Origin of the sequence: Streptomyces sp. NPDC058086, assembly GCF_042885015.1 — a bacterium.
GTDB lineage: Bacteria > Actinomycetota > Actinomycetes > Streptomycetales > Streptomycetaceae > Streptomyces.
This window is the reverse complement of sequence record NZ_JBHVST010000009.1, coordinates 12,037-67,427: the sequence shown is the minus strand read 5'-3', so window position 1 is coordinate 67,427 and position 55,391 is coordinate 12,037. Positions and strand designations below refer to the sequence as shown.

55 protein-coding genes (1 of these 55 running past the window's edge) are annotated in these 55,391 nt (G+C 70.6%); 22 read left to right on the top strand and 33 right to left on the bottom strand.

Features of this window, described 5'->3' with window-relative positions; all coding sequences use genetic code 11:
* Together ACFVWD_RS09660 and ACFVWD_RS09655 are read left to right on the top strand one after the other, a co-directional pair.
* Positions 1-77: the end of an acyl-CoA dehydrogenase family protein gene (locus ACFVWD_RS09660; protein WP_389594758.1), read on the top strand. It extends 1,024 nt beyond the left edge of the window; the window shows 77 of its 1,101 coding nt (coding positions 1,025-1,101); its start codon lies off the left edge, out of view; the stop codon is at positions 75-77.
* Between the two features lie 6 nt (positions 78-83).
* The gene (locus ACFVWD_RS09655) at positions 84-866 is read left to right on the top strand and encodes an acyl-CoA dehydrogenase family protein (protein WP_389594757.1); all 783 of its coding nucleotides are present in this window, start codon (positions 84-86) and stop codon (positions 864-866) included.
* A 3-nt stretch (positions 867-869) separates the two neighbouring features.
* On the opposite strand, the gene ACFVWD_RS09650 is transcribed toward ACFVWD_RS09655, so the two are convergent.
* Both ACFVWD_RS09650 and ACFVWD_RS09645 read right to left on the bottom strand, forming a co-directional pair.
* Entirely contained in the window at positions 870-2,378 is a 1,509-nt protein-coding gene (locus tag ACFVWD_RS09650; RefSeq protein WP_389594756.1) for a carboxylesterase/lipase family protein, read from the bottom strand.
* A 26-nt stretch (positions 2,379-2,404) separates the two neighbouring features.
* Complete coding sequence (locus tag ACFVWD_RS09645) at positions 2,405-3,211, bottom strand: enoyl-CoA hydratase (protein ID WP_389594755.1); 807 nt, start codon at positions 3,209-3,211, stop codon at positions 2,405-2,407.
* A gap of 98 nt (positions 3,212-3,309) precedes the next feature.
* Between ACFVWD_RS09645 and ACFVWD_RS09640 the strand changes: the two genes are divergently transcribed.
* The gene (locus ACFVWD_RS09640) at positions 3,310-4,314 is read left to right on the top strand and encodes a TIGR03617 family F420-dependent LLM class oxidoreductase (RefSeq protein ID WP_389594754.1); all 1,005 of its coding nucleotides are present in this window, start codon (positions 3,310-3,312) and stop codon (positions 4,312-4,314) included.
* An 81-nt stretch (positions 4,315-4,395) separates the two neighbouring features.
* The gene (locus tag ACFVWD_RS09635) at positions 4,396-5,208 is read left to right on the top strand and encodes an acyl-CoA thioesterase (RefSeq protein WP_389594753.1); all 813 of its coding nucleotides are present in this window, start codon (positions 4,396-4,398) and stop codon (positions 5,206-5,208) included.
* 118 nt (positions 5,209-5,326) lie between these two features.
* On the opposite strand, the gene ACFVWD_RS09630 is transcribed toward ACFVWD_RS09635, so the two are convergent.
* Together ACFVWD_RS09630 and ACFVWD_RS09625 are read right to left on the bottom strand one after the other, a co-directional pair.
* Positions 5,327-6,478: a thiolase family protein gene (locus tag ACFVWD_RS09630; protein ID WP_389594752.1), complete on the bottom strand. Its 1,152-nt coding sequence runs from the start codon at positions 6,476-6,478 to the stop codon at positions 5,327-5,329.
* Positions 6,471-7,898 carry a class I adenylate-forming enzyme family protein gene (locus ACFVWD_RS09625; protein WP_389594751.1) on the bottom strand — a complete coding sequence of 476 codons (1,428 nt, stop codon included), beginning with the start codon at positions 7,896-7,898 and terminating at the stop codon, positions 6,471-6,473. The genes ACFVWD_RS09630 and ACFVWD_RS09625 overlap by 8 nt, the downstream gene beginning before the upstream one ends.
* A gap of 54 nt (positions 7,899-7,952) precedes the next feature.
* On the opposite strand from ACFVWD_RS09625, the gene ACFVWD_RS09620 reads away from it, so the two are divergent.
* Positions 7,953-8,714: an SDR family NAD(P)-dependent oxidoreductase gene (locus ACFVWD_RS09620; protein WP_389594750.1), complete on the top strand. Its 762-nt coding sequence runs from the start codon at positions 7,953-7,955 to the stop codon at positions 8,712-8,714.
* 8 nt (positions 8,715-8,722) lie between these two features.
* A complete protein-coding gene (locus tag ACFVWD_RS09615) occupies positions 8,723-9,487 on the top strand; it encodes an SDR family NAD(P)-dependent oxidoreductase (protein ID WP_389594749.1) in 765 nt (254 codons plus the stop codon).
* Between the two features lie 72 nt (positions 9,488-9,559).
* Here ACFVWD_RS09615 and ACFVWD_RS09610 read toward each other — a convergent pair whose 3' ends face one another.
* From ACFVWD_RS09610 to ACFVWD_RS09580, 7 genes are all read right to left on the bottom strand, one after another.
* Positions 9,560-10,612: a CaiB/BaiF CoA transferase family protein gene (locus tag ACFVWD_RS09610; RefSeq protein WP_389594748.1), complete on the bottom strand. Its 1,053-nt coding sequence runs from the start codon at positions 10,610-10,612 to the stop codon at positions 9,560-9,562.
* The gene (locus ACFVWD_RS09605) at positions 10,609-11,565 is read right to left on the bottom strand and encodes an LLM class F420-dependent oxidoreductase (protein WP_389594747.1); all 957 of its coding nucleotides are present in this window, start codon (positions 11,563-11,565) and stop codon (positions 10,609-10,611) included. The genes ACFVWD_RS09610 and ACFVWD_RS09605 overlap by 4 nt, the downstream gene beginning before the upstream one ends.
* A gap of 86 nt (positions 11,566-11,651) precedes the next feature.
* A complete protein-coding gene (locus tag ACFVWD_RS09600) occupies positions 11,652-12,056 on the bottom strand; it encodes a cobalamin B12-binding domain-containing protein (protein WP_389594746.1) in 405 nt (134 codons plus the stop codon).
* Positions 12,056-13,660, bottom strand: coding sequence for a methylmalonyl-CoA mutase family protein (locus tag ACFVWD_RS09595; RefSeq protein ID WP_389594745.1), 1,605 nt, complete (start codon positions 13,658-13,660; stop codon positions 12,056-12,058). The genes ACFVWD_RS09600 and ACFVWD_RS09595 overlap by 1 nt, the downstream gene beginning before the upstream one ends.
* Positions 13,657-15,084 (bottom strand): FadD3 family acyl-CoA ligase, encoded by a 1,428-nt coding sequence (locus ACFVWD_RS09590; RefSeq protein WP_389594744.1) that lies wholly within the window; start codon positions 15,082-15,084, stop codon positions 13,657-13,659. The genes ACFVWD_RS09595 and ACFVWD_RS09590 overlap by 4 nt, the downstream gene beginning before the upstream one ends.
* Positions 15,081-16,259 (bottom strand): amidohydrolase family protein, encoded by a 1,179-nt coding sequence (locus tag ACFVWD_RS09585; protein WP_389594743.1) that lies wholly within the window; start codon positions 16,257-16,259, stop codon positions 15,081-15,083. The genes ACFVWD_RS09590 and ACFVWD_RS09585 overlap by 4 nt, the downstream gene beginning before the upstream one ends.
* 35 nt (positions 16,260-16,294) lie before the next feature.
* Positions 16,295-17,845: an AMP-binding protein gene (locus ACFVWD_RS09580; protein ID WP_389594742.1), complete on the bottom strand. Its 1,551-nt coding sequence runs from the start codon at positions 17,843-17,845 to the stop codon at positions 16,295-16,297.
* A gap of 64 nt (positions 17,846-17,909) precedes the next feature.
* Here ACFVWD_RS09580 and ACFVWD_RS09575 point away from each other — a divergent pair, with 64 nt between their 5' ends.
* The 3 genes from ACFVWD_RS09575 (at position 17,910) to ACFVWD_RS09565 (ending at position 20,462) form a co-directional block, all read left to right on the top strand.
* A complete protein-coding gene (locus ACFVWD_RS09575) occupies positions 17,910-18,917 on the top strand; it encodes a 2Fe-2S iron-sulfur cluster-binding protein (protein ID WP_389594741.1) in 1,008 nt (335 codons plus the stop codon).
* A 107-nt stretch (positions 18,918-19,024) separates the two neighbouring features.
* Complete coding sequence (locus tag ACFVWD_RS09570) at positions 19,025-19,744, top strand: enoyl-CoA hydratase/isomerase family protein (RefSeq protein WP_389594740.1); 720 nt, start codon at positions 19,025-19,027, stop codon at positions 19,742-19,744.
* Positions 19,734-20,462, top strand: coding sequence for an alpha/beta hydrolase fold domain-containing protein (locus tag ACFVWD_RS09565; RefSeq protein WP_389594739.1), 729 nt, complete (start codon positions 19,734-19,736; stop codon positions 20,460-20,462). The genes ACFVWD_RS09570 and ACFVWD_RS09565 overlap by 11 nt, the downstream gene beginning before the upstream one ends.
* On the opposite strand, the gene ACFVWD_RS09560 is transcribed toward ACFVWD_RS09565, so the two are convergent.
* The 11 genes from ACFVWD_RS09560 to ACFVWD_RS09510 all read right to left on the bottom strand — a co-directional run bounded on the left by ACFVWD_RS09560 (position 20,416) and on the right by ACFVWD_RS09510 (position 31,496).
* Entirely contained in the window at positions 20,416-20,982 is a 567-nt protein-coding gene (locus tag ACFVWD_RS09560) for a TetR/AcrR family transcriptional regulator (protein WP_168505367.1), read from the bottom strand. The genes ACFVWD_RS09565 and ACFVWD_RS09560 overlap by 47 nt on opposite strands.
* 111 nt (positions 20,983-21,093) lie before the next feature.
* Positions 21,094-21,912 carry an NAD(P)-dependent oxidoreductase gene (locus ACFVWD_RS09555; protein WP_389594738.1) on the bottom strand — a complete coding sequence of 273 codons (819 nt, stop codon included), beginning with the start codon at positions 21,910-21,912 and terminating at the stop codon, positions 21,094-21,096.
* On the bottom strand, positions 21,912-22,514 hold the full coding sequence (locus ACFVWD_RS09550) for a DoxX family protein (RefSeq protein WP_389594737.1): 603 nt from the start codon (positions 22,512-22,514) through the stop codon (positions 21,912-21,914). Before ACFVWD_RS09550 ends, ACFVWD_RS09555 begins: the two co-directional genes overlap by 1 nt.
* Positions 22,511-23,407, bottom strand: coding sequence for an alpha/beta hydrolase (locus ACFVWD_RS09545; protein ID WP_389594736.1), 897 nt, complete (start codon positions 23,405-23,407; stop codon positions 22,511-22,513). Before ACFVWD_RS09545 ends, ACFVWD_RS09550 begins: the two co-directional genes overlap by 4 nt.
* Positions 23,404-25,065: an OB-fold domain-containing protein gene (locus ACFVWD_RS09540; protein ID WP_389594735.1), complete on the bottom strand. Its 1,662-nt coding sequence runs from the start codon at positions 25,063-25,065 to the stop codon at positions 23,404-23,406. Before ACFVWD_RS09540 ends, ACFVWD_RS09545 begins: the two co-directional genes overlap by 4 nt.
* 61 nt (positions 25,066-25,126) lie before the next feature.
* Complete coding sequence (locus ACFVWD_RS09535; protein ID WP_389594734.1) at positions 25,127-26,494, bottom strand: cytochrome P450; 1,368 nt, start codon at positions 26,492-26,494, stop codon at positions 25,127-25,129.
* 15 nt (positions 26,495-26,509) lie between these two features.
* The gene (locus ACFVWD_RS09530) at positions 26,510-26,701 is read right to left on the bottom strand and encodes a ferredoxin (RefSeq protein ID WP_054235694.1); all 192 of its coding nucleotides are present in this window, start codon (positions 26,699-26,701) and stop codon (positions 26,510-26,512) included.
* 27 nt (positions 26,702-26,728) lie between these two features.
* Complete coding sequence (locus tag ACFVWD_RS09525) at positions 26,729-28,090, bottom strand: ABC transporter substrate-binding protein (protein ID WP_389594733.1); 1,362 nt, start codon at positions 28,088-28,090, stop codon at positions 26,729-26,731.
* 36 nt (positions 28,091-28,126) lie between these two features.
* On the bottom strand, positions 28,127-29,329 hold the full coding sequence (locus ACFVWD_RS09520) for a CaiB/BaiF CoA transferase family protein (RefSeq protein ID WP_389594732.1): 1,203 nt from the start codon (positions 29,327-29,329) through the stop codon (positions 28,127-28,129).
* Positions 29,329-30,765 carry an aldehyde dehydrogenase family protein gene (locus ACFVWD_RS09515; RefSeq protein WP_389594731.1) on the bottom strand — a complete coding sequence of 479 codons (1,437 nt, stop codon included), beginning with the start codon at positions 30,763-30,765 and terminating at the stop codon, positions 29,329-29,331. The genes ACFVWD_RS09520 and ACFVWD_RS09515 overlap by 1 nt, the downstream gene beginning before the upstream one ends.
* Positions 30,762-31,496 carry an SDR family oxidoreductase gene (locus ACFVWD_RS09510; RefSeq protein WP_389594730.1) on the bottom strand — a complete coding sequence of 245 codons (735 nt, stop codon included), beginning with the start codon at positions 31,494-31,496 and terminating at the stop codon, positions 30,762-30,764. Before ACFVWD_RS09510 ends, ACFVWD_RS09515 begins: the two co-directional genes overlap by 4 nt.
* A 236-nt stretch (positions 31,497-31,732) precedes the next feature.
* Here ACFVWD_RS09510 and ACFVWD_RS09505 point away from each other — a divergent pair, with 236 nt between their 5' ends.
* From ACFVWD_RS09505 to ACFVWD_RS09480, 6 genes are read left to right on the top strand one after another with little or no spacing between them, the layout of a single operon-like run.
* A complete protein-coding gene (locus tag ACFVWD_RS09505) occupies positions 31,733-32,539 on the top strand; it encodes a TauD/TfdA dioxygenase family protein (RefSeq protein WP_389594729.1) in 807 nt (268 codons plus the stop codon).
* Positions 32,536-33,240 carry an SDR family NAD(P)-dependent oxidoreductase gene (locus ACFVWD_RS09500; protein ID WP_217570219.1) on the top strand — a complete coding sequence of 235 codons (705 nt, stop codon included), beginning with the start codon at positions 32,536-32,538 and terminating at the stop codon, positions 33,238-33,240. Before ACFVWD_RS09505 ends, ACFVWD_RS09500 begins: the two co-directional genes overlap by 4 nt.
* Positions 33,237-33,767 carry a carboxymuconolactone decarboxylase family protein gene (locus tag ACFVWD_RS09495; protein ID WP_389594728.1) on the top strand — a complete coding sequence of 177 codons (531 nt, stop codon included), beginning with the start codon at positions 33,237-33,239 and terminating at the stop codon, positions 33,765-33,767. Before ACFVWD_RS09500 ends, ACFVWD_RS09495 begins: the two co-directional genes overlap by 4 nt.
* A gap of 34 nt (positions 33,768-33,801) precedes the next feature.
* Entirely contained in the window at positions 33,802-35,064 is a 1,263-nt protein-coding gene (locus ACFVWD_RS09490; RefSeq protein WP_389594727.1) for an SRPBCC family protein, read from the top strand.
* The gene (locus ACFVWD_RS09485; protein WP_389594726.1) at positions 35,051-35,371 is read left to right on the top strand and encodes a hypothetical protein; all 321 of its coding nucleotides are present in this window, start codon (positions 35,051-35,053) and stop codon (positions 35,369-35,371) included. The genes ACFVWD_RS09490 and ACFVWD_RS09485 overlap by 14 nt, the downstream gene beginning before the upstream one ends.
* A gap of 2 nt (positions 35,372-35,373) precedes the next feature.
* Positions 35,374-36,594, top strand: a complete 1,221-nt coding sequence (locus tag ACFVWD_RS09480; RefSeq protein WP_389594725.1) for an amidohydrolase family protein — start codon at positions 35,374-35,376, stop codon at positions 36,592-36,594.
* A gap of 86 nt (positions 36,595-36,680) precedes the next feature.
* Here ACFVWD_RS09480 and ACFVWD_RS09475 read toward each other — a convergent pair whose 3' ends face one another.
* The 7 genes from ACFVWD_RS09475 to ACFVWD_RS09445 are packed head-to-tail and all read right to left on the bottom strand — an operon-like array spanning position 36,681 to position 44,209.
* Entirely contained in the window at positions 36,681-37,472 is a 792-nt protein-coding gene (locus ACFVWD_RS09475; protein ID WP_389594724.1) for an enoyl-CoA hydratase, read from the bottom strand.
* A 15-nt stretch (positions 37,473-37,487) separates the two neighbouring features.
* Complete coding sequence (locus ACFVWD_RS09470; RefSeq protein WP_389594723.1) at positions 37,488-38,672, bottom strand: acyl-CoA dehydrogenase family protein; 1,185 nt, start codon at positions 38,670-38,672, stop codon at positions 37,488-37,490.
* A complete protein-coding gene (locus tag ACFVWD_RS09465; RefSeq protein ID WP_389594722.1) occupies positions 38,669-39,634 on the bottom strand; it encodes an acyl-CoA dehydrogenase family protein in 966 nt (321 codons plus the stop codon). Before ACFVWD_RS09465 ends, ACFVWD_RS09470 begins: the two co-directional genes overlap by 4 nt.
* Complete coding sequence (locus ACFVWD_RS09460; protein ID WP_389594721.1) at positions 39,624-40,565, bottom strand: NADPH:quinone oxidoreductase family protein; 942 nt, start codon at positions 40,563-40,565, stop codon at positions 39,624-39,626. Before ACFVWD_RS09460 ends, ACFVWD_RS09465 begins: the two co-directional genes overlap by 11 nt.
* Positions 40,562-41,578, bottom strand: a complete 1,017-nt coding sequence (locus ACFVWD_RS09455) for a phosphotransferase family protein (protein ID WP_389594720.1) — start codon at positions 41,576-41,578, stop codon at positions 40,562-40,564. Before ACFVWD_RS09455 ends, ACFVWD_RS09460 begins: the two co-directional genes overlap by 4 nt.
* Complete coding sequence (locus tag ACFVWD_RS09450; RefSeq protein WP_389594719.1) at positions 41,575-42,888, bottom strand: acyl-CoA dehydrogenase family protein; 1,314 nt, start codon at positions 42,886-42,888, stop codon at positions 41,575-41,577. Before ACFVWD_RS09450 ends, ACFVWD_RS09455 begins: the two co-directional genes overlap by 4 nt.
* Position 42,889: 1 nt before the next feature.
* The gene (locus tag ACFVWD_RS09445; RefSeq protein WP_389594718.1) at positions 42,890-44,209 is read right to left on the bottom strand and encodes an AMP-binding protein; all 1,320 of its coding nucleotides are present in this window, start codon (positions 44,207-44,209) and stop codon (positions 42,890-42,892) included.
* A gap of 199 nt (positions 44,210-44,408) precedes the next feature.
* On the opposite strand from ACFVWD_RS09445, the gene ACFVWD_RS09440 reads away from it, so the two are divergent.
* The gene (locus tag ACFVWD_RS09440; protein WP_205522371.1) at positions 44,409-45,002 is read left to right on the top strand and encodes a TetR/AcrR family transcriptional regulator; all 594 of its coding nucleotides are present in this window, start codon (positions 44,409-44,411) and stop codon (positions 45,000-45,002) included.
* A gap of 99 nt (positions 45,003-45,101) precedes the next feature.
* Entirely contained in the window at positions 45,102-46,154 is a 1,053-nt protein-coding gene (locus ACFVWD_RS09435) for a dihydrodipicolinate reductase (RefSeq protein ID WP_389594717.1), read from the top strand.
* 263 nt (positions 46,155-46,417) lie between these two features.
* Here ACFVWD_RS09435 and ACFVWD_RS09430 read toward each other — a convergent pair whose 3' ends face one another.
* The 4 genes from ACFVWD_RS09430 to ACFVWD_RS09415 all read right to left on the bottom strand — a co-directional run bounded on the left by ACFVWD_RS09430 (position 46,418) and on the right by ACFVWD_RS09415 (position 49,785).
* Positions 46,418-47,608: an NAD(P)/FAD-dependent oxidoreductase gene (locus tag ACFVWD_RS09430; RefSeq protein WP_389594716.1), complete on the bottom strand. Its 1,191-nt coding sequence runs from the start codon at positions 47,606-47,608 to the stop codon at positions 46,418-46,420.
* Positions 47,605-47,802: a ferredoxin gene (locus tag ACFVWD_RS09425; RefSeq protein WP_101408374.1), complete on the bottom strand. Its 198-nt coding sequence runs from the start codon at positions 47,800-47,802 to the stop codon at positions 47,605-47,607. Before ACFVWD_RS09425 ends, ACFVWD_RS09430 begins: the two co-directional genes overlap by 4 nt.
* Positions 47,803-48,221: 419 nt before the next feature.
* On the bottom strand, positions 48,222-48,923 hold the full coding sequence (locus tag ACFVWD_RS09420) for a response regulator transcription factor (RefSeq protein WP_389594715.1): 702 nt from the start codon (positions 48,921-48,923) through the stop codon (positions 48,222-48,224).
* Positions 48,924-49,185: 262 nt separating this feature from the next.
* A complete protein-coding gene (locus ACFVWD_RS09415; RefSeq protein ID WP_389594714.1) occupies positions 49,186-49,785 on the bottom strand; it encodes a MarR family winged helix-turn-helix transcriptional regulator in 600 nt (199 codons plus the stop codon).
* Positions 49,786-50,116: 331 nt separating this feature from the next.
* Here ACFVWD_RS09415 and ACFVWD_RS09410 point away from each other — a divergent pair, with 331 nt between their 5' ends.
* From ACFVWD_RS09410 to ACFVWD_RS09390, 5 genes are all read left to right on the top strand, one after another.
* Complete coding sequence (locus ACFVWD_RS09410; protein WP_389594713.1) at positions 50,117-50,716, top strand: TetR/AcrR family transcriptional regulator; 600 nt, start codon at positions 50,117-50,119, stop codon at positions 50,714-50,716.
* A 184-nt stretch (positions 50,717-50,900) separates the two neighbouring features.
* Entirely contained in the window at positions 50,901-52,115 is a 1,215-nt protein-coding gene (locus tag ACFVWD_RS09405) for a sensor histidine kinase (RefSeq protein ID WP_389594712.1), read from the top strand.
* Positions 52,112-52,792 (top strand): response regulator, encoded by a 681-nt coding sequence (locus ACFVWD_RS09400; protein ID WP_389594711.1) that lies wholly within the window; start codon positions 52,112-52,114, stop codon positions 52,790-52,792. Before ACFVWD_RS09405 ends, ACFVWD_RS09400 begins: the two co-directional genes overlap by 4 nt.
* 97 nt (positions 52,793-52,889) lie before the next feature.
* Positions 52,890-53,759 (top strand): LysR family transcriptional regulator, encoded by an 870-nt coding sequence (locus tag ACFVWD_RS09395; RefSeq protein WP_389594710.1) that lies wholly within the window; start codon positions 52,890-52,892, stop codon positions 53,757-53,759.
* Positions 53,760-54,059: 300 nt separating this feature from the next.
* Positions 54,060-55,211 (top strand): MFS transporter, encoded by a 1,152-nt coding sequence (locus ACFVWD_RS09390; protein ID WP_389594919.1) that lies wholly within the window; start codon positions 54,060-54,062, stop codon positions 55,209-55,211.
* The last annotated feature ends 180 nt before the right edge of the window (positions 55,212-55,391 follow it).

The window sequence follows — 55,391 nt, the reverse complement described above, 5'->3', positions numbered from 1 at the left end:
CGACCATCTACGGCGGCACCGCCGAGATCCAGCGCAACATCATCGCCCGTCGGCTGCTGGACCTGGGAAAGGACTGACACACCATGGATGCCGCCGAGCGGGACCTGTTCGCGCAGACGCTCCGCAAGACGATGACGGCGGCGTCGGGCCGCGCGCTCGACACGGCCCTGGCCGACCTCGGCTGGTCCGACCTGCTCACGCAGGCGCCGGACGTGGCGGTCCCGCTCGCCTTCGGGCTGCTCGGCGAGACCGGCGCGCACGCACCGCTGCTGAACGACGTCCTGCTGCACGCGGCGGGCCATGCCGTCGGGGGCACGCTGCCCCTGCCGTACACGGGCGGCGCGTGGGTCGTATGGGAGCGCACGGACGAGACGGGCGGCGCGCTGGACGGCGAGCTGCCGTTGCGCACCGTCGCGGCCGGGGATCCCGTCCCGCTCGCCGCGGGACGCCGGGCGCTCGGCTGGTGGCTCCTGGGCACCGGCCGGGCGATGCTCGCGCTCGCCCGCTCGCACGTGCTCGACCGGACCCAGTTCGGCCGTCCCCTGGCCTCCTTCCAGGCCGTACGGCACCGGCTCGCCGAGACTCTCGTCGCGCTCGACGGCGCCGAGGCGACCCTCGTGGCCGCCGAGGACGGCCTCGGCTGCCTGCTCGCCAAGGCGGCGGCCGGACAGGCGGCGCTGACGGCCGCCCGGCACTGTCAGCAGGTCCTCGGCGGGATCGGCTTCACCGCCGAGCACGATCTGCACCGGCACGTCCGGCGCACCCTCGTGCTGGACGGACTGCTGGGCAGCGCACGGGAGTTGACGCGGGAGGCCGGTCGCCTCGTACGGGAGGGCCGCTCGGCTCCGCGACTTGTTCAGCTGTGACACTCACCCGCGACCCGCGATGTCGTCCAGGGTCCACCACGTGCCCGACTGCCACACGCGGCCGTCCCAGACGGCGCGTTGGGCGCCACGGGGGTCGTCGACGGTGTGGGCCCCGGCCGCGTCGAAGACCATGGTGGTGCGCCGGGCGACGCCATAGGCGGGCCAGCTCGGCAGGGCCTCGGCGGTGGGGACGCCGGTCGTGACGAACGCCGCCCAGGCCTCGTGCAGCCGCTGGTTCACGCCCTGCCCGCCGAGCCAGACGGCGTCGCCGTCCGTGCCGTGCATCGCGGGCAGGGCACCGGACGGGGCGACGGCGGGCGGCAGGCCGGTCAGCGGCACGTCGTAGCGGGAGCGCCACACGGGGGCGTGCGCGGACTGGGCGTCGGCGAGGCGGGCCGAGGGGATGCCGTACCGTTCGTCGGTCATGAGGTCGACCCGCAACTGGACCGGATCATGGGCGAGTTCGGGACGCGCCGCGATGTACGCGGCGAGGATCCGGTCGCGTGCGGCGGTACCGAAGTACTCCTCCAGCACGCGGTCGGCCTGCTCGGCCGCGTCGGGATCCAGCAGCTGGTAGAGGGCGCATTCGTTGACGCACGTCTGCACCAGCAGTGGGATCCCCGCGGCGGCGCCCGCCTCGATGGCGTCCAACGGCCTGACGGTGAGGGCGAGACCGTCGAGGGACGGGCGCCACAGCCAGCCGGCCCGCGTGCCCTCGCCCAGCGCGGTCTGCGCGGCGAGGAACTCCTCGGCGCTCACCTTCCGGAGGTGCCGCGTTCCGGCTCCCAGTGCGCGCAGGAACCGCCGGGTGATCGCGGCGTCCTGGTCCTGGTCGGCGATGTGGTCCGCCCCGCCGCTCGACGAGGCGGCCCGGTGGATCATGCCCCGGGTGAGGGGTGAGGCGAGCAGGTTGGCGACGGACTTGGCGCCGGCGGACAGTCCGTAGAGCGTGATCCGGTCCGGGTCGCCGCCGAAACCGGCGATGTTCTCGCGGACCCAGCGCAGCGCGGCGATCTGGTCGTGCAGGCCGAAGGCGCCCGTGTGCTCCTCGCCGTCCACGGCGAGGAACCCGAGCGCGCCCAGCCGGTAGTTGAACGTCACGACGACCACGTCATGGCGGCGTGCGAAGGTACGGCCGTCCCCGGCGATGTCGCTCCCGGTGCCGACCTGGTATCCGCCGCCGTGGATCCACAGCAGGACGGGGAGGTCCGCAGCGTCGGCCGGGGCCGTCACATTGACGTACAGGCAGTCCTCGGACGGTTCCGGCAGCGCGGGAGCGTCGGTGGGACCTGCCGCACCGGCGGGGACCGGCATCGGCGGTTGCGGGGCGGGTGCCCCGTAAGCCGTCGCGTCGCGCACCCCGCTCCACGGCTCGGCCCGACGCGGCAGTCGCAGGCGCGAGGGGCCCACGGGCGGAGCCGCGTAGGGGATGCCGCGCCAGGCGAGGACGCCCTCGTCGATCTCGGCGCCACGCACCTTGCCGCCGGTCGTGTCCACGACGTACGCCGTCATACCGTCCGTGCCCTCCTGCCGTGACGTCAGGACCGGGCCTGCGTCCGTCCCCGCGCAGTGACGTCGGCGCGCCGGGCGGCGACCTCGCTCGTGCCCGGCTGCCAGGTCTCGGCCATGTACCCCTCGATGAGGTGCGCCTCGTCGAGGGTGGCCGCGCCCGCGATCTGGCGATAGTGCCACAGCAACCGGTGGACACCGCGCTGGTCGTTGTTCACGATGTCGGCGGCCAGCCTACGGGTGAAGGGGAGCAACTCCTCGTGCGGCACGACATGGTTGACCAGTCCGAGGCCGAGCGCCTCCTCGGCGGTCAGGAAGTTGCCGGTGAGCGACATCTCGACGGCCCGCCGGTGCCCGACGGCCTGGGCGAGGAGTACGGTCGCGCCGCCGCCCGGCATGATGCCGAGCCGGGCGTGGGTGTCGGCGAACCGGGCGCGCCGCGACGCCACCAGGAACGTGCACTGCAGGGCCACTTCGAGCCCGCCGGTCACCGCGACGCCGTTGACCGCCCCGATGACGGGCTTGCCGATCACCGGCAGGAAGCGGAAGAGGCCATTGGCGTCGCGCTCCGGCCCTTGGCCGGGCGCCCGCGGGACGGCGCTCGGCGGCGATTCCCCCGACACCTCCTTGAGGTCGACCCCGGCGCAGAACGCGGGATCCGCGCCGGTCAGGATCACGGCATCGACGTCGAGGGCCTTCCCCGCGGCCGTGACCGCGTCCCACAGCGCGAAGGTGACCTCCCGGCTCAGCGCGTTGCGCGCCTCGGGCCGGTTGAGCGTCACCGTCGCGATCCGCTCCTCGACGTCTACAAGGACGACAGGCTCCCGCCCGGCCAAAGCGCCACCTCCACCCATCCGGAAGAACCTCACGGCCGACTCAACCCCACAGCCGCAAGAACCTCGTTCTCAGATTGTGCATACCTTACTATCGTCACATGAAAATCGACGGTACGGTCCGCGGGTTGTCGGACGCCGTGGAACGGGCCCGCACCCTCGAGGACCACGGCTACGACGCCGCGTGGGCCGGAGAGGTCGATCAGGACCCCTTCCTCCCCCTGGCCGTCGCCGCCGGGGCGACCGGGCGCATCGCCCTGGGCACGTCCATCGCGGTGGCGCTCGCCCGCTCCCCGATGACCCTCGCCCACACCGCCGACGACCTCCAACGGCACAGCCGCGGCCGGTTCATGCTCGGTCTCGGCTCGCAGGTGAAGGCCCATGTAGTACGCCGGTTCTCCATGCCGTGGGGCAGACCGGCCGCGCAGATGCGCGAGTACGTCCTCGCCCTGCGGGCGATCTGGTCGGCGTGGCACGACGGCACCCCCCTGGACTTCCAGGGCGAGTACTACCGCCACACCCTGATGCCCCCGGACTTCGTGCCGCCCCCGCACGACTTCGGGCCGCCCCGGGTGCTGCTCGCCGGCGTCGGCGGCCTCATGACCCGGGTCGCGGGTGAGGTCGCGGACGGTTTCCTCTGCCACGGCTACACCACCGCCCGCTGGATCCGCGAACGGACGCTGCCCGCCCTGCGCGAGGGGCGCGCACGCGCGGGCGTGTCCCTCGACGACTTCGAGGTGCTGGGCACCCCGTTCATCGTCACGGGCACCGACAAGGAGATCGAGACGACCCTGCCGGTGCTCCGCGGCCGTATCGCCTTCTACGCCTCCACACCGGCGTACCGGGGTGTCTTCGCGCTGCACGGCTGGGACGGCGCGAGCGAGGAGCTGACCGCGCTGTCGAAGGCCGGGCGCTGGCCGGACATGGCCGGGCTGATCACGGACGAGATGGTCGACGCGTTCGCGATCGTCGCCCCTGCGGACGAGTTGCCCGCCCGGGTCGCCGACCGCTTCGGCGGGCTGCTGACCCGGCTCTCGTTCACCCCACCGCCGAGCCTGGACCGTGAAGCCGCCATGGACCTCGTCGCGCGCCTGCGCGCCTGCTGACCCACGCACTGAACGCCACACCACAGCCATCACCACCCACCGCAACCCGTCGCATCCCACCGAACCGCACCGGGAGTGCTTGTGACCGACCTCTGGAACGACCTGCTCGCCTGCCTGGAGCTGCGCCGCGATCCGTCGGCACCCGAGCCCGTCACGGGCTTCGAAGGGTCCAACCAACACCTCGGCTATCACCGGCTGTTCGGCGGGCAGCTGCTCGCCCAGTTCGTCCGGGCCGCCGCACTCACCTGCCCGGACAAGGCCGTCAAGTCCCTGCACGCCCAGTTCCCGCGCGAGGGCCTGACCGACGAACCCGTGCGCTACGAAGTGACGCGCCATCGCGAGGGCGCCACCTTCGCGACGCTGACGATCGTCGCCCGGCAGACGCCGGGCGTCATCGCCACCGCCTCGGCGTCCCTGCACGCCGAGGAGGACGGACTCGACCAGCAGAGCGACTTCAAGGTCCCCTCCGTGCCCGGCGCGGAGCACGACGTGGACCTCGGCCTCATCCCCTGGACGACCCGGTCGGTCACCGACCTGGAGTCCCCGAAGGCGGAGCCGCCCGAGTACGACCTGTGGATGCGCACGCCGGAGGTCGCCCCCGAACTCGCCCCGGCGCTCATCGCCTACGCCACCGACCTGACGCTCATCGGCACCGCCGTGCGCCGCCTCGACGGGATCTCGCAGCGGGACTCGCGTACGGCGTTCACCTCCGCCGTCACCTCGCACAGTCTCTGGTTCCACCGGCCGCTGCGTACCGGGGACTGGCTGCTGCTGCACCAGCACAGCCCGATCCTGGCCCACGGCCGCTGTTTCGGCCGGGGGGACGTCCTGACCGAGGGCGGCTCTCTCGTCGCCTCGTACGCCCAGGAGGCGCTGCTCCGCTTCCGGAACTGATCCACCGGCGGCTTCCGGAGCCGGCCCACCGGCGCGCCGGGGTCCGTCCGCGGCGCTGATCAGTGGGGCGCCCCGGCCCGGCGCGGGCACGCGCCGTACGCCGGGGCGCGCCGTCAGGTCAGGGTGCCGGGACCTCGATGACGGTCGCCGACCCCATTCCGCCGCCCGCGCACAGGGCGGCCACGCCGATGCCACCACCGCGCCTGCGCAGTTCGTGGACGAGCGTGACCAGCATGCGGGCCCCGGTGGCGGCGACCGGGTGGCCGAGGGAGCAGCCGCTGCCGCTGAAGTTCACCGTGTCCGGGTCGAGTTCGAGCAGCCGGACGGCGGCGACGGGCACCGAGGCGAACGCCTCGTTGATCTCGAACAGGTCGACGTCGGCGATCGACAGGCCGGCGCGGGCCAGGGCCTTGGGGATCGCCTTCACCGGGGCCAGGCCCATCTCGGCGGGGTCGACGCCGACGGACGCCCAGGACCGTACGGTGCCCAGGACCGTCAGCCCCTCACGGACCGCCGTCGTGTCACTGGCGACGACCAGGGCGACGGCAGCGTCGTTGGCGCCCCCGGCGTTGCCCGCCGTGATGCTGAACCCGTCGATCTCCGGGTGCAGCGGCTTCAGCCTGGCCAGCTTCTCGGCGCTGGTGTCCCGGCGCGGGTGCTCGTCCACGGAGAACAGACCGTGAGGGGTCTCGATCGGGACGATCTCCTCCTTGAAACGGCCCTCGTCGATGGCCGCCACGGCGTTGCGGTGCGAGCGCAGCGCCCAGGCGTCCAGTTCGGCGCGGGTGAGGCCCGCCGCGACGGCGGTGTTCCAGCCCACCGTGATCGACATGTCCTTGTTGGGGGCGTCGGGGCGGTCGGGGTGGGTGGGCGACATCCAGGGTTCCCACTCCCCGTTGACCCGGAAGAGCGCCTTCGGGGAGGTGGAGGCCGAGTTGACGCCGCCGGCGATGACGAGTTCGTCCATGCCCGCCATCACGCTCGCGGCGGCGCTCTGGACGGCGGCCATGCCCGCGGCGCAGTGCCGGTTGTTGGCGAGCCCCGCGACCGAGGTGAGCCCCGCGGTGACCGCGGCGTGCCGGGCCAGGACGCCACCGCCGTAGAGGCCCTCGCCGAGGATCACGTCGTCGATGAGGGCCGGGTCGAGACCCTCGGCCGCCGCGCTGACGATGTGGTGGGCCAGGTCGAACGCGGTCGTGTCGCGCAGGGCGCCCTTGACGGCGGTGCCGATGGGGGTGCGCAGGGCGGACGCGATGACTGCTTCAGGCATGGGTGGTCTCCAACTCGGCCAGGAGGGTGCGGCGCAGCAGTTTTCCGGTCTCGGTCTTGGGGAGTTCGGCTCGGAACACGATGGCGTCCGGCGTCTTGGACGAGCGGAGCCGGTCCTTGACCCACTGCCGGATCTCCGCCGGGTCGCCCGCGCCGACCACGATGGCGACGATCCGCTGCCCCCACTCGGGGTCGGGCAGCCCGACGACGGCCGCCTCGACGATGCCGGGGTGGGCGAGGAGTACGTCCTCGATCTCGGCCGGGGCGATGTTCTCGCCGCCGCGGATGATGGTGTCGTCGGCCCGCCCCTCGATGAAGAGGTAGCCCTCGGCGTCGAGCCGTCCCCGGTCCCGGGTGGCGAACCAGCCCTCCGCGTCCAGGGCGCTGCGGCCGCCGTACTCGCCGGAGATCTGCTCCCCCCGCACGAAGACAAGGCCGGTCTCCCCCGCCGGGGCCGGCTTGTCGTCGTCCGTGCGGATCCCGATCTCGATCCCGGGCAGCGCCCGGCCCACCGAGCCGAGGCGGTCGCGTACCGCGGGGTCGTCCGACACGGACGCCTGCCAGTGGTCGTCGGGGCCGAGGACGGCGATGGAGGAGGCGGTCTCGGTCAGGCCGTAGGCGTTGACGAAGCCGGTCTGCGGGAAGACGCGCAACGCCCGTTCCACGATCGGCTGCGGGGTGCGGGCGCCGCCGTAGGCGAGGCTGCGCAACAGGGGGGTCCCGGCGTCGTCGCCGGGCACTTCGGCGACGATCCGGGCGAGCATGGTGGGGACCACGAGGGCGTGGGTGATCCGCTCCCCGCGTACGGTCTCCAGCCACTGCCGTGGTTCGAACGTCTGCAGGTACACGATCCGGCGGCCGGAGTAGAGGTTCGTCAGCAGGTTCATCAGTCCCGCGACGTGGTACGGCGGTACCGCCACCAGCGACGCGTCGCCCTCCTCGGCCGACGCGAACTCCTGGGTGTTCAGCACGTAGGCGAGCAGATGGCGGTGCCGGAGCACGGCCGCCTTGGGCTCCGCGGTCGTGCCGCTGGTGTAGAGCAGCACGGCGACGGAGTCCTGGTCCTGCGGCGGGTCCAGGAACTCCACGTCCGGCTGTTCGTCGAGGAGGGCGTCGAGGTCTGCCGGGCGCAGGACCACGGCGCCGGGATGACGGTCCAGCAGGGCGTTCAACTGCTGCTCACCGAGACGGTAGTTGACCGGGACGAAGGGAACGCCCGCCAGAGCGGCTCCGAACAGGGCTACGGGATAGGCGAGTTGGTTGGCGCCGAGATGGATGACGGCCTGACGGCCCCGGAAGCGGTGGGCGGCGGCTTGGGCGCGGCGCAGCAGTTCGGCGGCGGTCAACGAACGGCCGCCCGCCGTTATCACCGCCCGATCGCCGGCCGAAGCCGCCATCTCAAGGATCATGGTGATATTCATGAGAATGCTATTCTCGTATACACAGAGCCCTGCTTGCAAGAGAGGATAACCTTGATGCAGATCAGTGGGAGTTCCGCGGTCGTGGTCGGTGGGGCGGGGGGCCTGGGCGAGGCCACCGTCCGTCGCCTCCACGCGGCGGGAGCGAAGGTGGTCGTGGCCGACCTCGCCGACGAGAAGGGCAAGGCGCTCGAGGCGGAGTTGGGGGTGCGTTACGTACGCACGGACGCCACCGACGAGAACGACGTCAAGGCGGCGATGGCCGAGGCCGAGGCGGCGGGACCGCTCAGGATCTCGGTGGACGCGCACGGCGGCCCGGCCAGTGGCGGCCGACTGGTCGGCAAGGACGGCGAACCCCTGGACCTCGCGGGCTTCCGGAAGACCATCGACTTCTACCTCACGGCCGTCTTCAACGTGATGCGCCTGGCGGCCGCGGCCATCGCACGACAGGAGGCGGTCGACGGTGACCGGGGTGTCATCGTCAACACCGCGTCGATCGCCGCGTACGAGGGGCAGATCGGGCAGATCCCGTACGCCGCCGCCAAGGGCGGGGTGGTCGGCATGACCCTCGTCGCCGCGCGCGACCTCGCGCCGCTCGGCATCCGGGTCGTCACGATCGCCCCGGGCACCTTCCTCACCCCGGCCTACGGCGCGGCCGGCGACCAACTGGAGGCCTACTGGGGGCCCAAGGTCCCGCACCCCAAACGCATGGGCCGCTCCCCCGAGTACGCGGCTCTCGTGGAGCACATCTGCGCGAACGACTATCTCAACGGCGAGGTCATCCGCCTCGACGGCGCCCTCCGGTTCCCGCCGAAGTGACCGGCCGAGTGAACGGCCGAGTGAACGTGAGCGGCGAGCTGAAGGGGAAGGTGGCGTTCGTCGCCGGGGCGAGCCGGGGCATCGGCCGGAACATAGCGCGGGGGCTCGCGGAGGCCGGAGCCGCGGTCGCGGTCGCCGCGCGCTCCGAGGAGGAGGGCCGGATACCCGGCACGATCCACGCCGTGGCCGATCGGATCACGTCGGCGGGTGGCCGCGCCCTCGCGGTCGCGTGCGACGTGACCTCCGAGGCGTCGGTCGAGGCCGCCGTGGCCGCGACCGTCGCGGAGTTCGGCGGGATCGACATCCTGATCGCCAACGCCGGGGTCATGTGGCTCGGCCCGGTCGAGTCCACCCCGCTCAAGCGCTGGCAGCTGTGCCTGGACGTCAATCTCACCGGGGTCTTCCTCGTCACCAAGGCCGTCATCCCGCACATCAGGACACGCGGCGGGGGCTCGCTGGTGGCGGTGACGACCAACGGGGTCGGCATGACCGACAAGGGCGCCAACGCGTACTGGGTCTCCAAGGCGGGCGTCGAGCGCCTCTATCTCGGGCTCGCCGCCACCCTCAAGTCCGACAACATCGCGGTCAACTGCCTGGCCCCGTCGCGTGTCGTCGTCACCGAGGGCTGGCAGGCCGGGGGCGGCGGACGCGAGATCCCGCCGGAGATGATCGAACCCCCGGAGGCGATGGCCCACGCCGCGGTACGCCTGGCCGGCCAGGACGCGAGCGGTATCACCGGCACGGTGCAGAAGTCGGAGTCGATGCCGGAGTGAACGGAAGGGGTCCCGGGGGTCGAACTCCCGGGACCCCTTCACACGACATGACCGCTGTGAACGGCCCAGGCGCTACGAGCCGTGCTCGCCCAGGCGGGGCGGGGGCCCGTACACGGGCTCGTACCCGGCCACCCGCACGGGCCCGCGTACCAGCCGGAAGTCCCCGGCCGTCACGATCGCCTCGGGTGTCGCCGCCAGCGCCTGTGGCAACGTCCGTACGGCCGCCGCGGGTACACCCAGCGGACGCAGGCGCGCCTCCCAGGCGGTCGCGGTGTCGCCGGCCAGGGCCTTCGTCACCACGTCGAGCACCTCCTCGCGACGCGCCGCGCGTTCGGCCATCGTCGGGAAGCCCTCGATGCCCGCCTCCGTGGCGAAGGACTTCCAGAAGCTGTCGTGGGTGATGAACAGGGCCAAGTGGCCGTCCGACGTGGGGAAGAGCTGTGCCGGGACGTAGTAGGAGTGCGCGCCCAGCGGCAGACGGCGCGGCTCGACTCCCTCGTTGAGGTAGGCGGACGCCCGGTAGTTGAGCTGGGAGAGCATCACGTCCCGCAACGACACCTCGACCTGCCCTCCGCGGCCCGAGACGATCTGCGCGAGCAGACCGAGTGCCGCGGTGAGGCCGGAGGAGTTGTCGGCCGAGGAGTAGCCGGGCAGAGTCGGCGGGCCGGCGGGGTCGCCGGTGAGCGCGGCGACGCCGGTGGCCGCCTGGACGACGTAGTCGAAGGCCGGGTCGTCGCCCGCGTCCAGGCCGAAGCCCGTGAGCGCGACGCAGACGATCCGTTCGTTCCACTTCCTCAGTGCCTCGTAGGTGAGCCCGAGCCGGTGGATCGCCGACGGCTTGAGGTTGACCAGCAACGCGTCGGCGTCCGAGACGAGTTCACCGAGTCGTTCCTGACCGCCCGGTGTGGTCAGGTCGAAGCGGACACTGCGCTTGCCCCGGTTGAGGCTGGCGAAGTACGCGTCGCTCACCTGTCGGGAGATGTCCCCGCCCGGCGGCTCGATCTTGACGACCTCGGCCCCGAGGTCGGCGAGCATCATCGTGGCGTACGGGCCCGCGAGCATGTGGCCGACCTCCAGGACGCGGATGCCGGCCAGCGGCCCGGGGGTCGCGGGGCCGGCGGTCATCGGAAGTCCGCCGCGATCCCGGCGAGCGCCTCACGGGTCCGGCGCTTGGAGGCGATCAGTTCCTCGCGTCCCTCGCCGATCGGCAGCAGCCGTACCGACAGGTCGGTGACCCCGGCGTCGGCGAAGCGCCGGAAGCGGGCCGCGATGGCCGTCTCGTCACCGGCCGCGCACAGGTCGCCGATGTCCCGCGCGTCGCCGTAGTCAAGGAGCCGCTGGTAGTTGGGCGAGATCTCGGCCTCCCCGAGGATCCGGTTGGCCCGCTCGCGCGCCGCGTCGACCTCGGCGGGCCGGCACAGACACACCGGGATGCCCGCGACGATCCGCGGCGCCGGACGCCCCGCGCCGTCCGCCGCCTTGGTGATGCGGGGTACGACGTGGTCGGCGACCGCGCGTTCGTCGGCCATCCACAGGACGGTCCCGTCCGCCCGTTCGCCCGCGAGTGCCAGCATGACCGGGCCGAGCGCGGCGAGCAGCACCGGAAGCGGGGCCACGGGGCCGAGGTCGAGCGGGTTGTGCACGGTGAACGTGCCGTTCTCGACGTCGACCGGGCCCGGGCCGTGCAGCGCCGTGTCCAGGACCTCCAGATAGTCACGGGTGAAGGCGGCGGGCCGCTCGTAGGGCAGTCCGAGCATGTCCTGGACGATCCAGTGGTGGGAGGGCCCGAGACCCAGGGCGAGCCGCCCGTTCGCGGCGCCCTGCGCGGACAGCGCCTGGCGCGCGAGGGCGATCGGGTGCTGTGTCTGGAGGGGGACGACCGCGGTCCCGATCTCGATGCGCTCGGTCCGCGCGCCCATCAGGGTCACGGCCGTCAACGCGTCGAAGTCCGTGGGGATCTGGGGCACCCAGGCGGTGTCGAGGCCCGCCCGCTCCGCCCATGTCACGTCGTCGATCATCCGCGCGACCTTGCGCGCGGAGTCTCCACGCTCCGGCCCGATCATCACACCGACCCGCACAGTGCCTCCCGGCTTTCGATGTTTCGTGGATCCGACGTTTCGAGTGGTCGACCTCCCGCGTCCTTCGGCAGGGACAGGTCGGGGCGTCACGGCGAGGCGGGGACGACCGCCGTCAGGGCGCGCATCTCCGCGACGATGGCGTCGAGGGGTGTTCCGGTCGGGAAGACGGCCGCCGCACCCGCCGCCTTCATGCGGGGCACGTCGGCCAGGGGGATGGTGCCGCCCACGACGACGGCGATGTCCTCGGCCCCGGCGGCCCGCAGCCCCGCCACGACCCGCGTCGTCAGCGCCAGGTGCGCGCCGGAGAGGATGCTGAGGCCGACGACGGCGACGTCCTCCTGGAGCGCGGTCGCGACGATGGTGTCGACGCGCTGGCGGATGCCGGTGAAGACCACCTCGAAGCCTGCGTCGCGCAGCGTCCGCGCGACGATCTTGGCCCCGCGGTCGTGCCCGTCCAGACCGGGTTTGGCGATGAGCACACGGGTCGGCATCAGAACACCACCGGTTGCCGGAACTCGCCCCAGACCGCCTTGAGGGCGGCGACCATCTCGCCGACCGTGCAGTAGGCCTTGGCGCAGTCGATGAGCAGGGGCATGAGGTTGTCGGTGCCCTCGGCGCCGCGGGCGAGGGCGGCGAGGCGGTCCCGTACGGCCGCGGCGTCGCGGGTGGCCTTCACGTCGGCGAGCCGCTTCAGCTGCCGGTCGCGGCCTTCCCCGTCGAGTTCGTACGTCTCCAGCCGGGGCGGCGGCTCGGGCGTGGCGAAGCGGTTGACGCCGACGACCGGCCGGGTGCCCGCCTCGACGTCCTGGTGGAGGCGGTAGGCCTCGTCGGCGATGAGGCCCTGGAGGTAGCCGTCCTCGATCGCCCGGACCATTCCCCCGTGGTGTTCCAGGTCCGCCATGATTTCGACGATGCGTTCCTCGGTGGCGTCCGTGAGGGCTTCCACGAAGTACGAGCCGCCGAGCGGGTCCGCGACCCGGGCGACGCCGGTCTCGTGGGCGAGGATCTGCTGGGTGCGCAGGGCGAGCGTCGCCGACTCCTCGCTGGGCAGCGCGAACGGCTCGTCCCAGGCCGCCGTGAACATCGACTGCACACCGCCCAGCACCGAGGCCATCGCCTCGTACGCCACCCGGACCGTGTTGTTCTGCGCCTGCGGCGCGTACAGGGAGGCCCCGCCGGCCACACAGCCGAAGCGGAACATCGACGCCTTGTCGGTGCTCGCGCCGTACCGTTCGCGGACGATCGTCGCCCAACGCCTGCGGCCCGCACGGTACTTGGCGATCTCCTCGAAGAAGTCGCCGTGGGTGTAGAAGAAGAAGGAGATCTGCGGGGCGAACCGGTCGATCGTCATCCGGCCGCGTGCCAGCACCGTGTCGCAGTAGGTGACCCCGTCGGCGAGCGTGAACGCCATCTCCTGCACGGCGTTGGCGCCGGCGTCGCGGAAGTGCGCGCCGGCCACCGAGATCGCGTTGAACCGCGGCACCTCGGCCGCGCAGAACTCGATGGTGTCGGCGATCAGCCGCAGCGACGGCTCGGGCGGCCAGATCCAGGTGCCCCGGGAGGCGTACTCCTTGAGGATGTCGTTCTGGATCGTCCCGGTGAGCTTCGCCCGTGGCACTCCGCCGCGCTCGGCGGCGGCCACGTAGAACGCCAGCAGGATCGCCGCCGTGCCGTTGATGGTGAAGCTGGTGCTGATCCGGTCGAGGGGGATGTCCTCGAAGAGCACCTCGGCGTCGGCGAGCGTGTCGAGGGCGACGCCGACCCGGCCGACCTCCTCGCTCACCTCCGGGTCGTCGGAGTCGTAACCGCACTGGGTGGGCAGGTCGAGCGCCACGGACAGTCCGGTGCCGCCCTGTTCGAGGAGGTAGCGGTAGCGCCGGTTGGACTCCTCGGCGGTGCCGAAGCCGGAGTACTGGCGCAGCGTCCACAGCCGCCCCCGGTAGCCGGAGGAGTAGTTGCCGCGGGTGAAGGGGAAGCGCCCCGGCGCGGGCGGCTCCACAGGCCGATCCGCGGGCCCGTAGACCGCCTTCAGGGGAATCCCGGAGGCCGTGCGGGAGAAGTCGTCCTTCTCCGGCGGCTTCGCTTCAGACGTCATCGCAATTGGTCCTTCATCACCTTGCCGGTGGCGTTCAGCGGCAGCTCTTGGAGAAACTCCACATACCTGGGCACCTTGAACCCGGCCATCCGCTCCCGGCTCCAGGCGATCAGCTCGTCCGCCGCGAGGGCCCCGCGAGGGATCACGAAGGCCTTGCCCACCTGGCCGAGCCGCTCGTCCGGTACGCCGATCACGGCGGCCTGGGCGACGGCCGGATGTTCCATCAGGAAGCCCTCGATCTCGGCCGGGTAGGCGTTGAAGCCGCCCACGATGAACAGGTCCTTCTTGCGGCCGACGATCCGCAGCCTGCCCCGGTCGTCGAGCGTCCCGAGGTCCCCGGTGTGCAGCCAGCCGTCCGGGTCGATCGCCTCGGCGGTCGCGGCCGGGTCGTCGAGGTAGCCGCGCATGACGCTGTACCCGCGCACCAAGACCTCTCCGTCGTCCGCGATCCGGATGTCGACGCCGTCGCAGGGGGTGCCGACGGTCGTCGCGATGTCCTCGAAGGAGTCACCGGGCCGTGAGGCCGTGGCCGTACCCGCCTCGGTCAGGCCGTAGCCCGTCATGACGGAGCGGAAGGGCAGGTCGGTGACGATCCTGCGGACGAGGTCGACCGGGATGTCGGCGGCTCCGGTGACGGCCACCCGCAGCGAGGACAGGTCGTGGCCGGCCTGTGCGGCCAGCAGTGAGTGGTAGAGGGTGGGCGGGCCCGGCAGGACCGTCACCTTCTCGCGCTCGACCAGTTCGAGGACCCGGTCCACGTCGAAGACCGGCACCGGGAGGATGGTCGCGCCCCGGATCAGGGACGTGATGCAGCCCGCCTTGTAGCCGAAGATGTGGAAGAACGGGTTGACGATCAGATAGCGGTCGCCCTCCCTCAGGTCCGCCAGGTCGCACCACTCCGCGTACAGCCGGAGCGTCTGTGCGTGTGTCATCAGCACGCCCTTGGGCCGCCCGGTGGTCCCCGAGGTGAACACGATGTCGCACACGTCGTCGCCGCTGACCTCGGCCTCGTACGGCGAACCGCTCGCGAGGAAGTCCGACTTGATGTCGATCACGGGCACGCCGGACGGCACCTCGAAATCCAGACCGAGGAAGCCCTTCTCGACGAGGACGACCTTGGCCCCGCTGCGGCGGATGATGTCGCCCGCCTCGTCCGCCTTGAACCGGGTGTTGACCGGGACCAGGACACCGCCGGCGGTCAGCAGCCCGAAGGCCGCGATGATCCACTCGGCGGAGTTGGGCGCCCAGATCGCCGCCCGGTCGCCCCTGCCGACGCCGGCCGCCGCGAACGCTCCCGCGGCGGTGCGCACGCGGTCGGCCAACTCCTTGAAGGTGAGCCGGAGTTGACCGTCCACGACCGCTTCGGCGTCGCCGAAGCGGTCGGCCGCGCTCAGCACCATCCGGGGAATGGTCTCCCCTTTCATACGCCGATCAACCGGGCCAGGTTGCCGCCCATGATCTTGGCCTGGTCGGCCTCCTTCATGCCCTGGATCGCGTCGATGTAGGTGACCGGGTCGGCCAGGCCCTCGGGGTGGGGGTAGTCGGAGCCGAACAGCACTCGCTCGACACCGATGATCCCGGCCAGCTCGGCCATGTCCTCCTCCCAGAACGGGCTGATGTGGATCCGGTTCTTGACCTCTTCGACCGGGTCGCCCAGGAAGCCCTGCGGCTGCTTCTTGTAGACGTCGGCCAACTGGTCGAGGAGCGGCATCAGCCAGGAGGATCCGTTCTCGATGACCGAGACCTTGAGCTCGGGGAAGCGGAACAGCGCGCCGTGGCAGACCCAGGAGGCCACGGAGTCGGTGACCGGCCGCCATTCGCCCAGCATCCGGAAGGTCTGCGCCTGGAACGGCGTCATCTCCTGGCTCCTGCCCTCCCAGTCGCTGGAGTAGCGCGAGTAGCCGCTGTCGGAGGAGTGCATCGACACCAGCACCCCCGCCTCCTCGACCCGCTTCCAGAAGGGGTCGAACTCCGGCAGCGCGAAGGACCGCGAGCCGCCGAACCCGGGGACCGGGGCGGGCCGGACCAGGATCGACCGCGCTCCGCGCTCCAGACACCACTCCAGCTCGGCGATCGCCTTGTCCAGGATCGGCAGGCTGATCACGGGCGTGGTGAAGATCCGGTCCTTGTAATTGAACTTCCAGGTGTCGTACAGCCACTCGTTGAGCGAGTGGACGACCGCGTGGATGAGCTCCGGGTCGTCCCGCATCCGCTCCTCGATCAGGCTGGCCAGAGTCGGGAAGTTCAGCGCCTGCTGGATCCCCATCTCGTCCATGAGCTCAAGCCGCGGCCCGGGCTCACGGAAGGCGGGAATCGACTTCATCGGCTCGCCGAACAGCTCGCGGTGCGACTTGCCCTCCGGATTGCCCTCCCGGAAGTACTGCTCCCACGCCCCCGGCCGGGCGACCACCGAGAACGTGGGGTTGGGGATGTAGTCGCTGATCCGACCACGGATCGCGATCTTCGTACGACCCTTCACCTGCACGTACTGGATGGCGCCCTCGTACTGCTTCGGCAGGTACCGGGTGAGCGCATCCTCCGTCTCGTACAGGTGGTTGTCGGCGTCGAACAACGGATACGGCAACACGCGCGACGGCATGAGATCCTCCTTCGCTGATTGCGAGAATCCTATTCTCAACTTGCTCGTGCGGCAATGTCCCGACGGAGAACGAACTTCTGCACCTTGCCGCTCGCCGTCCGCGGGAACTCCTGCACGATGCGCAGCTCCTCCGGCCACTTCTGCCGGGCCAGACCCGCCCCTTCGAGGTGGGCGCGCATGTCGTCGAGCGTGGGCGCGGGGTGACCGGGCCTCAGCCGCAGGACCGCCGCCGCGTGTTCGCCGAGGCGGGCGTCGGGGGCGGCCACCACGGCGGCCTCGGCGACGGCCGGCAGGGCGAGCAGCGCCTCCTCGACCTCCAGGGCACTGATGTTCTCGCCGCCACGGATGATGATGTCGGCCTTGCGGTCGGTGATGGTGAGGTAGCCGTCCTCGTCGATCACCCCGATGTCACCGGTGCGGTACCAGCCCTCGCCGTCGAAGGCGCGCTCGGTCAGGGCCGGATCGGTGTACCCGAGGCACAGGTCGGGGCCGCGGCTGAGGATCTCGCCGTCCTCGGCCAGCCGGATCTCCGTGCCCGGCAGGGCGTCGCCGTCCGTGTAGAGCCGCTTCGCCTCGGGAGCGGTGTATCGGGAGCCGGTGATCGAGGGGTGTTCCGTGCTGCCGTACGAGCGGAAGACCGTCATGCCGAGTTCCGTGAGGCGGGTGGTGACCGCGACCGGGACCGCCGCCCCGCCGAGTCCCGCGTACTTCATGGCGGTCAGGTGCCGGGGGGTGAAGTCGGGGTGGTCGAGCAGGCTCGTCATGAAGTACGCCGCCCCGCCGCCCACGGTGAGCCCGTCGCTCTCCATCAACTCCAGCACCCGCCCGGGGTCCCAGACGTCGGCGAGGTTCACCGGTGAGCCGTCGAGAACGGGGATCAGGAAGGAGTTCACCATCCCGATGAAGTGCCCGACCGGAGCGGCGGTGAGCTGACGGCCGCGGTCGGGCGGGTAGAGCCCGGCGAGCTGGCGCGTCTCGAAGCCCAGTGTCCGATGGGAGTGGACGACACCCTTGGGATCGCGGGTGGTGCCGGAGGTGAACGCGATCAGGGCGGGCGCTGCCGGGTCCGTCGCGATGACACCGGACAGCGGCTCGTCGGCGAGCAGGTCGTCGAAGTCCCGCCCCACGACACCGACGACGGGGACCGCGGCGCTCAGGTCCGGCTGGTGCTCCATCCGGCCGAAGCGGTCGGCCGTGACGAAGACGCGCGGCGCGACGGCGTCGAGGATGTAGCCGACCTCCTTGCGCCCGTAGAAGTGGACGATGGGCACCACGACCGCCCCGAGGAAGGCCGAGGCCCAGAACACCGCGGCGGCTTCCATCCAGTTGGGCAGCTGGAAGGCGATGACGTCACCGGGGCCGACTCCTCGGGCCCGCAGCCCCGCGGCGAGCCTGCGGGCCGTCCGTTCGACGTCGGCGAAGGTCCCTTCCCAGGGCCGGACGGCCGAGTGCACCCGGAACTCGACATCGGGGGCGACGTCGAGGCCGTACGCCAGCAGGTCCCCGATCGTCTCCCGAGTCCACCATCCCTCCGCTTCATACCGTTCGATCAGCTCGGCGGGCATCGTTCGCATGGCGGTTCGCATGGCGAGAGCTCCCTCCTCAGCGCGAGAATTGCACTCTCGCAGAGGGAGAAGCTAAATTCCATACATGGTACGAGACCACGGCTTCCACCCGGTCCGGATCAAGCGGATCGTCCAGGAGACAGCCGACACGCGCACATACGTGCTCGACGCCCCGTTCCCCTACCGGGCCGGGCAGTTCCTGACGGTCAGGGCCTGTGGCGCCCTGCGCAGTTACTCGATGTCGAGTTCCCCGGAGACCGACGACGAGTTGATGACGACGGTGAAGCGCGTGCCGGGAGGCCTGGTGTCTAACTGGATGCACGAACATCTCGCACCCGGCGACGTCATAGAGACCACGGCACCCGCCGGGGTGTTCTGTCTGCGGGAGACCGACGATCCCCTGGTGGCCTACTGCGGGGGCAGCGGCATCACGCCGGTCCTGTCGCTCATCAAGACCGCGCTGGCGACGACGAGCCGGCGCGTCCGTGTCCTGTCGGCCAACCGGGACGCCGACTCGATCATCTTCGGGTCCGCGCTGACCGAACTGGCCGAGCGGCATCCGGACCGGTTCGAGATCCGCCATCACCTCGACGACCAGGGGGGTTTCATCACGGATCTCCAGGTACGCGAGTTCGCCGGCGTCGACGTGGACGCGGACTTCTATCTCTGCGGCCCCGCATCCTTCATGGACCTGGCGGAGCGCGCCCTGCTCGTGCACGGCGTCGAGGCCGAGCGGATCTTCGCCGAGCGCTTCACCCCGGCCACCGAGGAGACTCCCGGCAACCCGGGAAGCGGGAGCGCGGCCCCGGCGGAGAAGGAGGGCACGGTCAGCATCGTCCTCGCCGGCAAGCGGCGCTCGGTGCCGCGGCACTCCGGCGAGACCTTGCTGGAGAGCGCGCGCCGGGCCGGTCTCATGCCGCCCTTCTCCTGCGAGTCGGGCAACTGCGGCACCTGCATCGCCCAGGTCACCGAGGGCGAGGCCAAGATGCGGGTCAACAACGCGCTCGACGACGACGAGGTCACCGAGGGCTGGGTGCTGACCTGTCAGGGCGAGCCGGTGACCCCGGACATCACCGTCGTCTACGAGGACTGACGTGCACCGTACGACGAGAGGGGGCGGCGACGGCCTGGACTGCCACCCTTGTCAAGAATATGATATTCACATAGCGAGAATGTCACTCTCTCCATGGAGAAGCATGCATGGTTGATCTTGAATTGGACCAGGGGCTCGCGGTCATCACCATCGACCGTCCGCACGCCCGCAACGCCATCGCGCCGGCCACCATGGACCAGTTGGACAAGGCTCTCGACGCGGCCTCGGACGCCCTGGCCCTGGTCGTCAGGGGCGCGGGCGACCGGGCGTTCGTCTCGGGCGGCGACCTGAAGGAACTGGCCGCGATCCGCACCGAGGACGAGGCGACGGCCATGGCCCTGCGGATGCGCGGGATCTGCGACCGGCTCGCGCACTTCCCCGGCCCGGTGATCGCCGCCCTGAACGGCCATGCCCTGGGCGGCGGCGCCGAGTTCGCCATGGCCGCCGACATCCGGGTGGCCGCGGACGACATCAGGATCGGCTTCACCCAGGTGAACCTCGCGATCATGCCCGCGTGGGGCGGCGCCGAGCGGCTCGCGGAACTGGTCGGCAGGGGACGGGCGTTGTTGCTCGCCGCCTCCGGAACCGTGCTCGGCGCCGAGGAGGCGCAGCGGCTCGGGGTGATCGACCGGGTGCTGCCGCGGGCCGAGTTCGACCAGGGCTGGCGCGCCCTGGCCCGCTCCCTCGCCTCCGTCCCGGCGCGGGAGATCAAGCACGTCATGAGCGGCGCCGTACCGGCGACCGAGGCGGCGCGCGCCTTCGCCCGCCTGTGGGTGGCCGACGAACACTGGCAAGCAGCGCAGAAGGTGATGTCCCGTGGCAAGTGAGGTCCAGGTGGAGACGAGCCCCGTCGGTCCGGTCGTACGGCCGCCCGGCGGCACCGAACTGGTCGTGCTCTATCTGCACGGCGACCGGCATCTCTCGTGCACCCCGGAGGCCGCGCTCGACCTGGCCGGCCGTCTCGCTCTGTGGACGGACGCCGTCGTGGTCTGCGCCCGCTACGGGGGCACCTTCCCGGACGCGCTGGACGACGTGCACGCCGCGTACGACTACTGCGAGTCCAGGGGCCCGGTGGCGGTCGCGGGCGAGCGGCTGGGGGCCGGGCTCGCGGCCTCCCTGCTGGTGCGGCTGCGCGACCTCGGGGCCCCGCCGCCCCTGTGCGGGGTGCTCGACTCGGCGCTGCTCGACCTGACCCTGGACTCCCCGAGCCTGTTGCTCAACGCGGCGGCCGATCCGGCCTTCGACGTCTCCGACCTGCGGCGCCGCTGCGCGCACTACGCCGCGGGCACCTCGCCGACCGATCCGCTGCTGAGCCCGCTGCACGCCAACCTCCACGGGCTGCCCCCCGTCCAGCTGCTCGCGGCGGGCACCGATCCCCTGCTGGACGACTCGCTGGGGTTCGCCACCCGCGCGGCGCACTCCGGTGTCACGGTGGACCTGCGGATCCGGCCCGACGCGACGAGCCCGCACCCGGAGACCGTGACCGCCATGGGCGACTTCATACGGGCGTGGACCCCAGCAGCACGGACAGCACATCCCGCATGATCTCGGGGTAGTCGTCCTGCTCGCCGTCCAGCAGCCACTGCTGCTGCATGCCGTCGAGCATCGCCAGCATGGCCCGGGCCGCGGCCCGCGGGGTCAGACCGCTGGGAAGGCGCTCGCCGTACCGCTCGGTGAGCCGGGCCATCATCAGCGCCTGCATGGTCTCGTAGTGGTCGTGCAGGTACTGCTGCGCCGGGTCGGCTCCCGTGACGCCCTCGGCCAGCATCACGCTGTGGACCTGGGCCAGACAGGGATAGGTGTGGTCGTAGGCGACGACCTCGGCGAAGAGGGCCGGCCAGTCGTCCTGGTGGTCATGGCCGACGAGATGCTCGCGGTTGAGGTCCTCCCGGAAGCGCAGGAGCGCCATGAAGAGCTTCTTCTTGCTCGGGAAGTAGTGCAGCACGCCCTGCCGGGTCAGTCCCGCCCGCTCGGCGACCGCGTCGATCGAGGTCCCCCGGTAGCCCCGCTCCGCGAACACCCGCAGGGCCGCATCGAGGATCTCCTCGCGCCGGGTCTCTTTCATCCGGTACCCCTCCCGCGACGGACCGTGCCGACGTAACACTACGTTTGCCGTCGCCGTCAGGGGACCCCTCGAACACGTACCGTTCGGCGCCGGCCGCCGTACGGTCGGGGCTCAGCGCTCGTGCTCGATCAGAGCGAGGGTGGCGTCCGCCGCGTCCAGCACGATGCCGGTCGAGACCTTCGCCACGCCTGCCAGATCGGCCACCAGCCGGACGTCCTTGCGCAGCAGCGCTCCCGCCTGGGACGCGATGCGGTCGAGCCTCCCGCCGGCCGCCGCGATCCGGCCCAGCGCGAAGCTCGATCCGCTGCCGTGGGCCATCACCTCGGCGAGACCGGCGGAATCGACGTCGAACTCCCGGCCGAGCGCGAGGGCGCCGGCCGCGGTCGCGAGATTGGCCGTGAACAGCACGTTGTTGAGGAGTTTGGTGAGCTGCCCGGAGCCCAGCGGCCCCATGTGGACCACGGGATCGCCGTATGTCTCGAACACCTTGCGGCAGAACCGGACGGTGCCGGACTCGCCCCCGACCATCACCAGCAGACGGCCCTCGGCTGCCGCCGGGCCGCCGCCGCTCACCGGCGCGTCGATCAGCGTGACCCCGTGGGCGCGGGCCCGGTCGGCGAGACGGTGGCAGGTGTCGGGGTGGACGGTGCTGTGCACGGCGATCACCCCTCCCTGCCGAAGGCCCGCCAGCACCCCGCGGTCCCCCGCGACGACCTCCTCGACATCCGCGTCGTCGACGACACACACGCACACGAGGTCGCTGGCGGCGGCCAGTTCGGCGGGGGACCCGGCACGCTTCGCGGGCGTGTCGTCGAAGGGGGCGAGCGAGGCGGGACGGCGCGCCCACAAGGTCGTCTCGAAGCCCGCGTCGACGATCCGACGCGCCATGGGGGCGCCCTGACTGCCCAGGCCTATGAATCCGACGCGCATCAGCGGGCCTCCTGCTCGGCCGGTTGTCCGGGCACGGCGGGAGCTTCCGCCGTGCCGGTCGGCTTCGGTTCGGTCGAGTCGGGTTCGGTCGAGTCGGGTTCGGTCGACTTCGGTGCCGGGCGCCAGAACACGCCGAGCAGACCGGCCGTCGCCGCCACGGCCACCCCGAGGGCGATGCCGCCGCCGGCCCAGCCGGTCACCGCGATGTCCCCGGCGTGGTCCACGGAGAGCCGGCCGGGGCCCAGTACCGCCAGGGCCAGCGCGACCACCGCCAGGACGAGGACGTACTCGTAGCCCTCCTTGAAGACGAAGAAGCCGTTGGGCCGGTGCGCGAGGACGCCCGCGACCAGCATCACCGAGATGACCGCGGCGCAGGCCAGTGGGGTGAGCAGCCCGGCGATCAGCAGGGCGCCCGCGCCGACTTCGGTGACCACGCTCATCCACGCCTGAAGCGTGCCGCTGCGCAGGCCGAGGCCGGTGAACCAGCGGGCCGTGCCCGCGATCCGGCCGCCGCCCCGCCAGTGGTTGAGTCCGTGCGCGATCATCACGATCCCCAGGACCACCCGTACCAGCAGCAGCGCTGCCACGTCCGCGTCGCTCAACTCGCCCTCCCGGGCCGCTCTTGTGCCGCGCTCGCGCGAGCCAGCACACACTCCTCGACGAACGAAAGGATCTTGAGGTGGTACGCCATCGCCGTCAGCCCGATGCTCAGGTTGTGGCCGCCGTCCGCCTGTTCGTCGACGACGACGCGCGGCGAGGCCGTGAACAGGGACGCGATGTCGGCCAGCGCCGCGGGCCCGGAGCGCCACACCCGCTCGTGCTCGCCGAGGCTGTAGTGCACGGGGACGCGCACCTGCGGGGCGAGTTCGGGAAGGACCAGCGGCCAGCTCCTGGCCACGACTCCCTCGTAGGAGGGCGAGGGCGAGGCGAACCGGGCGCCGCCGACGACCTCGTCCTCGTAGAGGTGCGAGGGATTCCACAGCAGGTCCCGCACGCTGCCGCCCGAGGGCCTCGGCCACGACTCGTTGTGCCGCACACCCAGGATGTCCACCGCGTCGTCGTGGTGGTGGCGTCCGGTGCCGGCGATCTCCACGCCCAGCAGGTCACTCCCCCGCTCGTCGGCCGCCATGCGCAGCGCCAGCTCGCAGCCGATCGAGTGCGCCAGCACGAAGACGCCCGCCCCGCGCGGACGCGAGGCGAGCAGCCGGTCCACCGCCGCGTAGGCGAGATCGACCCGCCGCTCCACCGGGGCCAGCTCCCCTCCGTGCGGGGCGGAGCTGCCGTATCCCGGCCGGTCGAGCGCGAGGACGGTGAACCCGAGCGCCGTGCCGGTGCGCAGCAGCGACAGGTGGGGCCTGCCCGGGTAGTCGAAGTACCCCGAGTGAGCCGCTCCGCCGTGCAGCGCCAGGACGACGGCACGGGGCCGGCGCGCCTCCTGGAGCAGCGCCGATACGGGGATGCCGTCGACGTCGACGACACGGGAGACGCCGGTCATGTGTCCGCCCGCAGCAGGATGACCCCGCTGGGGGTGAGACCGCCGGTGCTCGTCACGGCGACCCGGGCGTCGTCCACTTGGCGCGCTCCGGCCTCGCCGCGCACCTGGGTGACGGCCTCGTGGACGAGCCCCAGGCCGTGGGTGCGGCCGTGCGAGAGCTGGCCGCCGTGGGTGTTCAGCGGGAGCAGTCCGTCCCTGGCGATGTTCTTGCCTCCGTCGAGGAAGTCCTTGGCCTCACCGATGCCGCAGAAGCCGAGCCCCTCGATCCAGGATAGGCAGTTGAAGGTGAAGCCGTCGTAGAGCTGGGCCACGTCGACGTCCGAGGGACGCAGTGACGTGCGCGTCCACAGGTGGGCGGACTGGCCGAGCACCTGTGGTTCATGGGTGAGGGAGCTCTGGTCCCATTCGAGCCGCTCCATGATCTGGGTGCCGACGGCCTCCACCAGGACGGGTGGCCCCGCGAGGTCCCGTGCGGCGTCCACGGCCGACACGATGACGGCCACCGATCCGTCGCAGGGCACGTCGCAGTCGTACAGCCCGAAGGGGGTGGTGACCGTTCTGGCCGACAGGTAGTCGTCCATGGTCATCGGATCGCGGTAGATCGCGGTCGGGTTGAGCGCGGCGTTCGCTCGCTGGTTGAGCGCGATCCAGCCGAGCGTCTCGCGCGAAGTGCCGTAGCGGTGGAAGTGCCGCTGGGCGTTCTGGGCCAGGGTGTGGGCCGCGGAGACCGCCCCGAAGGGCTTCTGCCAGCCCGTGACCCTGCGACCGGCTTCCTGGGTGATCCGGCCGCGCCGGATCAGCTCGCCGTAGGAGGCCTCCCAGACCGTACGGAAGCACAGCACATGCCGCGCGAGTCCCCCCGCGACGGCCAGCATCGCGGCGATGAGCGAGCCGCCCGGACCGAAGGTCTCGGCGCCGCCGTTGTACCAGGTCGGCCTGATGCCGAGGGCGTCCTCCAGCGCGGTGATGCCGCCCTCGGCGAAGCCGCCGAAGGCACCCGCGCCCGGGTAGGTGGCCAGGCCGTCGATGTCGTCGAGGGTCAGGCCCGCGTCCGCGACGGCGCGTTCGCAGGCCCGCACGGTCAGCGAAAGCGGCGGGACCATAAGCCTGCGCCCGATCTCCGACATCCCGATGCCGCTGATCGCGACCTTGTCCTCGAACTTCTCGGGCGTGGCCATGGGGCGTACGTGGCGCCGCATGTGCTCGGGTTCCACCTCGTCCGAGGGCAGCGGAGCCGGGGGGCCCTGCTCGGCCGCGGGGCGGAAGAGCGGGAGCCATACGTCCTCGGCCTGTTCGAAGACGACCTCCAGCCGCATGCCCAGTTCGAGCTCGTCGGGGTCGCATTCGACGAGGTTGGTGGTGAGCCGGACCCGGGTGTCCTCCTCGACGGCGACCTGCGCCACCACGTAGGGCGCGGGCATGCCGGGCGCGCTGAAGCGGTGGTTGACGGTGAAGCCGATCAGCGTCGCGTACCCGGAGACGGCCCGCACCCCGGTCTCGTGCCCCCGGCAGTAGCGGCAGACGGGCTGGGGTGGATGCAGCAGGGCCGAGCAGGACTCACACTCCGTCAGGCGCAACCGGCCGTCCGCGCCGGAGGTCCAGAAGAACTCGTTCTCCTCTGTGATCACCGGCAGCGGACGTCCCGTGGGTCCGGCCACATCGTCTCCTCACCGTGCCACCGCTCCGGTGGCACACGTACTCCTGACGGGCCGCCGAAGATCAGCGATCGATCCTCGCCTGCCCCTTGCGTACCGTGACCGGCTCGGCGAGCCGCTGTTCGTCGACGACCCTCTGGAGGGTCTCCAGGGTCTCGTCGAGCCCGGCACCGATCCGGGGGCCCGGCGTGAAGGTCGCCGGGAGGTGGCGCATGCCCTGGATGACGCCGATGGTTTCGTAGTGCTCCGAGCCCTCGGGGTCACAGCGGAAGTCCGGCATCCGGTCGAGGACCTGGGTGACCATCCGCTTGAACACCGTGCGTGCCACGTTGGAGCCGATGCAGCGGTGGATGCCGAGGCCGAAGCTGCTGTGCCGGTTGCCCTTGCGTTCCATGTCGATGGAGTCGGGTTCCGGGAACACCCGCGGGTCCCGGTTCGCCATCGCCCAGGACAGCCAGAGCCGTTCACCCTCCTTGAACCGGGTGCCGGCGATCTCGCAGTCCGCGGAGAAGGTACGTCCGTCCCCCGGCGCGGGGGCGTAGAAGCGCAGGAACTCCTCGGTCGCGGAGTCCAGCAGGGCCTTGCGGTCCCGGCTGAGGCGGTCCCGTTCGGCCGGGTGCTCCGAGAGCCACTCCAGCGCGTGTGCGGTGAGCGCCGTGGTGGTGTCGAAGCCGCCGCCGATCAACAGGGCGAGCACGCCGAGGAGTTCGTCGTCGGGCGGGGTCTGGCCGTTGATCTCCGCGCGGACCAGGGCGTCGACCAGGCCCGGTCGCGGTGTCTGCCGGATCTCCGCGATGGTCTTGGCCAGGTCCGTGCCCATCGCCTTCTGCAGTTCGACGACGCGGGCCTGGTCGGGCGAGTTCGGCGGTGTGTAGACCGAGGCGTGGGCCGCCTCGTTGTAGATGGTCCACTTCCTGACCGGGATGCCCATCATGGCGAGCGTGAGCACGGCCGGCACGACGTTGGCGAGGTCGTCGACGAAGTCGATCCGCCCCGACTCGATCCTCTCGTCGATGCAGGCGCGCGCCACCTCGTCGATCAGCGGAATCCAGCGGCTGATGGCGGCGGGCGACAGATAGGGGTTGAGCGTCTGGCGGTAGTAGCGCTGCTCGGGCGGATCCATCTCCAGGAACCCGCCCCTGACGGCCTTCGCCCGGGGCGGCGGCGGGATGGTGATGCCCTGGTACCCGCGCCGCTCGCCCTTGACGTCATGGTCGTTGGAGAGGAACTCGGCGGACCGGGCCAGCTCGAAGACCTCGCGGTTGCCACTGGCGACCCAGTGGCCGCCGTAGGTCTCCGACCAGGCGATGGGGCACTTGGACTGCAACTCCTGGGTGACCGCCTGGAATTCGTGGCGGTACTCGGGAGTGTGCCGGTCGAAGTGCACCGGGTTCCTCTTGGGGTCGTCGTTGACGGTGTCGTCCGTGGTCATCGGATTGTTCTCCCCTCAGGAGATGAAGATCGCTCGCTCGGGGCAGGACCTGACGGCCTCGACGGCCTCGTCCTGCTGGTCGTCGGAGACCTCTTCCTTGATCACCGATGAGTGACCGTCGATCTCGCTGAGCTCGAAGATGTCCGGAGCACGCATCGCGCAGAGCGTGTGACCCTGGCAGCGCTCCGGGTCTACCCGTACCTTCACGTCGCTTCCTTCCTGCCGCGGGGGTGGTTACTTGAGGTCGGCCAACGACTTGCCGACATCGGCCAGGGTCATGGGCTTGGTGTAGGTGCCCTTGAACTTGTAGGGGGTCACGTTGCAGCGATAGGCGCCTGTGTCCGGCTTGAAGTCGGCGGCCACCCAGCCCTTGGCGGTCGCCTTGACGGGGTCGAAGCACTTGGGAGGCACGGTGGGGGACGACAGGTCCATCGGGGCCTGCAGGCCACCGCCGGTCCACGCGGTCTGCCCCCGCGCGTTGTCGTACACGCACGTGCGGGTGAGCTCGGCGCAGTCGCCCGCGGCCGTGGCGAACAGCAGCCAGCTGGAGAAGGCCTTCAGTGCCGGCAGGGTGACCTGGGCGTCGGGGGCGTACTTCTTGTAGAGGTCCTCGACCATCTTGGTCGCCGGGTTGGCGGAGGCGTCCTCCAGCGGGGAGAAGCCGCCGAGGTCGGCGAAGTTGGCCTGCTTCGCCAGCGCGGGACCGGCCAGCTGGATGAAGGCGGGGCCGTAGGCGTTGCTGTTGGCGTCGATCCAGTCGGGTGCGTAGCCGATGTTGGTGAGGACCTGCTCCAGCTTGGCCAGACTGGCGAAGTCGCCGAGGAAGACCAGTCCCTTGACCTTCTTGTTCTTGATGGCCTGGGCGTACGGCGTCCAGTCGGACACGCCCTGGGCCGGATACAGGTCCGAGTAGGTGATCTTGCCACCCGCCGCGGTCAGCGTCTCCTTGTCCTGTGCGGTGATGTCCTTGACGACCGGGGAGTCACCGGCAATGACGCCGACGCTGCTCGCCGATGCCGGGTACGCCTCCTTGAGCAGCCAGGAGAAGTAGCCCCCGTAGGGTGAGTAGCCGGTCGCGGCGCCCTGGACGGTCACCTGGAGGTCCGATCCGATGGCCTGGCTGGTCTGGGCGGGGAAGTCGGGGAGCAGACAGTTCAGCCTGTCCTTGACGCCCATGCCGTCGAGCGCGGCGCCGCCGCCGGCGAGCGCGAAGTCCGAGCGACAGGCCTCGATCATCCGCTGGCGGACCTCGACGAGCTTGGAGTCGTGGGTGACGGGAACGAGTTTGCGTCCGTTGATGCCGCCCGCGTCGTTGCACCAGGAGGTGAACACCTTGGCCGCGTCGACGAACTCCGGGTTCTTGGTGAAGCCGACGTCGCTGAAGACGCCGATCTTGATCTCGGAGTTGGTGACTCCCTGGGCGGTGGAGGCCTTGGCGGTGCCGGAGTGGCAGACGTGTCTGAGCGTGCCGAAGTCGGCCGCCGAGGCGGAGTCGGACGCCGACGCGGAGGGCTTGTCGCCGCTCGGCGACGTGGTGGAGCGGGCGGAACACCCGGCCAGGGCCAGGACGGCCACAGCGATGAGCAAGCGTCTCATCGGTTCTCCTCGATTTCGTTCCCCGAAAAAGGGTGGTCAGGTGACCGCGCCCGCTTCTTTCAGCTCGATGATGCGGGGCCAGTCCAGTCCCAGTTCCACGAGGATTTCCTCGGTCTGGGCAGCGAACTCGGGCGCAGGCCCGAGTGCGGGTGCGGTGGTGTCGAACTGCACGGGGCTGGCGGCCAGATCGATCTCGCCGACCCGGAGCAGGTACTCGTTCGCCCGGATCTGCGCGTCGGCGCCCACCTGGAGGGTGTCCTGCACCGGGGCCCACGGCCCGGCGAGGGTGGCGAAGCGTTCGGTCCACTCGGCGAGGGTGCGGCCGGCCAGCACCGTCCGCAGGATCTTGACGGCCTCTTCGGTGTGGGCGGCGAGCTGCTCCGCCGTGGCGAAGCGGGGGTCGTCGGCCAGCTCCGGGTGGTCGATGTGGTGGCACACGTCGGCCCAGAACTTGCCGGGCTGGAGCATGACGAAGGCCAGATAGCGATCGTCGGCCGTGGCGTAGATGCCGGACAGCGGGTTGATCGGCGAGCCGTGGGCACCGGGCACCGGTGCCACCCAGGACTTGTCGAGGTGCAGCGAGACCGCGGTGGCCTGGCCGTTGGCCCATACGCCGCTGCCGAGCAGGGAGACGTCCACGACCGACGGTTCGCCGGTGCGCTCGCGCCGCAGCAGTGCCGCCGCGATGCCTCCGGCGAGGTTCGTGCCGGAGATGGTGTCCCCGTAGGCGGGCGTGGGGCTGATCATGCCCTCGACACCGGGCGGGGTGATGCTGGCGGCGGTGCCGCCCCGGGCCCAGAAGGCGGTCATGTCGTACCCGCCCTTCTCGGATTCCGGTCCGCGCGGCCCGAGCGCGCTGCCGCGGGCGTAGATGATGCGGGGGTTCACCGCGCGGATGTCGTCCACGTCGATGCCGAACCGCCGCCGGTGTCCGGGCAGGAAGCTGGTGAGGAACACGTCGGAGCGGCGGGCCAGGTCGTAGAGCACTTCCTTGCCCTCGGGCCGGGTCATGTCGAGGCCGAGGCTGCGCTTGCCCCGGTTGGCGTGCTCGATGTTGGGGTTCGGGTCGCCCTCGACGCGCAGCGTGCCGGTCTGCCGCAGACCGCGCTGCGGATCGCCGGTCACGGCGTGCTCGACCTTGATGACGTCCGCGCCCCAGTCGGCGAGCACGGCTCCCGCCGAGGGGACGAAGCCGTACATGGCGACTTCGAGGACGCGGATGCCTTCGAGCGGACGCATTACGGGACCACCACCGCGAAGGACTTGGTCTCCAGGAACTCCTCCAGTCCGGCGACCCCGCTCTCCCGGCCGACGCCCGACTGCTTGTAGCCGCCGAAGGGGACTTCCTGGGAGAAGTAGTTGCCGCCGTTGATACTGAAGGTGCCGGTACGGATCCGGCGCGCCACGGCGATGGCCCGCTGCGCGTCGGCGCTGTGCACCGCGCCCGACAGACCGAAGATCGAGTCGTTGGCGATGCGTACGGCGTCGTCCTCGCCGTCGTACGGGATGACCGCGAGCACCGGTCCGAAGACCTCGTCCTGCGCGATCTCGCCGGCCGGGTCGACGTCGGCGAGCAGGGTGGGCGTGTAGAAGAAGCCCGGGTCGACCCGCTTGCCACCGGTGACCAGGGTGGCGCCGGCCGCGACGGCCCGCTGGACCATGCCGTCGACCTTGTCGCGCTGGCGCTCGCTGATGAGCGGCCCCATGAAGGTCTTGGGATCGGCCGGATCGCCGTACGACACGCGTTCGAGGCCGGCCGCGACCATGGCGACGATCTCGTCGTGGTGCTCCCTCGGCACGAGCAGCCGGGAGGTGAGGGCGCAGCCCTGTCCCGAGTGGGAGCAGATGGTGAAGGCCGCGAACATGGCGGCGGCGCGGAAGTCGGCGTCGTCGAGCACGATCATGGCGGACTTGCCGCCGAGTTCCAGGAAGACCTTCTTCACGGTGGCACTCGCGGCCTCCATGATCCGGCGGCCGGTCGCGGTGGAGCCGGTGAAGGTGATCATGTCGACATCGGGGTGCTTGGTGAGCACCTCGCCGGCCTCGACCCCGGAGGAGACGATGACGTTGACCACGCCGGGCGGGATGTCCGTGTGCTCGGCGATCAGTTCGCCCAGGTACAGCGTGGTCAGCGGGGTGTCCGGGGCGCCCTTGAGGACGACCGTGCAGCCGGCGGCGAGCGCGGGGACCAGCTTGGCGAGCGCGAGCTGGTTCGGGTAGTTGTACGGGATGATCGCGGCGACGACCCCGGCCGCCTCTTTCTCCACCCAACGGCGGTGGCGCTGCCCGCGGATCTCGCTCTCGCCGAGCTCCTCGGTCAGCGGGTACTTCTCCAGCAGGTCGGTGTAGTACGAGACCAGCTTGATCGGCTCGTCCAGCTGGGGGCCGTGGGTGAGCATGCGGGGCGCGCCGACCTCGGCGATCGTCAGGTCGCGCAGCTCTTCCTGATGGTCGGTCAGCGCCTGGTGCAGCTGGCGGAGGCAGCGCAGGCGCTGGGCGGTGTCGGTCGCCCAGCTCGTGGTGTCGAAGGCGCGGCGGGCGGCCGATACGGCGGCTTCGGCCTCGGCGGGCGTGGCGTCGGGGGCCTGGTCGAGTACCTCGCCGGTCGCGGGGTTGAGCGAGGGGAAGGTGTGGTCGGTCGCGACGAGCCGGCCGTCGATGAGCAGGCGCTTCACAGCCGGACCACCTGTCCGCCGTCGACGCTGACGACCTGGCCGGTCAGCCAGCGTGCCTCGTCGGAGAGCAGGAACAGGACCGTGGGTGCCAGGTCTTCGGGGGTGCCCATCCGCTTGATGGCCAGGCTGTTCGTCATCTGCTCCTGGTACTCCTTGGGCACGATGCTCCGGGTGGCCTCGGTGTCCGTGGGGCCCGGCGCGATCCCGTTGACCCGGATGTTCCTGCCGCCGAGCTCGGCGGCGAGCGAGGCGGTCAGGCTGTTGATCCCGGCCTTGGCCAGCCCGTAGTAGCCGCCGCCGATCCAGGCCGCGGTGGACGACTGGTTGACGATCGACCCGCCCTCGGTCATGTGCGGGACGACCGCACGCGTGCAGTGCAGCGCGCCGAGCATGTTCACCTGGAGGAAGCGGTTGAGGTAGTCGAGGGGAACCGTGGTGAGGCCGTCGCGCCTCATGCTGTGGAAGATGGCCGCGTTGTTGACCAGGTGGTCGATGCGTCCGAACTCCGCCATCACGGCGGCCGCCATCGCCTCCGTCGACTCCGGGTCGGCCACGTCCACCTTGACGAACAGAGCCGCGTCGCCGATCTCCTTGGCGACCCGCTCGCCCTGTGCCTCGTTGAGTTCGGCGACCACCACGCGGGCGCCCTCGGCCGCCAGTGCCCGGGCATAGCCCTCGCCGATGCCCTGGCCCGCGCCGGTGACGATCGCAACCTTGTCCTGGAACCGCATCCTGCCTCCTTGCTCGGATGTGGTGGAAACTACATTCTCGGTGTGCGCAAATCAATATTCCGGAAACGAGAACGTCATGCCAGATCACAGAAGGCGACGACCGGCCAAACCTGACCATCACTCAGGATCGAAGACTCATCCCGCCGGACGACAGGAGGCGAGAGGCTCGCCGTCCCGGGCCTTCCGGTAGACCAACCGGCGAGAATACTATTCTCGCATCCGGAAGGGAGATTTTCATGATCGCAACGAAGGCCCTCAGCCCGAGCCTGGGCGTAGAGGTCACCGGCGTCGGCAATCTGCTCGACGATCAACTGATCAGCCGGTGCGCGGAGGCGCTCCAGTGGCGCGGCATCCTTCTCATCCGCGGGCTGCACCTCGACGACGAAGGCCAACTGGCCTTCAGCCGCAAGCTGGGCAAGGTCTTCGCGGTGCGGGGAAAGGAGATCTTCACCGTCTCGCTCGACCCGGCCAGGAACCCGACGTCCCAGTACCTCAAGGGGACGTTCCACTGGCACATCGACGGCACCATCGACCCCGTACCGACCAGGACGACCACGCTGACCGCCCGGCACGTGGCCATGACCGGCGGCGGGACCGAGTTCGCCAGTACCTACGCGGCGTACGAGAACCTTCCGGAGGCGGACCGCAAGCAGTACGACGACCTGCGCGTGGTGCACAGTTTCGAGGCGGCCCAGCGGCTGGTGACGCCCGACCCAGGACCCGAGGTACTCGCGGGCTGGCGCGAAGTCCCCACCCATGAGACGCCGTTGGTGTGGAAGCGCCGAGACGGCCGCCGCTCCCTGGTGATCGGGGCGACGGCGGACCACATCGTCGGCATGGCGGCCGCCGAAAGCCGGGCACTGCTGGACCGGTTGCTGGAGTGGACCACGCAGGAGAGGTTCCGCTACACCCACGACTGGCGGGTCGGCGACCTGGTGGTGTGGGACAACACCGGGATGCTGCACCGGGCGCTGCCGTACAGCGCCGACTCGGAGCGAACGCTCCAGCGCACCACCGTCGTCGGCGACGAGGAGCTGTCATGAGGACGGCGGTCGTCACCGGCGGCGCTTCCGGTATCGGTCTGGCCATCGCGGAGCGGCTGGCGAAGGACGGCTACCAGGTCGCCGCGCTCGACCTCAATCCGTCGGACACGAGTGTCGTTCCGGCCACCGACGTCGCCGACCGGGCCCAGGTCGATGCGGCGCTGGCCGCGGTCAGGGAGCGGCTGGGACCCGTCACGATCCTGGTCAACGCGGCCGGAATGGACGGCTTCAAGCGCTTCTCCGACCTCACCTTCGAGGCCTGGCACCGGGTGATCAACGTCAATCTGAACGGCGTCTTCCACTGCGTACAGGCCGCGCTTCCGGACATGATGGAGGCGGGCTGGGGACGGATCGTCAACATCTCCTCCTCCAGCGCCCAGTCGGGCCAGCCGTTCATGACGCACTACGTGGCGTCCAAGTCGGCGGTCAACGGCCTGACGAAGGCACTGGCCCTGGAGCTGGGCCCGTTCGGCGTGACCGTCAACGCGGTGCCGCCCGGTTTCATCGACACCCCGATGCTGCGCAAGGCGGAAGCGCGCGAACTGCTCGGCGGGACGGTCGAGGAGCACATCCAGCGCACTCCGGTACGACGGGTCGGCCGCCCGGAGGACATCGCCGCGGCCTGCGCGTTCCTCGTGTCGGAGGAGGCCGGCTACATCACGGGCCAGATCCTGGGCGTGAACGGGGGCCGCAACACATGAACCGTATCCCGCCGCTCCCCTACGACGAGTGGGACACCGAGGCGCTGGCGTCCCTCGCGCCGGGGCGCAGACTGCCGCCGTCCAACGTCCTGGGCCTCTTCGCACAGCACCCGGAACTGGCCACGGCCTTCCTCGGCTACAACCGGTATCTGCTGGGCGGCGGTTCCACACTGTCTCCGCGCACCCGCGAGCTGGCCATCCTGCGGGTGGCCTGGCGCAGGCGCTGCCAGTACGAGTGGGTCCAGCACGTGCTGATCGCGCGGAAGGCCGGCGTCACCGACGAGGAGATCGACGCGATCCGCGCCGGCAGGCCGACCCCGATCACCCGGGCAGTGGACGAACTGGAGGCGGATTCGGGCCTGTCCGACGACACCTACCGGGCGCTCGCCGCCGAGCTGGACGACCGGCAGCTGATGGATCTGGTCTTCACCGTCGGCACGTACGGCCTGCTGGCCATGGTCCTCAACACCTTCGAGGTGGAGCTCGATCCCGGCCTACCTGCGGAGAACTTCACTATCGCTGAATGAGAATGCTATTCTCACTCCGGAAAGGGGAGCAGCCATGCCACACTTCAGCAAGCCTGAGGCCGGGAGCTGGACCGAGCAGTACCCCGAACTGGGCACGAGTCCCGTGAACTACGAGGACTCGATCGATCCCGCCTACTACGAGGCCGAACGCGAGGCCATCTTCAAGCGGACCTGGCTCAACGTCGGCCGCGTCGAACAGGTCCCCAAGCCCGGCCACTACTTCACCAAGGAACTCGCCGCCGCCGGCACCTCACTGATCATCGTCCGCGGCCGCGGCCAGCAGATCCGCGCCTTCCACAACGTCTGCCGCCACCGCGGCAACAAGCTCGTCTGGAACGACTTCCCGGGCGAGGAGGTCAAGGGCACCTGCCGCCAGTTCACCTGCAAGTACCACGCCTGGCGCTACGACCTCACCGGCAAGCTCACCTTCGTCCAGCAGGAGGGCGAGTTCTTCGACCTCGACAAGGACGACTACGGCCTCAAGGAAGTCGCCTGCGACATCTGGGAAGGCTTCGTCTTCGTCAACCTCGACCCCCAGCAGAGCCTGCGGGAGTACCTCGGGGACATGGCCAAGGGCCTGGAGGGTTACCCCTTCCACGAGATGACCGACGTCTTCACCTACAAGGCCGAGGTCGGCAGCAACTGGAAGCTGTTCATCGACGCCTTCGCGGAGTTCTACCACGCGCCCGTCCTGCACCAGAAGCAGGCCACCAAGGAGGAGGCGGAGAAGCTCCTGGGCTACGGCTTCGAGGCGCTCCACTACGAGCTGCACAGCCCCCACTCGATGATCTCGTCCTGGGGCGGCATGGCGCCGCCGAAGGACCCCTCGATGGTCAAGCCGATCGAACGGGAGCTGCGCAGCGGTCTGTTCGGCCCCTGGGACCGGCCCGACATCGCGGGCCTCGACCCGCTGCCGGCCGGTGTCAACCCGGCCCGCCACCACTCCTGGGGCACCGACTCCTTCGTGCTGTTCCCCAACTTCATGCTGCTTCTGTGGGCACCGGGCTGGTATCTGACGTACCACTACTGGCCGACGGCCGTGGACAAGCACCTGTTCGAGGCGAACCTCTACTTCGTCCCCGCGAAGACGGCCCGCGACCGCCTCGCCCAGGAACTCACCGCCGTCACCTTCAAGGAGTACGCCCTCCAGGACGGCAACACCCTCGAGGCCACCCAGACCATGCTCAAGGGCCGCTACGTCACCGACTTCCCCCTCAACGACCAGGAGATCCTCCTGCGCCACCTCCACAAGGTCGTGAGGGACTACGTGAAGGAGCACGCCGATGCTGCCGAGTGACTTCGCCGAACTCGAGCCCTACAGCGACTGGGTCCTCGGCAGCGAACGCGAACGCTACGCCAAGCGTCTCACCAGCAGCATGGCGGACATGCAGGCGTTCTACGACGCGGCGTTCCCCCTGCTGGACCGCGCGACGACACACCTCGACAAGTTCCCGCTCGACGACCTGCCCGAGCCCGAACGCAATCTGATGCTGCTCATGTTCTCCCTCGTCATGGTGTCTTTCCCCATCGAGGTCTGGAAGCAGCCCCGCGTCCCCGACTCGGGCGCCGCCTACCTCGACGTCATCGCCGAGCCGCAGGTCTGAGCATGGTCACGATCAAGGCCGCCCGCGTCCTGCACGTCGAGACGGGGCAGATCGAGGAACCGGGCCTGGTCACCGTCGACGGCGACCGCATCGCAAGCGGCGGCGGAGAAGGCGGCGAGGGTGACGTCCTGGATCTGGGCGACGTCACCCTGCTGCCCGGCCTGATGGACATGGAGGTCAACCTCCTCATGGGAGGCCGGGGCGAGGTCCCGGGCCTCTCCCCCGTCCAGGACGACCCGCCGCTGCGCATGCTCCGCGGGGTCGCCAACGCACGCCGGACACTGCGCTCGGGGTTCACCACCGTCAGGAACCTCGGCCTGTTCGTGAAGACCGGCGGCTATCTGCTGGATGTCGCGCTGGCCAAGGCCATCGACGCCGGCTGGATCGACGGCCCCCGCATCGTCCCCGCGGGGCACGCGATCACCCCGACCGGGGGGCATCTGGATCCCACGATGTTCGCCGCGTACGCCCCCGGCATCATGCCACTCTCCCTGGAGGAGGGCATCGCCAACGGCGTCGACGAGGTGCGCAAGGCCGTCCGCTACCAGATCAAGTACGGCGCCCAGCTGATCAAGGTCTGTGCGTCGGGCGGGGTCATGTCCCACACGGGCACCGCGGGCGCGCAGCACTACTCCGACGAGGAGTTGCGGGCCATCGTGGACGAGGCCCACCGGCGCGGACTCAAGGTGGCGGCGCACACCCACGGCGCCGCCGCCGTCCGGTCCGCCGTGGAGGCCGGCATCGACTGCATCGAGCACGGCTTCCTGCTGGACGACGAGACCATCGAGCTGATGGCCGAGCGCGGCACCTTCCTCGTCGCCACGACCGCCCTGATCGACGGAATGGACCTGTCCAGGGCCCCGGCCGAACTCAAGGCGAAGGCCGGCGAGATCTTCCCGCACGCCAGGACGGTCGTCGCCCGGGCCCTCAAGGCGGGCGTGAAGATCGCGGTCGGCACCGACGCGCCGGCGATCCCGCACGGCCGCGGCGCCCAGGAGCTGGTCGCCCTCGTCGAGCGCGGGATGACCCCGCTGGAGGTGCTCCGGGCGGCGACGGTCAACGCGGCCGAACTGATCGACGCCGAGGACCGCGGACGGATCGCCGAGGGACTCCTCGCGGACCTGATCGCCGTACCCGGCAATCCGCTGGAGGACATCTCGGTGATGGCCCACGTCCGCTTCGTGATGAAGGGAGGGAAGGTCTTCCGTCACGAGCGCGGCTGAACAAGGTCTGTCCGCGGGGTTGTTCCGAGGGGCGGGGGGGGGTGTGCGCCCCGCCCCTCGAAGCGTCATCTTCGAGCAGTCCGCGTTCACTGCGCCTTGATGTGGTCCTTCATCTCCTCGAGCCGCGTGAGGATCGGGTAACCGCCCACGCTCAGCGCGTTCCCGTGCCCGGTCTCATGGATGTCGAACACCGACTGGACGGCCGCGTAGAAGCCCTGCACGTCCAGGGTCTGGTTGACGGCCCGCTTGGCCTGGCGGAGCGCGAAGGGGTGCATCCGCGCGATCTGCCCGGCCAACTCCATGGTCGTCGCGTCCAGTTCGTCGAGCGGTACGACACGGTTGACCATGCCGACCTTCTCCGCCTCCTCGGCGGTGACGGCCCGTCCGGTGAAGAGGATCTCCTTGGCCTTGCGCGGTCCGAGCTCCCAGGTGTGACCGTGGTACTCCACTCCCCCGATGCCCATGTGCACCACGGGATCGGAGAACTCGGCGTTCTCGGCGGCCACGATCAGATCGCAGGGCCAGCACAGCATCAGGCCGCCCGCGATGCACTTGCCCTGGACCGCGGCGATCGACGGCTTGGGCACATTGCGCCAGCGCAGGGTGTACTCCAGGTACCTGCGCGCCTCGGCGGTGTAGATCCACTCTAGGGTGATCTTGTCGGGGCTCGGCCAACGGTCCTTCAGGTCGTGGCCGGCCGAGAAGTGCCGTCCGTTGCCCCGCAGCACGATCACCCGTACGTCCTCGTCGGCCGCGGCGCGGGTCCAGGCCGCGTCCAGGTCGTCGAGGAGGCCCATGGTCTGGGCGTTGGCGACCTCGGGCCGGTTGAGGCTGATGACCGCGACCCGGTCCTCGACCTCGTACAGAATCTGGTCCATCCACGTCCTCCTGGGTTATCGCGGCAGGCCGAGGATGCGCTCGGCGATGATGTTGCGCTGGATCTCCGAGGTGCCGCCCGCGATCGTCCCGGCGAAGCTGCGCGCGTACCGCTCGAACCAGCTGGAGATGAAGTTGTCGATGCTCATATGGTTCGGCGGGCCGGTCACTTCGGGATGGACCAGGCCCTCCGGGCCGCGGTCCTCCAGTGCGTTGAGGCTCGCGACCTGGATCGCCTCGGAGCCGAACAGCTTGAGGACCGACAGCTCCGCCGGGTCGTGGTCGCCGCCCAGTTGGCGGTAGCCGAGCAGCCTGAGCGCCTGGGCGTCCATGAGGAGCGTCGCGTACCACTCCTCGTCGCTGGGCGCGTCCCGGATCAGGTCGTCGAGGCGCTCGGCGAAGCTCAGCCACAGCATGGTCCGCTCGTGCCCGAGCGAGCCGTGCGCCACCGACCAGCCCTTGTTCAGGGGGCCGACGAGGTTCTCGCGCGGGACCCGGACGTCGGTGAAGAACACCTCGTTGAAGTCGAGGTCGTCCTGCGCGGCCATGGACGCGAATGGCCTGCGCACCACGCCCTCGGTGTCGGTGGGGATGAGCAGCACGCTGATGCCCTGGTGCTTGGGCGCGGCCGGGTCGGTGCGGACGAACGTCAGCAGGACGTCCGCGTCGTGCGCGCCCGAGGTCCACACCTTCTGCCCGTTGACGACGAAGTGTCCCCCACTCCCGGCTCCGCTCGAACGGGCGGTGCCCCCATCGTCCAGGACCGCGCGGGTGCGCAGCCCGGCGAGGTCGGATCCGGCGCCCGGCTCGCTCATGCCGAGCGCCGCCGTGATCTCGGCGCGCAGGAGGGGAATCGCCCACCGCTGCTTCTGCTCCTCGGTCCCGAAGGTGAGGATCGAGGCCGCGATGATGCCGATGCCCTGGGGGTTGAAGCTGTGGTAGATCCGCCGCCTCGACAGCTCCTCCAGGTGGGCGAGTTGCTGCGGCAGGGTGGCGTCCCGGCCGCCGTACTCGGGGGGTTTGCCGGGCAGCAGCCAGCCCGCGTCGAACAGCGTGCGCTGCCAGCGGCGGGCCCACGCGGGGACGTCGGCGCTGGACCGCGACGCGGGGTGGGCCTCTTCCGGGGTGGGCAGGTGGGCGTCGAGGAAGGCGGCGAACTCGGCGCGGAACGACTCCACTTCGGAGCCGGAGTCCAGCTTCATCCCGCCACCGCCCCTTCCTGCCCGCTCGTCTCCCGATCCGGCCCGCTCGTCTCCCGATCCGGCCCGGACCTCTCCCGCTGCGGCCCGGACCTCTCCCGTTCCTGCCGCGTCTGCTCCAGCAACGCCCTGCGGTGTACGGCCGCCGTCCCCAGCAGCAGATCGCCTGCCTTGGCCCGCTTGAGGTGGATCTGCAGTTCGTTCTCCCAGGTGAAGCCCATCGCTCCGAAGAGCTGGAAGCCGTTACGGAAGACGGTCCGCTGGCACTCCCCGGCGGCGGCCTTGGCCATCGAGGCCGCCCTGCCGCGCCGTGGGTCGTCCTCGGCGATGGTCAGCGCGGAGAAGTAGGCGAGGGCCCGGGCCCTTTCGATGGCGACGTACATGTCCGCCGCCTTGTGCTTGACGGCCTGGAAGGAGCCGATGGGCACGTCGAACTGGACGCGTTCCTTCACATGGGCGACGGCCAGGTCCAGAATGCGCCGGCAACTGCCGACCATGGAGATCGCCAGACCCATCAGGGCGAGGTCCGGGATCCCGGGGACCAGGTCGGGGACCTCGACATGGGCCGCGTGGAGGGTCGGGTCGAAGATGTCGACGCGTGCCGCGCCGAGCTCCGGGCCCGCCACGATCCGTACGCCGTCGCGGGTGAGCAGGGCGATCTCGTCCGCCCGGTCCGCGTCGAGGACGAACCGGCCGGTGCCGTCGAACACTCCGGTTCCCGAGCCGCTCGGCAGCCGCCCGGCGAGCGGAGCGAACCAGGTGGCCGTGGCCAGGAAGGGGGTCGGATCGGCGGCGTACCCCAACTCCTCCAGGACGATGGCCAGTTCCACCGGAGGGGCCTCCAGCCACCCCAGTTCCAGATACGTCGCCCAGAGCCGGTCCTCGGGCTGCGATCGGGACTTGGCGACCGTCTCCCTCACCAGCCGTTGCAGCAGCCGTTGGTCCTCGTCGAACTCAAACTCCACGGCCCACCTCCAGAAGGGTCTTGCCGATGGCGCGGCGGTCCAGGTCCAGGGCGGTCGCCACCTCGTCGAGCGGGTGGACGGCGTGGACCCGGGGGTGGATCAGACCCTCGGCGAACATGCGGTTCAGCTCGGCGCGGGTGACGGCCAGCTGCTCCCGGCCGTGCCGCGCCCAGCCGCCGAAGTCGAAGCCGTGGATCGTGACGCCCTTGAGCATCGCCAGATTGAGCGGGAGCCGGGGCACCTCGCCGCTGGCGAAGCCGACGTTCACGAACCGGCCGCCCCAGCGCATGGCCCGCAGCGCCTGTTCGGAGTGCGGTCCGCCGACCGGGTCGATCACGATGTCGGCGCCGCCCGCGTCCCGCAGCCGCCGCTTGAGGTCGTCGTACGGGAGTGCCTCGTGAGCGCCCTGTTTGAGGCAGGCCGCCCGCTTCTCCTCGGTGGAGGCCACGGCGACCACCTCAGCGCCCAGCAGCACGGCCAGTTCCACGGCCGCGAGACCGACCCCGCCGGCCGCGCCGAGCACCGCCACCCGCTCCCCCTCCTGGAGGCGGCCGATCAGCGTCAGCGCGTTGTACGCGGTGGCGTGCGAGACCCCGAAGGCCGCCGCGCGCCGGGTGGGGATCGTGTCGGGGATCCGGTACAGGCTGGCCGCCCGGACGGCGACCCGCTCGGCGAAGGCACCGACGAATACGGACCCGAAGACCCGCTCGCCCTTCTCGAACCCGTGCCCCGACTCGGCGACCACCCCGGCGAACTCGCTGCCGGGAGTGAACGGCAGGTCCGCCTTCACCTGGTAGGTGCCCCGGATCACCAGGACGTCGGCGAAGTTCACCGCCGCGTAGTGCACGTCGACGGGTACCTCACCGTCCGGGTCGGGGACCTCCTCGACGACCACCGGGCCGCCGACGGTATGGCATCGGGCCGCCCTCATAGCCGTGTCGTCGCGGCCAGTTCGGCCGCCTGGGCCGCCATCTGCAGGACCGCGTCCCCGTAGTAGGCCATCTTCGGGTTGCCGCCGTCGCCCTTCACATGGCGGGCGTAGCCGCCCTCCAGCACGATCGCCATCTTGAACCGGGCGAGGATCACGTAGTAGTCGATGTCGCCGACGTCCCGGCCGCTGACCTTGGCGTAGTGCTCGATGATGTCGGCCCGGTCCGGCATGCCCGTGTAGTCGGCGTACCTGCCCGCGGCGTCCCGGTCCTCGTCGGCGTTCGGCCAGCCCATGACGACCCAGCCGAGGTCGAGCAGCGGGTCGCCGACGGTGGCCATCTCGAAGTCGACCAGGGCGGCGAGCTCGGCGGGCGCCCCGTGCTTGAACATCACGTTGGCGAACTGGTAGTCGCCGTGGATGATGCCCGGCTCCCAGTGCCGGGGCCGGTGCGTGCGCAGCCAGGCGGCCGCCGTGTCCAGGCCCGGTATCTCGCGGAACCCGAACTTCGCCAGGTGCGCCTGCCAGCGGTCCACCTGGCGGTCGTGGAAGCCGTCCGGCCGGCCGAACCCTTCGAGTCCCTGGGCCCGCCAGTCGACGTTGCCGAGCTTGGCGATGCCCTCCACCAGCTCGTAGGCGAGACCGGGGCGCAGGGACAGGTCGCTCTTGAAGGGCTCGGGCCAGCCGTCGGTGTTCATCGGCGACCAGCCGTTCACATGGCCCATGAGGTAGAAGCACGAGCCGATCACGTCGGTGTCGTCGCAGACCGCGATGGCCTCCGGGTGCGGCACCTCCGTCCCGCCCAGCGCGTTCAGCACCCGGAACTCCCGCAGCATGGTCTCGTTGCGGCCCGGCGGGACCTTCTCCGGGGGCTTGCGCAACACCATCCGCCGCTCGCCGCGCCGGATGTCGAAGATGTCGTTGGAGGTGCCCCCGGAGATGAGGGACACCTCGACCGGTTCACCCGGAGCGATGTCCTGACCGTCCAGCCAGCGGGCGAGCGACTCGATGTTCACATGTTCTCCAGCTGCTTGCGGGCCCACTCCCGGCGAGCGGGCAGATGCTGTGAGGGCCAGGGCCCCGACGCGGCCTCGTAGCCGCGCAGAAGGTCCTTGGCCACCGTGACCTTGTGGATCTCCGAGGGCCCGTCGACGACCGCCATGACGGCGGCGCCGGTCCACATGTCGGCGAAGGGCATCTCGTTGGACACGCCCAGGGCGCCGTGCAGGTGCATGGAGCGGTACACGATGTCGTGCAGCACCTTCGGCGTCAGGAACTTGATGGCGGAGATGTCCTTCCGGACCCGCTTGTAGTCCTGGTACCGGTCGATCTGCCAGGCCGTGTGCAGCACGAACAGCCGGAACTGCTGCAACTGCGCGTACGAGTCGGCAAGGTCCGCCTGGACGAGCTGCTTGTCGGCCAGCCTGCTGCCCTGGGTCTCCCGGGACAGGGCGCGCTCGGCCATCATGTCCAGCGCCTTCTGGCACTGGCCCACGACCCGCATCGCGTGGTGGACCCGCCCGCCGCCGAGCCGGGTCTGCGCGATCGCGAAGGCCTGGCCCTCGCCGCCGAGCAGCGCGTCACCGGGGACGCGGACGCCGTCGTACTCGATGAGCGCGTGCATGCCCTCGTCCGGGGCCTCGCTCATCAGACCGAGGTGGCGCTCCATCCGGATGCCCGGGGTGTCACTGGGCACCAGGAACATCGACATGCCCCGGTAGGCGCTGACGTCCGGGTCGGTCACGGCCATCACGATGACGAACTTCGAGGTGCGCGCGTTGGAGGAGAAGAACTTGCGGCCCGTGATGACCCAGTCTCCGCCACTCTCGGCTCCGCTCGAGCGGGAGGTGCCCCCAGCGTCCCGTACGGCGCGTGTGGTGAACATCTTCGGGTCGGCGCCGGCCTGCGGCTCGGTCATGGAGAAACAGGAGAAGCACTCGCCTTCGAGCAACGGCTTGAGATAGCGCTCCTTCTGCTCCTCGGTGCCGTAGCGGGCGATGATCTCGGCGTTGCCGGTGTCCGGCGCGGCCGTGCCGAAGATGACGGGGGCCCAACTGGACTCGCCCAGGATCTCGTTGATGAGGGCCAGCTTGAGCTGTCCGAAGCCGCGCCCACCGAGCTCCGGGCCGAGATGGGGCGCCCACAGGCCCTGGTCGCGCACCTGCTGCTTGAGGGCCCGGACTATCGGGCCGGTCTCCTCGTCGAGGGGGTGGAAGGCCCGGTCCGGGTAGAGCAGGTCCAGCGGGTCCACACGCTCGGCGCGGAACCACCTGATCCACTCCAGTTTCTCCTCGAACTCCGGCTCGGTGGAAAAGTCCCATGCCATGTCAGACGATCCTCGTTTCGTGGTTCCGCCAGTACGTCTCCCGGAGCAGGCCCTTGCGCAACTTGCCGCTGGGGTCCCTGGGCAGACTGAGGACGAAGTCGACGGCGCGCGGGCACTTGTACGGGGCGAGACGCTCCCGGCAGTACGCGAGCAGCTCGTCGGCGGTCACGTCGGCGGCGGCCGGCTGGACCACCGCGAGGACCCGTTCGCCCCTCTCGGGGTCCGGGACCCCGATCACCGCGACGTCGGCCACCCCGGGGTGCATGACCAGGACGTCCTCGGCCTCCTGCGGGTAGATGTTGACCCCGCCGGACACGATCGTGTGCGCGACCCGGTCGGTCAGATACAGATAGCCGTCCTCGTCGAGGTACCCGATGTCACCCAGGGTGTTCTCGCCGAAGTGGACGACGCCGTCGACGATGCGGACGTCGTCGCCCGCCCTGCCCACCGATCCCGGGTGGGCCAGCCACTCCTGCGGACCGATGACCGTGAAGCCGTACGCCTCGGTCCCGGAGTAGAACTCGTGGATGATCGGGCCGAACCAGTCGAGCATCCGCCGCTTGACCTCCACCGGGCAGGGCGCGGCACCGTGGAGGACAACGCGCAGGCTGCTCAGGTCACGGGCGCGCCGCGCGGCGGGCAGCTTCAGCATGCGGACGAACATGGTGGGGACGAACTGTGCGTGCGTGACCCGGTGACGCTCGATCAGCTCCAGGCACTCGGCCGCGTCGAAGCGGTCCATGACCACGAGGGTCGCGCCGAGCCAGAGCAGCGACATGCAGTGGACGAGCGGTGAAGCGTGGTGCAACGGGGCCGTCGAGAGGTACACGGCCTCGGGGCCGAAGCCGTAGTGGGCCAGCCCCTGGGCCACTTGTACGCACTCGGCTGAAGGGTCGCCCATCGGGCCCGCGGTGAGCTGCTTGCGCACGGCCTTGGGACGCCCGGTGGTCCCTCCCGAGAAGGGGAGCTCCCGCCCCTCGCACTCCTCGAACTCCCCCGTGCCGGGCGCCGCGAGCAGGCGCTCGTACACCTCCTCGGTGATGAGCAGCTTGCCCTCCGCCATCTCCTCGACCTCGGCGGGGAGTAGATGGGTGTTGACCGGCGTATAGAGAAGGCCGGAACGCTGGGCGGCCCAGGCGACTTCGAGGAAGGCCGCGCCGCTGGGCATACGGATCGCGATGGCGTCTCCCGGCCTGAGGCCGAACGCCGCGGCCAGCTGCCGGGACCGTGCGTCGAGCTCGGCGTATGTGACGGTCCTGCCGCCGCTCTCGATGACCGCGATCGCGTCGGGGCGCTGCTTCGCCTGCCATCCCAGATGCATGCGGCGAGAATATCATTCTCAGTGAACGCAAGTAAGAGTCTCGTAACCTGTGATGCGCGATTCGGTAGGGCGCCGCAACTTATTCCCACTGAAGTGGAGTATCGTTCTGCAAGTGACCGCAGTCCCCGAAGAACCAGCGTGGCGCCAGCGCGCCGTAGAGCGATCGACCCGTGCCGCGAAGCTTCGCGCGGAGCAACGCGTGCAGCGCTTCCTGGACTCGGCACAGGAGTTGATCGTCGAGAAGGGCACGACCGACTTCACCGTGCAGGAGGTCGTCGACCGCTCCAAGCAGTCCCTGCGCAGCTTCTACCAGCACTTCGACGGCAAGCACGAGCTGCTCCTCGCCCTGTTCGAGGACGCGCTCTCGATGGGCGCCGCCAAGGTCCGCGAGGCGGCCGCCACCGAGAGCGATCCGCTGCAGCGCCTGCGGATCGCCGTCGAGACGCTCTACGAGCAGTCGCATCCCAGCCCCGGCGTCCAGCGCCCGCTGTTCAACGACTTCGCGTTGCAACTGCTGGTCAAGCACCCCGAGCAGGTGGCGACCGCCCACATCCCGCTGCTCACGGTCTTCACCGAGATCATCGAGCAGGCCGCCGAGGCCGGTCTCATCTCCGGCGGGAAACCCCGCCGTCAGGCCGCCCTCGTCATGCAGACCGTCATGTTCGCCTCGCAGGCCCACGGCGTCCCCGCCGACAGCCACGCCCACCCGGTGACCTCCGAGGAGGTCTGGCAGTTCTGCCTGGGCGGCATCTCGGGCGTTCCGGCCACGGCGGGCAGGTCCGCCTCCGCGTAACACGGGTCCCGAACCCCTGATCCACCCGCACGGCGAGTTCCATTCTCCATTTCGGAGAGTATGGTTCTCACCATTGTGCCGGAGGATCAGGGGGTTCCCATGACCGTACGGACGGACGCCAGGCCTCACTACCGGGTCGTCCAATGGGCCAGCGGCAACATCGGCTCCCGCGCGCTGCGGGCGGTCCTCGAACATCCGGACCTGACGCTGGCCGGACTGTACGCGCACACGCCGGACAAGTCGGGACGTGACGCCGGCGAGCTGTGCGGCCTGGGCCCGACCGGTGTGATCGCCACTCACGACATCGACGAGATCGTGGCGCTCGGCGCCGACTGCGTCCTCTACATGCCGCGCGCCTGCGACATGGACGAGGTGTGCCGGTTGCTGGCCTCGGGCGCGAAAGTCGTGACGACGCGGGGCGAGTTCCATCGCGCCGCCAGTCTCGACCCCGCGGTGCGCGAGCGGGTCGAGGCCGCGTGCGAGAGCGGCAAGTCCTCGATCCACAGCACCGGCAGCAGCCCGGGGTTCATCACGGAGGCGCTGCCCCTCGCCCTGAGCTCGATCCAACGGCGGCTCGACGGCCTGACGATCGAGGAGTTCGCCGATCTCTCCCAGCGCGACTCGCCCGGACTCCTCTTCGACGTGATGGGGTTCGGCAAACCTCCCGCCGAGTACGACGAGCGCCGGCTGTCCGTGGTGCGCGACAGCTTCGGCCCGTCGCTGCACATGGTCGCCGACACGCTCTCGATCCCGCTCGACTCGGTGGAGGCCGAGGGGGAGGTCGCGACCGCGCCCCGCCCGGTCCACATCGCGGCGGGCACCCTGCAGCCGGGCACCGTGGCCGCCCAGCGGATCACGGTCTCGGGACTGCGGGACGGCCGGCCGTTGCTGCGCTTCCGGGCCACCTGGTACTGCACCAACGACCTCGACCGCGCCTGGGACGTCCGCGCCACCGGCTGGCACGTCACGATCGACGGCGACGCGCCGCTCGACATCGACCTGCGCTTCCCGGTGCCCCTCGACCGGATGGCCGCCATGTCACCCTCGTACACGGCGAACCGCGCCGTCAACGCCGTACCGGTCCTGTGCGAGGCGTCCCCCGGGATCCGCTCGACGGCCGACCTTCCGCACATCGTGGCCCGGCTCGGGTGAGCCGCCGCACTAGGTCCTGTCGTCAAATTCCCGTCGTCCGCCCGCAGGGCGGGTCCTGCGGCGTCATGGGGGTCCCCCTGCTCGAGCGGAGTCGAGAGCTTGGGGGAGCGTGCTCTCGGCGTGCCGGGCACAGGCCCTCGTACTGGACGTACTTAGGTCTGTGCCCGGTGCGGCGAAGGGGGTCCCTCCCTGTTCGAGCAAAGCCGAGAACTTGGGGGCGCGTGCATGGCGTCGCAGGGCGGACGGGAATTTGACGACAGGGCCTAGAACTCGGCGGAGGGCGGCGGCGCCACGTCGACGGCCTCGTGCCATGACGCGCCGGTCGCCACGGCCTGGCGCCAGCCGCGGATCGCCTTGGGCGGCATGCCGATCGCCAGGACCCCCACCAGACGGTCACCGGCGCGGTAGGCGACCACGAACCGACGTGCGTCCAACTCACCCTCGACCACGGTGACTTCGTCGTGTCTGCGCAGATGACCGAACGCCTGCACCTTCATGTCGTACTGGTCCGACCAGAAGTACGGCACCGGCGCGAACGGCTTGCGCGCGTCCGGGTCGAGCAGATTGCGGGCGGCGGCCATGCCCTGCTCGGCGGCGTTGGTCCGGTGCTCGATCCGCATCGACGTACCGAACAGCGGATTGTGCCAGCGGGCCACGTCCCCGGCCCCGTACACACCCGGCGCGGCGGCACTGTACTCGTCACACACGAGCCCGTCGGCCACCTTCAGACCGCTGCCCTCCAGCCACTCGGTGTTCGGCAGCGAACCGATCGCCACCAACACCTCGTCGGCCGCGACCAGTTCCCCGTCCGTGAGTCGTACGCCGGTGTCGGACACCTCGGCCACACCGACCCCGGTGCGCAGGTCCACACCGTGGTCCAGATGAGCCCCCGACAGGACCCGTCCCACCTGCTCACCGACCGCGTGGGCCAGCGGAACCGGCGCCGGCTCGAGGAGTGTGACCTCCGTTCCCAGCCCCCGTGCCACCGCGGCGGCCTCCGCACCGAGGAACCCCGCACCGACGACCACGAGTCGCCGCCCGGGCCCCAGTCGGTCCCTGAGGGCCAGCGCGTCGTCCAGGGTGCGCAGCACATGCGCGTCACCCTCGCCGGGCAGTCTGCGCGGCCGTACGCCGGTCGCCACGATCAGGCCGTCGTACGGCAGCCGCGTCCCGTCGGCCAGCAGCACCGCGCGCCCGGCGAGGTCGAGGCCGCTCGCGGCGCGCCCCAGAAACAGGTCGAGGTCGAGGGCGTCGAGATCGGCACGGGCGCGCAGCGGCAGCCGCTCCGGGCTCCACTCGCCGGAGAGGATCTGTTTGGACAGCGGCGGACGGTCGTAAGGCAGATGGGCCTCCTCACCGACAAGAGTGAGCGTGCCGTCGTACCCCTCCCGGCGCAGCGTCTCGGCCGCCGCGAGCCCGGCGGCCGAGGCGCCGACGACCAGGATCCGCCTCACTTCTCGACCAGCCGGATCGCCGCGGCCGGGCAGATCGCGACGGCCTCGCGCACGCCGTCGAGCAGCTCAGCGCCGGGCGCCTCCTCCAGCAGGATCGCGACGCCGTCGTCCTCGCGCTGGTCGAACACCTCGGGAGAGGCCATCACACACTGCCCCGACGCGACGCACTTCGGTTCGTCCAGTTCTATACGCATGATCTTTTCCTTTCGGTCGGTACAGGTCGGTGCGCAGTCGCAGTCGCAGTCGCAGTCGCAAGGGAAGGACTCGTGTCGGAGTGTTCTGCGCAATCCGTTCCCGGCGTTCGGTCACATGCGGGAAACTGCCCAAGTGGGCGATGAGCCAAGATGTGCTCTCGTCCCACATGCGAACCTTTGCGACCGTCTTCGGTCACGCGGCTCCACAGGTATCGGGGCCGACGCGCAGGGGCTGCCGCGTCACGCACGGCGCCTGCCGGGGGCGCAGCCATGTCACTCCTCGGTGGGGGCTCCGTCGGGACGGAGAACGAAGCACGGCGGAAAGGCCAGTACGCATATGCAACCGGACCGGACTGACGCGCTCCGGTCAGTTTCCTGACCACAAGCTGACGTGACACAGATCACTACCCCGGGCGGGGTCAGTGGCCGAGCCAGTACCCGAAGCCCCTGCGGGTGTGGATCAGCACGGGGCCTTCCCGGTCCACCTTGCGCCGCAGACGGGAGACGAGCTTCTCGATCGCGTTGTCGGCACGGTCCTCGCCCCACACATGACGGCAGATCTGCTCCTTGGACAGCACACGCTCGGCGTTGACCAGCAGATGCCGCAGCAGTCGGTACTCAGCGGGGGTGAGGTCGATCTCCCGTCGACCGCGCCACGCCTGACAGGTGTCGTCGTCCAGGACCAGGTCTCCGTAGGACGGCCCTTCACGTTCGGGACTGCGGGCGCGCAGCAACACCTCGGCCCGCGCGAGGACCTCGGCGATCCGGAACGGCTTGGTGACGTAGTCCTCCCGGCCCGCACCGAGTTCGGGGACGAGTCGGCCCAGGGTCTGGTACGCGGTCAGGAAGAGCACCGGGGGGCGATCGGCGGGCGTGAAGCGGCTCCCGCGGGAGAGTCCCTGCAGATCGGGCAGGGTCACATCAAGGACGACCAGGTCGAAGCGGTGCTCGGCAAGGCGCACCATGGCCTCGGCGCCGGTGCTCACCGTGCTGACCCGATAGCCCGCCAACTCCATGGTCGTCGCGAGCAGTTCGGTGGTCTCGGCGTCCTCGACGACGACCAGGACGCGTTGTCCGTCACCGCGCGCCGGCGACCGTTTCTCACTCATGTTTCCGTCCATGGAACGACCATTCGCGCAGAGCTGGAGCATCACGACTTCACGACCTCACGACCTCACGACCTCACGACCTCACACGGTCGACCTCCCCGGACGGCGCTTCAGGACGTCCGAAGGACGGCCGCGGACACACCGACCGGGTTGCGCGAACGGGCGGCCAGGCGCTCACCACATCGACGCCGCGCTCACCAGTGGCGGAGTTGCCGGTGGCTCCCTCGAAGGGCAGCCACGCCTCACGCCCTCAAAGGGCGACACCTCCGCACAATCAGTCCGACCGCGCCTCCCCGTCGCCCCCGACCACCCCATCCCTGGCCTCCACCACATCACCCCGAACCCCGGCCACACCGGCCCACGGCTCGGCCACCCCGGCCCGCGCCTCGTCCTCCTCACCGCCGGTGGCATGCGCGAGGAAGTCGTCCACCATCCCGTGGAACAGCGTCGCAAGGCGCTGCAGCTCCACCGGCGTCCACTCCGCCAACGCCATCCGCATGCCCCGCGAGCTCGTCGCACGGATCCGGTCGATCGCGTCCCGGCCGGCCGGGGTCAGTTCGACGCGCTGGGCCCGCCGGTCGTCCGGGTCCGGCGCGCGGCTCACATAGCCCGCCTTCCGCAGCTGCTGCACCTGCCGGGTGATGTGGGACGCCTCCACCTCCAACCGGGCCGCCAGCTCACCGGGACGCAGGGGACCGGAGTCGGCCATCTGCCGTAGCAGCGCCACCGCGGCACGGTCCAACCGCAGTCCTGCCATGGCCATCAGGCGATCGTGCTGCCGGACCCGGCTGTTCAGGTAGGAGATGCGGTTGAGGGCTCGCTCGATCTCGATCACGTCGGACGAGGCGGGCGCTCGAGGCACTGGTGCAGGCATACACCCAAGGTAGCACTGCTTGCCTGACTCAAGTAAGTTCCAATTCGCTTGCTCGGCTCAAGTAATCCATCGACCCACGCGTGGTGGACGAGGTCGCCGAGACGTGGAGGCATTCGGAGGCGTGGACGTCCTGGTGAACAAAGCCGGGATCACGGACAACGGCGCCATCCTGCCCGTGGACCACGGCTGGTCCGCCGTCCGACGAGCGGCGGGCCGCTGCCGAAGTGGGCGCCGGAGGTGCGTGTCCGGCCTTCGTGACCGGAGCCCTGCTGCGCGGACCGGGTTGATCCCGTCCGCGTAGCAAGCGCTCACACAGCGCTACGATGCGCTGGTGGACCAGGGAAAGGCACGCGGACCGTACGCGAAGACACCGGCCCGGCGAGCGGAGATCGTACGCGCGGCCCGCGACAGCTTCGCCGAACGCGGATACGCCCGGGCCTCGCTCCGCGACATCGCCGAGCGGGCCGGCATCACCCACGCCGGTCTCCTGCACCACTTCCGCAGCAAGGACGACCTGCTCGCCGAGGTGCTCGCCCAGCGCGACACCGAGGAGTGGGAGGAGGGCGTGGCCGAGGTCGACAGCCTCGAAGCGCTCGCGCCCTATCTCGGCACTCTGCTGGTGCGTCACCAGAAGACCCCCGAGCTGATGCGTCTGTGGCTGGAGCTGGCGGCGACGGCCTCGCGGCCGGACCACCCCGCGCACGGCTACTTCGTCGAGCGGTACGAGCGCGGCCGCACCCATGTCACACGGCGCCTGAGCGAGCTGCAGGCACAGGGGAAGCTGCGGGAGGGGCTCGGTCCGGACAGTGCGGCGACCCTCTTCCAGGCGGTACTCAACGGCCTGCAGGCCCAGTGGCTGCTCAACCAGCGCCTCGACATCATCGAACCGCTGAACCGTTTTCTCGATCTCATCCTGGTGACCGACGACTAGGAGGCCGGACCGGCCGAGGCCGGTCCGGCCGATCATCGTCATGCTCAGGTAGGACATACCGGTCGCTCGGTACTGCGTTCTCAGTAGCCGGGAGAGTCGGCCGACACATGACGACGGGACGCCCCTGCTCAGGGAGGCTGAGAAGGTTCACCATGGTCACAGCACCCGACAGGAAACCCTCCCGATGAACACCGGCTGGCAGAAGTTCGCCAAGGACCACCCCCGCGTCCTGGATGTGGCGGTCGTCCTGCTGCTGTTCGCCGCCGCCGCTCTCGGCACCACCTGGACCAGCGAGGAACCCACCGGCCGGCACCTCGCCCCGTGGCCCGGCATTCTCCTGGGCGGCATCGGTGCCCTGGCCCTGATGTGGCACCGCAGGTACCCGCTCACGGTGGTAGCGGTGACCGCGGCCGCCGCCAACGCCGCCAACGCCCTGGGCTATCTGATCACTCCCCTGCTACTGGCACCGCTCATGGCCGCGCTGTACTGGCTGGCCGTCCACACCGACCGCAGGACCGCGCGCATCGGCCTGGCAGGCACCGCCGCGCTGCTGGTCACCACCGCGCTGCTCGTCGACTCCCATCACCATCCGCTGTCCCTCGTCCTCGCGACGGTCGGCCCCGTCTTCTGGGTGCTGGTACCCATCACCTGGGGCACCGCGAGCCGGCTGCGGGCCGACTACCTGGAGGCCGTGCACGCCCGCGCGGAGATCGCCGAGCGCACCCGTGAGGAGGAGGCGCGGCACCGGGTGGCCGAGGAGCGCATGCGCATCGCCCGTGAGCTGCACGACGTCGTCGCCCACCACCTCGCGCTGGCCAACGCGCAGGCCGGGACGGCCGCCCATCTCCAGCGCACCCATCCCCAGCAGGTGCAGAACATCCTCGACGACCTCGCCGGCACCACCGCATCGGCGCTGCGCGAACTCAAGGCCACCGTCGGACTGCTGCGCCAGACCAACGACCCCGACGCGCCGCTGGAACCCTCCCCGGGCCTGGACCGGCTCTCTGAACTCACGGCCGCGTTCGCTACCGCCGGGCTCAAGGTCGACGTCACCACCGAGGGCGAGGCACGCCCGCTGTCACCGGGAGTGGACCTGACCGCCTTCCGCATCATTCAGGAGGCGCTCACCAACGTCACCAAACACGCTGCCTCGGACACCGCACACGTACGGCTCGTCTACTCCCACCACCGGCTGACCATCACGGTCACCGACGAGGGAGCGACCACGGTGACCGCCGCTCCGGCCCCGGGCCACGGTTTCGGTCTCATCGGCATGCGTGAGCGCGCCCTGTCCGTGGGCGGCCGGCTCAAGGCCGATCACCGGGCCGAGGGCGGCTTCGAGGTCTCCACGGATCTACCGCTGTACACCCCCTCCCCGGAAGAGGACCGCACCCCATGACCATCCGTGTGCTGCTCGCCGACGACCAGGCCCTGCTCCGGGCTACCTTCCGCATCCTGATCGACTCCTGCCCCGACCTCGAAGTCGTCGACGAAGCCACCAACGGCAAGGAAGCCGTCGACCTCGCCCGCATCCACCAACCCGACATCGTCCTCATGGACATCCGCATGCCCCACACCGACGGCCTGACCGCCACCGCCACCATCTGCGCCGACCCCGCCCTCGACACCACCCGCGTCCTCATCCTCACCACCTTCGAAATCGACGAATACGTCGCCCAGGCCCTCCGCGCCGGAGCCAGCGGCTTCCTCGGCAAAGACGTCGGCGCCGACGCCCTCCTCGACGCCATCCGCACCGTCGCCGCCGGCGACACCCTCCTCTCCCCCCAAGCCACCCGCACCCTCATCACCCGCTTCCTCACCACCCCCACCCCCGGCACCCCCCTCGCACCCCCCGAAGCCCTCACCACCCTCACCGCCCGCGAACGCGAAGTCATGGCCCTCGCCGCCGAAGGCCACTCCAACAACCAAATCGCCGACCAACTCACCGTCAGCCCCCTCACCGTCCGCACCCACATCCACCGCGCCATGACCAAACTCGGCGCCCGCGACCGCGCCCAACTCGTCGTCATCGCCTACCAGACCGGCCTCGTCACCCCCACACCCCCCACCCCCTGACGCCACAGCAGGCCGGGAGACCGCCCCGCCCCGTTCTGTGATAACCCAAGAGGACCACCATCTTTGCGAGAGATGGACCGGGGCATCGGGAGAGGACATGGATCTGCGACAGATGGAGGTCGTCGTCGCGGTGGCCGAGGAGGGCGGGTTCACCGCCGCGGCACAGCGGCTGCACGTGGTGCAGTCCGCCGTGTCGAGCACCGTGCGCGCACTGGAGCGGGAGCTCGGGACCCCGCTGTTCGACCGCACCACGCACCGGGTGTCGCTGACCTCGGCGGGCGAGGCCTTCGTACCGGCCGCGCGGGCGACGTTGCGGGCCGCCGAACAGGCGCGGTCGGCGGTCGACGCCGCGCGGGGGCAGCTGCGGGGACGGGTGACGGTCGGCACGATGCAGGGGGTGTGGGCCGACCTGCACCGCCCGCTGGCCGCGCTGCGCGCGGAGCATCCGGGAGTGGCGGTGCGGCTGCGGCAGGGGGCCGTGACCGACATCCGCCAGGCCTTGCGCGAGGGCACGGTCGATCTGGCGGTGGTCGCCCTCGACCGTCAGCAGCAGCGCGGTCTGGTGACCCGGCTGCTCGCCCGGGAGGAGATGGTGCTGGTGTCCGCGCCGGGCCGGGTCCTGGGCCGGACCGGGCCCGACGGGAGAGTCACACTCGCCGAAGCGGCCCGGCTGCCGCTGGTGGATTTCACACCCGGCTGGGCGATCCGCCTCGCCGTCGACCGGGCGTTCCGTGCGGCCGCCGTCGAGCGCGAGTCGACCTTCGAGGTGAACGACATCGTCGCGGCGTCCGAACTCGTCCGCGCCGACCTGGGCGTGTGCGTCATGCCCATCTCGATCGCCGACCGCTTCCCCGACCTGGACAAGCACCGCTTCGACCGGCACGCGCCGAGCTGGAAGGTCATGGTGGTCCAGCCGCGCGGCGAGGCGCCGCCGGCGGTGGCGGCCCTGCTGCGGCACATGGCCTGACGGTCGTGGCATGGGAGGCGACGGAGGGACGAGGTGGCTCATCCCTCAGCTCAATCCTCTCAATCTCTCAGCTCATCTCGTTCGGAGATGACTGACATTCGAAATCATCGCCGTGGCGGGGGAAGCACGGAGGCACCGCGGGCGCTGAGGAAACCGTGCGAGCGGCAACGAGGCCGCTCGACCACCACCCAGCGCTTCCCGAACCGCCCCACCGGTTCCCTTCCCGAGAAGGTGCCCGTGTCCAAGTCCCCCGTCCTCAAGTCACCGGGCCAGACCGCCACCGCGCAGGCGGCGCACGGCGTGCCGGGCTGGCTGGTCGCCCTCTTCGCCGTCGCCTCCGGCATGACGGTCGCCAACCTGTACTACGCCCAGCCCCTGCTGTCCTCGCTGCGCGACGTGTTCCATGTCGGCACGGCGGCCGCCGGCGGACTCATCACCCTCACCCAGGTCGGCTATGTCCTGGGCATGCTCTTCCTCGTCCCGCTCGGCGACCGGCTGGAGAAGCGACGACTGATCAGCGTGCTCCTGACGGTCACCACGCTCGCCCTGGTCGCCGCGGGTCTCGCCACCAACTTCCCCATGCTGCTGATCGCCTCCCTGATCAGCGGAGGCACCTCGGTCGTCGCCCAGATACTGATCCCCTTCGCGGCGAGCCTCGCCCCCGACCACGCCCGTGGCCGGATCGTCGGACGGGTGATGAGCGGCCTGCTCACCGGCATCCTGCTCTCCCGCACCCTCAGCAGCCTGGTCTCCGACGTGGCGGGCTGGCGGGTGGTGTACCTCGGCTCCGCCGTCCTGATGGCCCTGCTGGCGCTGGCCCTGCGCGCGGCCCTGCCGCAGCACGCGCCGACCACGACCATGCCGTACGCCCATGTCCTGCGCTCCACGCTCCAACTGGTGCGCCGCCACCCCGTGTTGTTGCGCCGGGGCCTCTACCAGGCGGCGATGTTCGGTGCGTTCAGCGCGTTCTGGACCACCGTGTCGTACGTCCTGACGGGCCCCCACTTCCACTACTCCCCCATCGGTGTCGGCCTCTTCGCGCTCGTCGGCGCGGCCGGCGCCGCCGTCGCCCCGTTCGCCGGTCACTGGGCCGACCGCGGGCTCGTCCGTCCCATGACCGGGATCGCCTTCGCCATCGCGGCCCTGGCCTTCGCTCTCGCGGGCTTCGGTCAGTCCCACATCACCCTGGTCGCCCTGGCCGCCGTGCTGATCGACACGGCCGTGCAGACCACCCTGATCCTCGGCCAGCACACCATCTACCAGCTCGACCCGAACGCCCGCGCCCGCCTCAACAGCGCGTTCATCGCTATCTTCTTCGTCGGCGGCGCGCTCGGCTCCCAGCTCGGCTCGATCGCCTACCACGCGGCCGGCTGGACCGCGGTCACCGTCCTGGGCGCCGCCCTGCCGGTGCTGGGCCTGCTCCACTGGACGACGGAACGCCGTACGGTCTGATCAGTGACCCGGGGAGCGGGTCACGATCCCGCTTCCCCCCGCAGGAAGTTGCTCACCTGACAGGCGAGGCTGTCCCTCGCCGAGTCGGACCGGGCGGGGGGGGGGGGGCCCCCCCCCCGGGGGGGGGCCGCGCCGCGCCCCCCCGACCCGCGCCGGCCCCCCCCGAGGTATAAAAAAAAA

Coding starts and splice junctions, on each gene's coding strand:
- ACFVWD_RS09500 (WP_217570219.1), top strand. CDS start 32,536: ATGAGGACGGCGGTCGTCACCGGCGGCGCTTCCGGTATCGGTCTGGCC.
- ACFVWD_RS09620 (WP_389594750.1), top strand. CDS start 7,953: ATGCAGATCAGTGGGAGTTCCGCGGTCGTGGTCGGTGGGGCGGGGGGC.
- ACFVWD_RS09400 (WP_389594711.1), top strand. CDS start 52,112: ATGACCATCCGTGTGCTGCTCGCCGACGACCAGGCCCTGCTCCGGGCT.
- ACFVWD_RS09485 (WP_389594726.1), top strand. CDS start 35,051: ATGCTGCCGAGTGACTTCGCCGAACTCGAGCCCTACAGCGACTGGGTC.
- ACFVWD_RS09470 (WP_389594723.1), bottom strand. CDS start 38,672: ATGAAGCTGGACTCCGGCTCCGAAGTGGAGTCGTTCCGCGCCGAGTTC.
- ACFVWD_RS09425 (WP_101408374.1), bottom strand. CDS start 47,802: ATGCGTATAGAACTGGACGAACCGAAGTGCGTCGCGTCGGGGCAGTGT.
- ACFVWD_RS09535 (WP_389594734.1), bottom strand. CDS start 26,494: ATGACCACGGACGACACCGTCAACGACGACCCCAAGAGGAACCCGGTG.
- ACFVWD_RS09420 (WP_389594715.1), bottom strand. CDS start 48,923: ATGGACGGAAACATGAGTGAGAAACGGTCGCCGGCGCGCGGTGACGGA.
- ACFVWD_RS09580 (WP_389594742.1), bottom strand. CDS start 17,845: ATGCGAACCGCCATGCGAACGATGCCCGCCGAGCTGATCGAACGGTAT.
- ACFVWD_RS09590 (WP_389594744.1), bottom strand. CDS start 15,084: ATGAAAGGGGAGACCATTCCCCGGATGGTGCTGAGCGCGGCCGACCGC.
- ACFVWD_RS09585 (WP_389594743.1), bottom strand. CDS start 16,259: ATGCCGTCGCGCGTGTTGCCGTATCCGTTGTTCGACGCCGACAACCAC.
- ACFVWD_RS09575 (WP_389594741.1), top strand. CDS start 17,910: ATGGTACGAGACCACGGCTTCCACCCGGTCCGGATCAAGCGGATCGTC.
- ACFVWD_RS09450 (WP_389594719.1), bottom strand. CDS start 42,888: ATGGCATGGGACTTTTCCACCGAGCCGGAGTTCGAGGAGAAACTGGAG.
- ACFVWD_RS09545 (WP_389594736.1), bottom strand. CDS start 23,407: ATGACCGGCGTCTCCCGTGTCGTCGACGTCGACGGCATCCCCGTATCG.
- ACFVWD_RS09510 (WP_389594730.1), bottom strand. CDS start 31,496: ATGCGGTTCCAGGACAAGGTTGCGATCGTCACCGGCGCGGGCCAGGGC.
- ACFVWD_RS09445 (WP_389594718.1), bottom strand. CDS start 44,209: ATGCATCTGGGATGGCAGGCGAAGCAGCGCCCCGACGCGATCGCGGTC.
- ACFVWD_RS09570 (WP_389594740.1), top strand. CDS start 19,025: ATGGTTGATCTTGAATTGGACCAGGGGCTCGCGGTCATCACCATCGAC.
- ACFVWD_RS09595 (WP_389594745.1), bottom strand. CDS start 13,660: ATGACGTCTGAAGCGAAGCCGCCGGAGAAGGACGACTTCTCCCGCACG.
- ACFVWD_RS09460 (WP_389594721.1), bottom strand. CDS start 40,565: ATGAGGGCGGCCCGATGCCATACCGTCGGCGGCCCGGTGGTCGTCGAG.
- ACFVWD_RS09650 (WP_389594756.1), bottom strand. CDS start 2,378: ATGACGGCGTACGTCGTGGACACGACCGGCGGCAAGGTGCGTGGCGCC.
- ACFVWD_RS09560 (WP_168505367.1), bottom strand. CDS start 20,982: ATGAAAGAGACCCGGCGCGAGGAGATCCTCGATGCGGCCCTGCGGGTG.
- ACFVWD_RS09520 (WP_389594732.1), bottom strand. CDS start 29,329: ATGCGTCCGCTCGAAGGCATCCGCGTCCTCGAAGTCGCCATGTACGGC.
- ACFVWD_RS09480 (WP_389594725.1), top strand. CDS start 35,374: ATGGTCACGATCAAGGCCGCCCGCGTCCTGCACGTCGAGACGGGGCAG.
- ACFVWD_RS09625 (WP_389594751.1), bottom strand. CDS start 7,898: ATGAATATCACCATGATCCTTGAGATGGCGGCTTCGGCCGGCGATCGG.
- ACFVWD_RS09555 (WP_389594738.1), bottom strand. CDS start 21,912: ATGCGCGTCGGATTCATAGGCCTGGGCAGTCAGGGCGCCCCCATGGCG.
- ACFVWD_RS09505 (WP_389594729.1), top strand. CDS start 31,733: ATGATCGCAACGAAGGCCCTCAGCCCGAGCCTGGGCGTAGAGGTCACC.
- ACFVWD_RS09475 (WP_389594724.1), bottom strand. CDS start 37,472: ATGGACCAGATTCTGTACGAGGTCGAGGACCGGGTCGCGGTCATCAGC.
- ACFVWD_RS09640 (WP_389594754.1), top strand. CDS start 3,310: ATGAAAATCGACGGTACGGTCCGCGGGTTGTCGGACGCCGTGGAACGG.
- ACFVWD_RS09610 (WP_389594748.1), bottom strand. CDS start 10,612: ATGACCGCCGGCCCCGCGACCCCCGGGCCGCTGGCCGGCATCCGCGTC.
- ACFVWD_RS09435 (WP_389594717.1), top strand. CDS start 45,102: ATGACCGTACGGACGGACGCCAGGCCTCACTACCGGGTCGTCCAATGG.
- ACFVWD_RS09495 (WP_389594728.1), top strand. CDS start 33,237: ATGAACCGTATCCCGCCGCTCCCCTACGACGAGTGGGACACCGAGGCG.
- ACFVWD_RS09630 (WP_389594752.1), bottom strand. CDS start 6,478: ATGCCTGAAGCAGTCATCGCGTCCGCCCTGCGCACCCCCATCGGCACC.
- ACFVWD_RS09490 (WP_389594727.1), top strand. CDS start 33,802: ATGCCACACTTCAGCAAGCCTGAGGCCGGGAGCTGGACCGAGCAGTAC.
- ACFVWD_RS09600 (WP_389594746.1), bottom strand. CDS start 12,056: ATGCCGACCCGTGTGCTCATCGCCAAACCCGGTCTGGACGGGCACGAC.
- ACFVWD_RS09655 (WP_389594757.1), top strand. CDS start 84: ATGGATGCCGCCGAGCGGGACCTGTTCGCGCAGACGCTCCGCAAGACG.
- ACFVWD_RS09415 (WP_389594714.1), bottom strand. CDS start 49,785: ATGCCTGCACCAGTGCCTCGAGCGCCCGCCTCGTCCGACGTGATCGAG.
- ACFVWD_RS09395 (WP_389594710.1), top strand. CDS start 52,890: ATGGATCTGCGACAGATGGAGGTCGTCGTCGCGGTGGCCGAGGAGGGC.
- ACFVWD_RS09405 (WP_389594712.1), top strand. CDS start 50,901: ATGAACACCGGCTGGCAGAAGTTCGCCAAGGACCACCCCCGCGTCCTG.
- ACFVWD_RS09525 (WP_389594733.1), bottom strand. CDS start 28,090: ATGAGACGCTTGCTCATCGCTGTGGCCGTCCTGGCCCTGGCCGGGTGT.